This is a genomic window from Paenibacillus sp. TSA_86.1 (genome assembly GCF_052691815.1).
Map to the genome: position 1 here is coordinate 57,672 of NZ_JBQZGE010000018.1, position 57,671 is coordinate 115,342.

The following is a 57,671-nucleotide window of genomic DNA, read 5'->3' on the forward strand; positions in this document are numbered from 1 at the left end:
GTGAATCGCCAGCATTTTCGGATTCCATAGAGCTTTAAGCTGATTTTTCAGACTCACGGCAGGAGCAGGCTGTACACGATCCATCGCGAGGCCGATAGATACCATCACCAATACAGTCAATATGGCAATCAGCATGAACACCTCACGCCATCCAAACGCGTTGCCTATATAGATACCAATCGGTACGCCCAGAACCAGTGATGCACTTCCCCCCATCGTAATCGTGCCAACCGCCCGCCCTTTGTACTCCGGTTTAACGATGCGTGAAGCTAACGTCAGAGATAATACAAAAATAAGCGAACCTGCTGCAGCTCCGAGCATGCGTCCTGCCATCAACATGTAAAAGTTAACGCTGAATGCAGAGACCAGATTGCTGATTAGAAATACAAATAACGTAACCATATATACCTTTTTACGCTCAAATCGGGCCGTTACATTTAACAAAATCGGCGCAGACAGCGCATATACGAGTGAAAAGATCGAGATCAGATATCCGGCTTTCGCCAAAGAAAGATGAAGATCGGTTGCAATCAAGTCCAGAATGCCACCCAAAATCAGTTCAACCGTTCCGACTACAAAGGCAGCAATCGCCAAAACATATACTTTTTTATTCATTGTTCCAAATCCCCCTAACGAGTTACAACTACGATAGTAACCCAATGGAGAGAAAAGTTCAATGAATAATTTCGAATTATTTCAGTTTGTTTTCCTCCCACTTTCAAAAATATACAAAACAAAAACTATTCTTCGAAAGAATAGTCTCCTAATAGATCAATCTCGTAAGCAAACGTTCAATTTCTTCGTCCTGCAGTAGTTGATCCCCGTATTTTTTTGTAATCTGTGTCAGAGCCACATCGTGATAGAAATAATCCGTCATTGCTTTAACAATAGGTTTGGACATCGTCTTGATTGCTTTCCACGATTCATTTTCCAATCCGGCGAACAGCAGGTAGGCATGATCTACAATAAGCAGTTGTGAAGGTTCTGGCGCATCAAGCAGCGGGATAAGTGAGTATTTGCGAGTCAGAGAACTTTCCAAACCACCAACCGCAAGCACTTCTACATATACGCCTTGCTTCTCCTTCTGCTCCAGCAAACTGCGGTAACTCTCCATCCTCTCATTCCAGGCCAGAAAAAGAATCGACGAATCTGCCTCTTCAATCAACTGTTCAATGTTCGAGGCAATGGATGACTCATCCTTCAACGTCCAGATATGTTCATCGGTGAATGTTCGCTTGATTTTGTGTTGTTTCAAGGTTTCGATATCCTTATCAAAATCAAGTTTGATTTTGTGAATGACCGTTTGCAAATCCACTGCCATGTAAAGTTTCTTCTTGCCATCCATCGTTGTCAGTACGATCCCCTTATCAATCAAACGGTTGAGTACTTCATAGATTTTGGCCTTAGGAACATTCGAGGCGCTTACAATCGTTGTGGCATCAAGCGGCTCATCCTGCGCAAGTATAGCCTCATAGACCTGACTTTCATATTGGGTAAACCCGAATTTTTGTAACATATGTAGTTCAAGACGTCCCTTCGTTCTTGTTGTAGTTGAACTAAAATGGTTTACACGAAACACTCCGATGACAGAATAACCTTGAGGGTAGCGGTTATCCCCGAATTTTTTTGATTCCCTTTGATAAAGGGGAAATTCGGGGATAAAGGCGAGCGCTTCGCTTTTCCAGGTTTTTTCTGTCCTCTCCGTTACTGTGTAAAAGAATAGTTCAACTTGTATCTAGTTTAGAGACAAGTTCAATACCTGTCCAGTTTCCTGGTGACTGTTCAAATAAAATGAACTGCTGCTGGTTATATTAAGCTTGAATTACCCATTCCCTGTTTTGGAAAGGAGCATGAATCCGAATGGAAAATACACAAGAATTCGTGAAAAAGGTTAATGAGAATGCCGAGAAAGCGCGCCACAACAAAAACAATGGTAAAGGAACACCCGGAGACAAGTTACCGAACAAACAGCACTCCACGAACAAATAAGAACGCAGTAATCATGAACCATGTAGCTTCGATGTCAAGCATTGAAGCAGATGAGTACAGACGTAATATGGTGCCTCACATCGGTGAGTGCATCATATTCCTTACTACTTGGAATAATGTATGACCATGCTTAGTTTGTTACTGCCTGCTCCCGAATGATCGTAACCATGTGGCTGATCTGCCTTGAAACGGATCGAATCCCCCTGCCTTAACTTGTGTTCCGCTTCCCCTACTCGGATCGTGACTTCCCCTTCATACACAGTTATGAATTCCTCAGCCCCTTCAATGTGTGGTTCAGCACGCAACGATGACTTCTCGTCCATCTCCATCATATACATTTCAAAACGACGCCCTTCTTCAAAAGAAAAATGAGGATAGATCCGGACTCGTCCCTCATCTTCCCGCAAAACTTTGATGTCCTCCTTCATGAGAACAGTTGTGTCAGACTGCAGTTCATGAATAAGTACAGTGAATGATATTTTTAACCCGTTCGCAATCTTCCAGACCGTTGCAATCGACGGATTGGATTCCCCGCGTTCAATCTGACCAAGCATCGTCTTGCTAATGCCTGACATTTCTGCGACCTTGTCCAGACTCAGCTTTCTTTGTTCCCTGATTTGCTTGAGGTTCCGAGCCAAAATCAAATTAATATTTTCCACGAAAAATACACCTCTCTTCTTCCTAGTCCTCTTGTGCACTATACAGCACATATTGTACAATCATAAAAGACATACGTTATAACGACCTTATGGTGCATTATAGCATACAATTTAATCTTACAAGGAGAACACATGGATATTTTATCTTTAGTCACTTACGCAATGATTGCTTCTTTTACACCAGGACCCAACAACATCATCGCCATGTCTCATGCCAAGGAACAAGGTTTCCAATGTACATTTCCTTTTATTAGCGGAGTCGCTGCCGGATGTCTTCTTATCATGATACTGTCCAGTTATTTCAACCTTATTCTTTATCAGTACATCCCGATGATCACCCCGGCCTTAAACGTATTTGGGTGTATTTACATGCTCTATCTTGCCTTCAAAATCATGAAGAGTACGTCTGCTCAGAGCAAGGCCGAGGACAAGTCAAAAATTCATTATTCCTTTTCGTTTGGATTCACTCTTCAGTTGATCAATCCCAAGGTCATCTTATACGGGCTCACAGCCCTGTCGGTGTTTGTTCTGCCCTATACACAGTCACATCACCAACTCATCCTATACTCGCTACTGCTCACCCTCATTGGGATCAGTGCGAATCTGACCTGGGCATTGGGTGGACGTTTATTTCAACAGTTCCTGTTAAAATATGAACGACCTTTTAATATCATCATGGGTCTTATATTGATCTTTACCGCGATTTCATTTATCAAATAAAACAAAAGCGTCCACTCATCTGTTGAGTGAGACGCTTGCTTGTAATACTACTCCTGTTTCCTCCTCCACCAGGAACGCATCTCATGAGCTTCACCATTGAACACAACCGTTTCGCCTATAACCGGTGTAACGACCGGTACATTCAAGGTTCGTGCGGCACGGGTTACCCGCTCTGCCGGTTCATTCCATGCATGATAAGCGAGCGTGAATGCTCCCCAATGAACAGGGATCAATACATTTCCGCCCACATCCAGATGGGCTTGTACCGTTTCCTCAGGCATCATATGAATGTTGGACCAGCGTTCATCATATTGTCCGCATTCCATCAAGGTCAGATCAAATGGCCCATACTTGCTTCCAATCTCCTTGAAATGAGGACCATAACCACTGTCTCCACTGAAAAACACTTTTGTTTCCCGCCCGGCAATGACCCACGAGCACCATAATGTGGAATCCCGATCAAACAGTCCTCTTCCCGAGAAGTGACGAGCAGGTGTGCAAGCAAGTGTCAGTCCCTTGAAGGAATATTCATCTCCCCACTGATGCTCCGTAATCTGGTCAGCAGGTATGCCCCATTTAATCAACCGTTTGCGTACACCAAGCGGAACGATAAAACGATTGGTTTTGCTTTTTAATTTGCGAATAGAAGAAGCGTCAAGATGATCATAATGATCATGAGAGATCACGATGGCGTCCAAAGCAGGAAAATCTTCTGGCTGTATGGGCAGCTCCTTGCTGAAACGCTTCGTACCCACCCAGGACACGGGTGACGGTCGATCACTTAACATAGGGTCAAAGAGCAATCTGTGTCCCTCCACTTCAAGCAGAAAGGCCGAGTGTCCAAACCACGTCACCTGTGTGTGATCAGACGCAACCAACGTTGAATCAGCTTGATAGCGCTCCACGGGTATGTCCACAGTCGGTCTTCGCTCCACATGTCTGCGCATGGAATCCCTCAATATACTTGTCAGAGACTTTATGTTCATTCCGGCGGTTGTTGGAATCTGATTTTCGTATTTCGTCATCGTTCACCCTTCTGTTCCCCGTATTCCTTCGTTTGTCTTATGGAGAAATTATAATCTTATTTCATATTAATTCATCGAATACCGATATTCAATGTTGTGTGAATGAGAGACCCCTGACGGCGTTAAGCTAGAATTAAGATGCTGTTTCCACACGTATAAGACTGAGCATATATGATATAGAAAAACAAGAGAGAGTGTGAGCTACCATGAGCAAAAAATGGCGTAAAAGACTTGTTAAATTTCTGATTGTCGACCTGTCGTTAATCATTATTCTGTTAAGTTCCGGATTAATCTATCAGCAGGTTAGTTCTTCACAGGATGAAAAAACATTCACACCGCCAGGCAAGTTATATGAAGTACATGGAGACAAAATGCACCTGTATACAGGCGGCGAAGGCGATGTCACTGTCGTTCTTGCCTCAGGCTGGGGAACGGCCAATCCTTATGTAGACTACTATCCATTATATGAAAAGCTTGCTCCTAATACGAAATTTGCTGTATATGATCGCTTTGGCTATGGATACAGTGATCGAACCGATAAAAAGCGGGATGTAGACACGGTAGCGGACGAATTGCATGAATTGCTCCAGGTTTCTGGACAAAAACCACCTTACGTACTTGTAGCTCATTCCCTTGGCTCATTGGAGACCCTTCGATTCGCACAGAAGTATCCTGATCTGGTCAAAGGTATTGTGATGATTGACGGTGGAAGTCCTGAATTCTACGAAACGGATCAAGATAACCCGGCAGACACCATTGGTGGTTTCGCAACTCAATTCCGGATTAAAAGCGGACTTTTCAGACTCAGTATGCAAGTCCCGGCAGTCGTTGATGCTTCGAATGCCAATCGCAATGAGTTGAAGCTGGTACCAGAGGAGCTGAAAAAAGCGGATAAAACGGCGCTTCTGCTGAACTATGGGAACACCAATACGGTTGACGAGTTACGCGAGATGCAAGCCAATGCCAAAGTTGTTGTAGCTAATAAGCAGCCTTTCCCATTCCCGCTTACGATTCTGACCGCAGATTACTTTGGTAAGCCGGAACCGGATTGGGTTAAAACCCAAAGTGAATTCATATCCTGGTCAACTTCAGCTAAACAAATTACTGTCAAGGATACGGAGCATTACATTCATCAATACCACCCGGACATGGTGGCAGATGAAATCCTGGAACTTGTTAAGAAATAATGGAAAGACAGAAAGAGCGATGTTCCCTTGCATATGAAGGGAACATCGCTCTTCTTCTATCTATTGGTTTAGTGCATTGGACTCTTCTGTTTATCAGCCGAGCCAACCTTCACTCTTTTGATAAACAATGCGATAACAAAACCAACAAGGGCCAGTACAAGTGCAAAAACAAAGGCATTTTGTACACCTGATGTGAATCCTGCAAGAATATTCTCTGGGTTTTGCGGGTTATCTACATTGCTCAGGAACCGAGTCTGTCCAGCACTCAAAATACTTACGGCAACAGCTGTACCAATAGCGCCGGATACCTGCTGAAGTGTATTCATAATTGCTGTACCGTGAGGATAAAACTCACGCGGCAACTGATTCAATCCGTTGGTCTGCGCCGGCATCATCACCATCGAAATTCCGACCATCATGAAGACATGCAGCAGAATAATCTTAATCAGTGGCGTTGTTGCTTCAATACCCGTGTACAGGAACAAGACAACTGCAACGACCGCCATTCCGATAATAACGAGCCATCTCGGACCAAACTTATCAAACAATCGTCCCATCACAGGAGACAAAAATCCATTCAGCAAACTACCTGGCAATAAAACCAATCCGGCAGTAAGTGGTGTAACCGCCATTCCCTGCTGTAAATACATCGGCAAAATCAGCATGGACGACAGAATCATCATCATACAGATGAAAACCAGAAGCAGTCCCGTCGTAAACATTGGATATCTGAACGCTCTTAGATTCATCACCGGCTCTTTCATACTCAATTGACGGATACTGAATAAGAGCAATGCGACGATACCAATGGCCAGCGTGGCAACAACAACCGGGCTGGTCCAGCCTCCGCCAGATTCACCATGTCCGCCTGCACTACTGAAGCCATATACGATGCCGCCAAAACCAAGTGTAGACAAAACAATCGACAACACATCAATCTTAGGCTTGGTCAACTTGGAAATGTTCGGCAGGAACAACAACCCACATACCAAGGAGATCAGGAAGAATGGTAATGAAATCCAGAAAATCCAGTGCCAGCTCAAGTTAGCCAGAATCAGACCTGAAATACTCGGTCCGCTTGCTGGTGCAAACATAATAACGAGACCAATCAACCCCATCGCTGCTCCCCGCTTTTCAATAGGGAAGATCACCAGTATGGTATTAAACATTAACGGGAGCAAAAGTGCCGTTCCCACCGCTTGTAACACGCGGGCTACAAGCAAAATTTCAAAGCTAGGTGCCAGTGCGGCAACCAATGTTCCTGCAATCGAGAAAATAAGTGATGTTGTAAACAGCTGTCTGGTCGTAAACCATTGCAATAACAATCCTGAAACAGGTACCAGAACACCCAGGACGAGCAGGTATCCCGTAGTTAACCATTGAATAGTAGTTGGTCCAACCTCAAGTAGACCCATTAGTGGTGTCAAAGCGACATTCAAAGCCGTTTCACCAAACAAACCGATAAACCCGCTCAGTAGCATGGCAAACAAAATCGGAAATACCTTGTATTGCTGTGTTTCTTGCTGGTCTTTTGCTGTACCAGCCTTCATGGAAGCCTCCACGATCCCATCCTCCTCAAACATTCCTGCGATTTCTATTTACTCTTTCTCTTGGTACAACTATTGAAGCTGCTGGACATTCTTCGCTACAACTGACAAATAATCCGCAGCCGTCAGCATCGGCTGTTTATCCTGATTGGTCAGTGTAATAATCAATGCACCTTCCATCAGAGAAATTACGAGCATTGCCGTCTCACGAGCCTTCTCTTCACTAATACCGTCCAACATGAGATGCCTTGCGATAATATCCTGCCACCCCGCAAATACGTTCTGTGAAGCCGTACGCAGCTGTTGACTGATACAGGAAGTCTCTACAGCAGCCCAGAAGCTGAATGGCAAAAAACCAGTATAACCATTTGCTTCCGCTTCATTCGCTGTTTCATAAATGAATTGCCGAATGCCTTCTGCAGTCGTCTCATGGGCTGCAAAAATTTCCTCAAACCTTTGCAAGATATGTGCATTGGCGGATTGAATGCATTCGAGAGCCAGCTCTTCTTTCCCCTTAGGAAAATAATGATATAACGAACCTTTTGGTGTGTTACTCTCCTTAATGATCTGATTCAGACCGGTCGCATGATACCCTTGTGAAAAAAAAAGTCTTGCTGCTGTGCCAACAATAAGATCTCTGGCATTCGACTTTTCACTCAAAGAAAGCCACTTCCTTCAATAAATTATAACAATCGGTCTATATAATTAAAGTCGTTCGCAGGCAACATGTCAATGCTTTTATTTTAAATTTTACGAAAAAATAACACTTCCATCTAAAGTGTAGCTAAAAGTAAAACCGTCAGCTTCCTCGACATCATTCGAGAAGTAGCTGACGGATTTACTCTGTATTCTTTCGTTTTAGTTCAAGTTCCATCCTTCAACATTCAACTCATTGTTAATACTAACTGCTGTTAAGGCTCCTAGTGATGCTGCCGTGATGGCTTGATACAGTTCAGAGGCTGCATCTCCGGCGCTAAACACACCAGACACAGACGTTTTCCCTTGTGAATCAACAAGGATAGTACCTGTTTCTGTCACCTCGCACCCCATAGCCTTTGGTATATCTGAACCTGTATGAAGTTTCGGCTGGAAGAATACACCTGTACAAGGGATCATCGTTCCATCGCTCAGTTCAACTGCACTAACCATCCCCTCTTCCGATCTAATCGATTGGATGGGAGTTTCATACAGTTGCACACCATGACGCGAAAGTTCTTGCTTCACTTCTACTTCTATAGAATTCTCATCATGGATACACAATGTGTAATGACTTGTCCAGCCAGAGATTAATTTAGCCATATGTAATGCATGGTTGGCACTGGTAATGATAACGAGCTGCCGATTCCGTAGTTCCCATCCATCACAGTACGGACAGACAAATGCGCTTTTTCCGTAAACTTCGGATAAACCCGTAATATTCAAAGGCAAATCTTTTTTACCTACAGCAAATAAAATCTTTTTCGAAATGTACGTCTCTCCCTCGACTGTCTTAACAACAAACTCACCGTCATGTCCAGTAATCTCTGTCACCGTATCTGATGTAAATTGCACCGAAGGATATGCAGCGATCTCTTCTTTTGCGATTCTGCGGAATTCACGAGGGCTTACCCCGTCTCTGGTTAAAAAACCATGTGTCTCCCGAGTAACCCAATTACGGGGTTTTTGATCATCAATGACAAGTACGTTTTTTCTGGCTCTGCCAAGTACCAACGCAGCATTCAGCCCAGCTGGTCCTCCTCCTACAATTACAACATCGTATTTACTAAGAGCTTTATTCATCAAAATCATCCTTTCCAGATATTTAATATCTCTAATCAGAACGAAAAATTGCTCACTTCATACTCCCTCACTAGCTAATTGCAAGGTGTACACCTGTGAGATATTTAATAGCATTGCTTTAAAGATTCATGAGCGCACAACGTTTATGCCATGCAAACACAACTATTAGAGACATCTTATATCTACAATATCGTTTTCGTATCTTATTTGCAATATTTTTATTTCATTTCTACACTGGAACCATGACAATCTAATGAAAATACGCGCGTAGCACAGAACTGTTGTTTTAACAATTAAAAAAGTTCTTGTTTTTAAATTGTTCACAATCAAATGACATTATTATAAATACTAGAGTGTTACATAAATCACAACATGAAATGGATGATATAATGGACACATATTATATTAAGTATAAACAATAGGAAGTGAGTATTTGAAAACATTAAATAATGAATCACAAGCCAATATCAGCCTGGAGTACAGCTCGATTCCAAAAGTATTTTTAGATACGATCAAAATTGGAATCATCAAGTCCAACTTGATTGCCATGTTTGCAGGTTTAAGTCTAGCCCTATATGTATTTAATGCATCTATCGTTGCTAATATTGTTCCGATTGTACTTTCATTTCTCGGTTCTTCATTAATCATCGGAGCAGCTGGGGTGTTCAACAATCTGTATGACCGGGACATTGATGCGATTATGGAGCGTACGAAGAAACGTCCTACCGTTACAGGACGAGTCGATACCAAGTCGGGACTGATTCTTGGGTTTACGATTACGTTGATTGGTGCGATCATGCTGTACATCGCATCTCCATCGGCCGCTTTTTTTGGCCTTCTTGGTTTGTTCCTTTACGTCATTCCATATACGATGTGGACCAAACGTACAACGATTTACAACACTGAGGTAGGCAGCCTGTCTGGTGCTGTTCCGCCGCTGATCGGCTGGGCAGCCATCTCTCCTGAACTGGGACATTTCGAAATTTGGGCACTGGTCGTAACGATGCTGTTATGGCAAATGCCTCACTTCTATGGCATCGCCATTCGCCGGTTCGATGAATACAAAGCGGCTGGTGTTCCAATGTTGCCTGTTGTCAAAGGTATTGGGCGCACTTATGTTCAAACGAATGTTTATCTGGTATTACTGTTGCTTTCCAGCTTCCTGTTCTGGCCAATGAGTCCATTTGTCGCCATAGTAGCCTTTCTTGTAAGCTTGGCCTGGCTGATTCTTAGTGTGGCTACTTTTGACAAAAAAGAAACAAAAAAATGGTCACAACGCATGTTTATTTTCTCCATTAATCATATTACCATCATCTTCTTAGTTATCATCGCGTATTCCTTGATTGCTTAAATGACGATATGGGCACCATTGAATGATTTAAAAGAAATAAGAAACCGTACAGACGCAACGCCTGCATTCAGGCATGTTCTGTACGGTTTTTTTGCCTGTCTTTTAGTTTAAAGGTCATGAATAAGCGAATGCCTCTATCCTGATCATAACCTGTATTATCCCGCCTTCACGGGCACCTGCTCTCCTTGCCATAACAGCTGCATCTCTTCATTGGTTTCAAGCAGATCCGCGAGTGTTCCTTCGGCTTCAATGCGTCCATCCTTCATGACGATAATGTGATCAGCTTTGGTGAGGGCTGCCTTTCGGTGGGATACCGCAATACAGGTGACTTCTTTCTCCTGAAACAGTCCATCCCACACCTGTTGCTCCGTCTCCACATCCAACGCACTGGACAGATCATCAAAGATAAACAAATCTGCCTCGGTCATTAACATTCGTGCTGTCGCCGATCGCTGGATCTGGCCACCGGATAACATGACACCTCTTGGTCCTACTGGTGTTTCCAGACCTTGATCTAAATGATTGATGTCCTTATCCAATACAGCCAGTCGAATGGCTTTTTCTAACGCTTCGTCTGCATTTTCCCGCTTTCCCTGAACGATATTTTCTCTCAGCGTGTCACTGAACAGCCTAGGAACCTGAGGCGTATATGCAGCTCTGGGTGGCATAAGAAATGTTGCAGGATCTACCTTCTCTCCATTCCAGAGAATCTCACCCTGCTGCTTAGGCAACAGCCCCAGCAGTGTACGAACCAAGGTGGATTTGCCCGAACCGATTCGACCCGTAATGACAAGAAATTGCCCCTGTCTTAACTTGAAATGAATATCCTTTATTCCGTTTGAAGACTGCGCATACTGATAACTGAGTCCGCTTACTTCAAGTTCACGCAATTTCTCATTGGGATCTCTTCGTTTACTTATTGGCTCTGGAGGATCTTCATTCAGATAGATTTCCCGGTTCTCCATAATCTGATCCTCTTCCCCTGGACGAAAGAGTGTACGCATGCGGTCATAAGACACCTTTAGTCTTTTATGCTGAAACACCATGTATCCGAACAAGGAAATGCTGAACCCGATATTGACGAGATAACTGGTGAACAAGGCAAAATCACCCACTGTGAAGTGACCCGCCTTCATCTCGGCAGCACACATCAACAGAATAAGCCCTGTGCATATACTCAGTACGTGCTGATTAAGCGATTTCATCCATTGCTTGAACAGATTGTCTCGCAGAGCAGCCTGGCGTCGTTTTTCATTGAGCTGATTGAAACGCGTGGAGACATGTTCTTCCGCCTGACCAAGCTTTAGTGCCTGCACTGCCCCGAACGTCTCTGCAATAAAACTGGTAATGCGACCTGTTGCTTCCCGGTTAACCTGTGCATATTTTCTTGCACGATTACCCGACAAATTATTCAGCAATGTCACGACCAGGAGCGGTAAAACGGCAACCAGTGTAATCTTCCAGTTAATGTTGGCCATGATGATAATGGAAACTACCGCAAAAACCAATCGTCCCCAGAAATCCACCCAGGATTCAATATATTCCACCACTTCATCCACGTCATCCCGAAAACGGCTCATGGCCTCACCCGGTGATGCAGGGAGATTTCGTCCCGGCCAGCGCATAATACCAGCCAGCATATTCGTCCGCAAAATAGCCTGAATATGATACATATACGTAACCCAGGCATGGAAAGCTACAAAGAAAGTTCCCACCCGTGTCAACCGGAACAGCCCAATCACAATCAATGGTACAGCAAGCCACATGTAATCAGTACTTCCCGTCGCTGTCCGGTCAAAGAACCACTGCATACCAAGCCCCATTGCAAGCGGAAGCGAATGAAATATACACCATAACAAGCCGTTAATTAGAAATAGGTAAGGCTTGAAGCGAAATAGACGCCCTATAAATCCCGTGACATTCATGCCAGTTCCTCCTCTCGGCCCGTAACGAGAAGCCTTGCATAATGGGAGGCCGGATCATTGGCTAACTCTTCTCTTGATCCGAACTCCAGCAATCTTCCCCCGCCCAAAACCAACATTTTATCTACCTTCTCCAGTGTGGCAAGTCTGTGTGCGATAATAATGCCTGTAGAGCGCTTCATCAACTCATCAATCGCCGATTGAAGCAGAGTCTCGGTCGCTGCATCAAGTCGCGAAGAAGGCTCATCCAATATCACCAGACTAGGCTCCGTTAGAAATACTCGGGTTAAGGCAAATAGTTGAGCTTCCCCCGCAGATAAGGAGGAGCCCCCTGCACTCAAATGTGTATCCAGTCCCTCAGGCTGAGTATCGATCCACTGACTAAGTCCCAGCCGCTCGGTTGTTTGCCTGATCATTACATCCGACACTTCCGAATTGAACAAAGTCAGATTGTCACGCAGTGTGCCATCAAATAACTGCACATCCTGTGTAACCATACCCACTCTGCGATAAAGAGCCTGCATGGACAACTTCGTAATATCGGTTCCACCAATGCGAATCGTCCCCTGATCCAAATTGTACAAACGCAGGAGCACACGGCTAAGACTTGACTTTCCGCTTCCCGTCCGACCGATGATCCCCAAACGTTCTCCCGGTTTCACTACAAATGTAATGTCCTGAAGCACAGGTTTATCTTCGTTGTAGCTAAAGTGCACCTGATTAAATTCCAGTCCAAGCGGACCATCAGGCAACTTTTCTTCTTTTCCGTCCTGAATCTCGCTTCGCAGTGACAACAACTCGCGGGAACGAAGCATACCTGATTTTGCCTTTTGGAACTCCTGTACCTGATCACCTAACAACTCAATAGGTTCATTTAACATCTGGCTATATTGATAGATCAGGAACAAAGTTCCGATACTGATCACACCCTCGATGTAATAATGCACCCCCAGCAGCAAAACAACCGTCACGGATATAATAAACAGGACAACCGTGGTGTTCCACGGAATCACCCGTAACATCCATGCTTTTCGACCTTTGAGAAATACAGTGCGCATCGTACGATAAAAGCGGTTCATCACATAAGGTACGTGTCCATTGGCCTGCACATCCTCAATTCCGGCAATTCGTTCCTCGATCAAGCTGAACAACGAAGCGCTGGCAGCTCGTTCATTTTTGGAAGACTCGACCCCCATGTTACGAATAACCACCATGAACAGAATAGATAAAAGCGTAAATACCGTCATAACCAGTGCAATCGGTACATTAATCGTAAACATGAATCCCAGTATGCCTGCAAGCAGGACGAAACTTCCGATAACCTGCACGATAAACATTGCAAAAAAGTTCGAAATGCTTGTCACGTCGCCATCGACGCGTTCAATCATCTCTCCTGGTGTTTTCACGTTATGAAAACGCATATCCAGCCGCAAGCAATGCTTCAGCAGATCGCCGCGCATCCGGTTGGTTGCCCGCCAGGCCACGTCGTTCCCCAGATAACTTACAGCTATCGTGATAAGTTGATTGGTCACAGCGATAAGCAGGAACAGCCCCGCAAGTTGCATCAGATCACCAAGACCCCCCCCACTTGCAGCTGTATCAATGAATCGCCCGATAATCTGTGGATTGAGAAGCTGCAGCCCTGTTGACGTTAACAGCATGACCATAAGCACAGCCAATTTTCCTTTGACCGGCTTTAAATATCGCAGTAGCCATGACATGGAACGTTTCTCTGTTTTGGGCATTAGCCCCACCTCTTTAATATTAAATTAATTGTGATCTATTCGAACTTAATCTTTCGTACTTAATCTTTTCGTATCTTTCTGCAATCCTTACGCTATGATGAATCATGCAGTAGCTTAGTGTAGTCAGCATTGCCTTCATAAGAAACACGTTGTTCAGGGTGGTTAACCATAGTTCATTCTTCCTTTCTTATTGTGATCCATATTCATAGATCTGAAATATAACCCTTCAAAAAACACTCCCCTTGCTCCTACTCCTTTCCATGTAAACCGTCTGGTGGAATAAAAAAAGCCATAGATGAATGAAGTTCATCTACAGCTTGATTGGATTGAAAAGCCAGCCAGAAAATGTTCCACTTCAGCTTCTTCTCTAACATCGCAGTATGAATGAGCGTCCAGACAGGATTGCAGTAAGCTGGACTGTCCAAACATGGTCCATATTCTACCAGAATATGATGTCACTATGCTCATGCATATTCAATTGTTGGTTGAAGGTCCTGCGCTGGCTGATCAATCATTGTTTATCCCACCCGTTTCACATATTTGTTGTTTATTGTATTCGCTCATTGTTTATACGTCAACATAATTATTAACTGAATTGTTATTAACTTCATCCCCTACAACCCCACTTGTACAGGTTCAGGTTGCTCCTTTTCTCTACGAACAAGTCGCTTGTGCGCGATGAGTAGAAATGGAACTCCAAGCGCCGTCGTCAAAGCAATGGGGATAAACACAGCAGGTCCGTTCCCCGCACCAAACTGGCTTAGGAGCAGCCCTCCAATGACTGGAGCAGCTACACTACCTATATTATTGAAACCGATTGTACCAAAGTATGTACCTTTCCATTCCGGCTTGGAAATTCGATCAATCAGCATATCCATCATCGTAAAGAGCAGCACTTCTCCTACTGTAAACAGAATAACACTGCACATCATCAGCACAATTCCGTCAGCTAGACCAAATAACAACAGACTTGCAGCAACGAGAAGATTACCCAAAATAAGCGGCACAAGCGGCGGTGCATTACGGAAGGTACGGACGAGCGGATATTGAATAACCAGCACAGTGACCGCATTGAGTGAGAGCATGTACGAGAACATCTGACTCCCATTTTCAAAAATAGGGCTTCTCGCCAAATATTGCGCTAATGTGGAGCTAAAGTGACCGTAACCCAGCACACAAAATGTTGTACCGATAAGCACCGGGAGAAATACCCGATCCCGCCCGGTTGTCATCAGAGCTTCGCGGAGACGAGGTGCAGCAACGTCCAGACGCTCAGGCAGTTTGGCGTAATGTAGCCTAAATTGCAGAACCAGAATCAGACCATAGGCGATATAGACAAGTCCGGAGATAACAAAAGGAAACGTCGATTCCGATGATCCCAGTTGAAATCCGATAATCGGCCCAAACACGACCCCCAGATTAATCGCAGCATATCTCAGATTAAACACTAACAGTTTGTTCTGCGGTGAAGTAATATCGGATAATAGCGCTCTTGACGTTGGCTCAAACACAGCCCGGCATAAACCGTTTAACGTATTGGCAACAAAGAACACCCATAAATGCTCCGCTGACGAAAAAATAAAAAAAACAGCGGCCCAACTGAACACCGACACCAGCATGACGATTTTGCGTCCGATCCGATCTGAGATATATCCCCCGTAAAAGCTGACCATAACTCCTGCCAGCGAGCTTACTGCAACCGTGATTCCGGTTTGAGTCGGAGTGGCTTCAAGCACTCGTGTCAGATAGATCGACAGAAACGGAATGCTCATCGACGTCACGAGGCGTCCGAACATCGTTCCGATAATAATCGTCCAGGCCAGCGGGTGTATTTGCTTTAAAATTTGCTTCATCTCTCATTCTCCTATCTTGCTGCTTTTCTCTCTATCTATCATGCTGCTTCGAAAATGGATGAATTCGGTCATCCTGATATGTATAATTGTATAGATAAAAGGGGGAAATAAAAGTGTAATAGTTCGTTATCACTTTTCACCTTTATGGGGGAGCATCTTGCATGGACATGATATACACACACTTTCTACGACTAGCTGCATCAGAGCCGCTCTCATTGAAACCCGGTGAACCAGTACGCATAACAATCGAAAATCTTTCTTCTGTCCTTTGCTGTACTCCACGGAACGTCAAATTTATTCTACGGAAACTGGAAGAACAACACTTTATTCAGTGGAAGCCGGGACGTGGGCGAGGCCACCATTCAGAACTTACACTGCTGCAAAGTCTGAATGATGCATTGGAATTTAACTTCACCGCACTTTTATCCAAAGGCAAGCTGAAAGAAGCCATCGAACTGATTGGAAGCGTTAAAATCGACGATCTCATGCGTGAAAAGCTTATGGCCACCCTTCATCAACAGATGGGATTCCGCAGTTATACCGAAACCGCCTCTGGACAGGATACGCTTCGAATATTGAGATCACGTCAACTTGGCGATCTGGATCCCGTTTCTGTATATACGGCCTTCGAAACCTATTTGCTGGGACAGGTATGCAGCACGCTGATTACATACGATGCGGATACCGATACTTTTCTGCCTGCACTTGCACATACATGGGAATGTAACAGCGATCATCGGGAATGGATATTTTATTTGCGAAAAGGGGTTCGTTTCCATGACGGGCGCGTGATGACCTCGCAAGATGTTCAAGCTTCCTTGCAGCGCTTATTCGAGACGAACTGTTCATCTCTATGGCTGTACCGCGACATTAAGCAGACGGATGTGATCAGTGATCACTGTATCAGGTTTGTATTGCATCATGCCAACCGTTTTTTTCTGCATCTGTTCAGTTGTATCCGCATGACAATACTGCCTGCAAATCATGATTCGAATCAGACATTGGTTGGCACAGGCCCGTTTCAGATCACCGAGATGAGTGAAGAAGTGATTAAACTAACGGCATTTGATGCCTATTATGGCATCCGTCCTCATCTGGATCAGGTTCATATCTGGTTCCTTCCCGAGCCAGCTTCGCATGATGGATACTATGATTTGCCTGGCACTGATCGGCTTAGCCTTCCTGGGAGCAACCATGAGACACCACATTATATTGACTATCCTGCACTGGGCTGCCAGTATATGCTTTTCAATTTTCATGCTCCTGGCTGTCATCATCAGTTGTCCTTCCGCCAGGCGATGCGCATCATCTATGATCCGGTCACACTGGTGAATGATCTGGGTAAAAATCGAATTACACCTTCTAGCAGTTTTCTGCCATGGAAAAGCGCTGCCCGACACTGGAAGTCTGCATCACTGGATGATGCCCAAACATTGCTTAAACAATCTGGTTATCAAGGCGAGCCCTACTTGTTATCTTATAAAAAAAATAAAGATTCGGACGTTGCCGAGTGGCTGCAACAACGCGCACGTCAAATCGGGCTAAAGATTGAACTGGAGCCTTTTGATGATTATCTCGATGTTGTGAAGACCTCAGACGCACCTTTGATTTTGAGAGAAGAAATACTGGAGGACGACTGGCAGTATGGCATGATTCACTTTTTCAAAAACCAGAGCAATACCTTACATGAGTATATAACACCTGAGATACAATCCATATTCGATGACGTATTGGACGAATTCCCGCGGCTTCCACATTCAGCGCGAACTGAGCTTCTGGAACAGGCTGAAGGCTTGCTACGAGAAAACGGCTGGATGTTGTACGGCTGTCATATGAACAAAAAAGCTGAACTGCACCAGAGTATCTATGGCATGCAGACTTCCGAGTTTGGCTTTTTGGATATTTCAAAGTTATGGATCAAAAATCCGTGACCATTCTTGCCCGTTGCACCGAAAAAGGAACGCAAAAGAACCCTCAGCTCCGATTGAATACGGGCGAGGGTTTTTCTCCATCTCAGCACTACGTTAACGTTCACGGCCGACCAGATAATCCAGCAAATGTTTCAGAAAAGGTATCGGTTTGGGCAGTTGACGTAATGCATCGGTGGCAAGACAGTAATGTTCCCACATCGCTTTCTGAGCACCTAACTCCCCTAATATGGATACAAAGGTGGAATTGTTATTACGCTCATCCTGACCGGCAGGTTTACCAAGCACCCGGTGATCTCCTCCATAGTCCAGCAGGTCGTCCCGAATCTGAAAGGCTATGCCAGCATGATACGCAAACGTTTTTAGTGCGCCAATCTCCTCTTCTTTCACTTCTGCCAAAATCGCTGGCATAACTAGCGCTGCCTCAAAGGCAATGCCTGTTTTGTAAAAACAGATCGTATTCAGTTCCTCCAGGGACAGCGTTTTCCCTTTTGAACCGAGATCCATCGCCTGCCCCATACACATGTCCTCTGCTTTCACAGCCGAATATTGAATCAGCTTCAACACCGTTTGTGCATCAAACCGATGTAGTGAGGACTGCTCGCGGATAGCCCGTTGAATCAGGAACAGGCCAGTTAGCTCTGCTGTAGCGCTGTTGTGCAACAGATGAAGCGTAGAACGTCCACGCCTTGTCTCCGCATTATCCTGTGTAGGCAGATCATCAAAGATGAGCGAAGCGGTATGCATGTACTCCATGGATCTTAACAATGGCATAATCGCCGACTCCGCAAGTCCATACTCCTGTACGCCCATCACCCAAGTCAGGATTGGACGCAAGCGTTTTCCATCCCCTTCCAGGCTGTAGTTCGCTGCATCCATCAGCTTTCCTTTCATTTCAATTTCTTCAACGGGCTTGTTGATTTGCAACTCTACATTGATCTGTTCACGCACCGTTCGAATCGTCTGCTGGAACGCTTCCCTCTCCTGTTTATCATTGCTGAGCTGTAGTACAACCTGATCCCGTAACAATTTGTCCAGAAAATCTACATCATCCGCTTTTCGCACCATTTGCTGTACCACATGATGAAGTTCAGGCTGCCCTGCGGCAAAGATATTCATGACTTCATCATACTTCACCTGTCCTAATCGTTCTCTGCAGCGCTTCAGTCCGTTAATCGCACGATCCAGTATAACTTCCCGTGCCTTGGCGTTATTATCATAGACATCATGGATTAGATAGGAGATGACCGTCCAATACAATTCATAGGGATTCATGAGATCCGGACGAAGGTCTCGATATTTTAAATAATACGTGTATGGTGTCACTGCCTCATCTTGCATGTCATCGAACATATCTGCAAAATCATCCGCGAGCTGATTATATATCCCGTAATGAAACGTGCGTAGATCAAATCCTTCGTCTTCCGGAGCGCTGAGAACAGAACGCACGATTAACCGGGACGATGCCGATTTGATAATAATCGGAATGTACAGTTCCTCGTTCGTATAATGTGCATTGGATAAGTTCTTGCCGCGATCGATCTCCTGGGAGTGAAAGAACACATGCGATTGTTCAAAAAAAGTGCGCCGCATCTCCTCGCGCTGATAATTTCGAATATACTCAAAGGCTTCTCGAAGCTCAGAATGAACATACCGTATTACTTCAAGCTGTGGCCCCTTCCACTCGCTAAGATCAGGCACAGTACCTGTAAGAAGGGCTTGTTGTATCATCGCAGAATATTGTTCCTTCTGCTCTGCGGTAAGCGCCTGAGAATCCAGAAGGTCATCCACAAAAGGGTAGGTTAGTCCATAGGAATAACCTAATCGAACGGCTGCATCCAGTCTTGCAATCCGTTCCTCGCGTGGGGTCTCCTCTGTCAGCTCGTCATGGACATGAAGCACAACGCCCAGAATGATTTTGATCAGTTTTCGCTGCGCCTGCGCCGCATCAAGTTCTGGCGGGAGGTTTGCTGCTACATGTTTCAATTTATCCATCACCCAGATGACGGCTTCTTCGATCTGCTCACGCTGACCCCATCGGTATAATGCTGCAGGGCTAATGTAGTCAGTCTGATATTGTTGCTCGCTCCCAGAACCCATAAAGTAGTTTTTGGTATCTTCGACTATACGCTGAATGTTATCTTTTGTTTTCGGAGTATCCAGTGCCTGACCCAGATCACGCATGTAGATATAAGAGATACTACGGTCCAGATAATCATCCATCTTGCCCGTCACATTCAGCCAATGCATATATCTCTGTATATCTTTGGAATCCGGTTTTCTTTTGCCAACGAACCGGGATAGCCAGCCGAATCGATGTATATGTTTTTTCTGCCAAATTCTGAAATCTTCTATAAGTGTATCTATATGAGTATTATTCAGCAGTTGCTGAGAGAGCTTTGCAAAATATTGAGATGCTTTCTGCTCCGCCACACGGTAAGCTTCATCTGCATGTTCTTCGACCTTGGTCTGATCCATAAGTAAGTTATTCATCGGTTGATCCCTCAACTTCAGTTAAAGTTAAACATGTTCCGTTCATGTTTATATCCTATATACGGCGATTGAAGCGTTTGGTTACGTAATCGCTCATGTATAAGATCGTACGAACCGTTTATCCGATCTAGAACATGGAAGACCAGACTTTAACCGCTGTAATCGCAATGAGAAGCAGCAACGCGTACCGCAGCAACCGCACATTGATCATAGAACTTACTCTGGAGCCAAGTGACGCACCAATCCAACTGCCAAGCACGGTGTAAATGATCGGCTCGAGCGGGATATCTCCGGCAGATAGCTTGCCAACGACACCCCCAATCGCTGAGATGAACACAATCGCGAGAGAAGAAGCAATCGTCGTCCGAACAGGAATCTTCAGAACCGTCAGCATAACAGGAATGAGTACAAAAGCACCACCAGCTCCTACGATACCTGACACGACGCCAACGGCAAGCGACGTGCTTGAAGCAATGATTTTATTAAACGTTAACGGTTCGTCTGTATCCAATCGTCCCTTGCTCGGAATGAGCATTAGTACAATTGCAATGATGGCAAGAATCCCATAAATCAGATGAATCATACCTTCGTCCAGCATGCCCGAGATAAAACCACCCATCAAACTGCCGACTAAAATGCTGCTTCCCATATACAGCACCAGTTTGAAATCGATGACAGCACCACCTGTTTTGCCAGCTTTTGCTTTTCTGCGAAAGGCAACTACACCGGCAAGTGACGCAAAGAAAACCTGAAACATGCTGATGGCTGATACCTGATGCGCGTTGAACGGTGTGAGACCTGCCATTGCCGGGACATACAGCAATAGGGGGAAATTAATAATTGCGCCACCAATGCCGAGCAGGCCGGAGAAAAATGAACCGATTAGACCCAGTATAAACATGATGAAGAAGAGCAGAAGATCCATCGGTTATACGCTTCCTTTCAGAAAATAATTTGAAGATTGAAGACCGACATAATGACTATACTTATATTTCGAAAAACGTATACATGACACTTCGTTTCGGTTATAATACTTTAAAACCAAGTAAATTAATCAGAAATGAGTGATTAAGCATGTTCAACGTGTTGAAGACACTTTTTGTGAACACCTGTCCTCGCTGTAACGAAAAATTACAAGCACATCACGATGCATTATGCTCCGTCAAAACCTGCACTCATTGTCATTATAAAGAAGAAAGTTATGGCTCACTCGGCGTCCGTATTGTGTACGACACCACAAATGGATAAAACGAGTCAGTGTTTTTATTGTATCATGAACTCCCATACTTCGGGGAGATTCGACACTTTACACGATCTTATTGGAAAAGTGAGCAACAAAAATGGCACGGGATAGAACATCCTGTGCCATTTTCTTTGTTTCAACCGCCTTATTTACAATCGTGCCTTGCACGTTTAATTCAACCATACACCTCAACGAGGAGGGACAATTTCTATTATCTATTCATTAAACATCTTATTCATTTTGCAAACCGCTCAGCGGATCTTTCAGACTGTTGATGTTATTGATCAATTCCGGAATACCTGTTTTCTCCCAATTCTCCGCAGTAACCCCCTGCTCGGCGATCGTTGTCTCGAATTGATTAACAACCTCTGTCAGTTGATTATTATAACTAACGAGATTTTCATGGATATTCTCTCCAATTGCAGGCGCGCTCAACTGGGAAAATTCTGCAGCTTCCGCTTGAATCAGATCGATCTTCTCCTGAATCTGACCCGTTACACCCGGATTGTTGACGGCATCCGACGCAAGTTGCTGCAGCTCCGTTCCGGCACTTGATACCTGTTCTATATAATCCGTCGCACCGCTTACATAATTCAAACTTTGATTCGCTTGCTCTACGATCGAACAAGCAGACATCAGAAGCATACTGGATACGATAATAGCAGTCATCATAATCTTGCGTGTTCTTTTTTGCCTGGGCATGATCATCTCCCTTTCTTCATCTCAAAATGATGGTTCCACTTTTAATGATACTTGTTCACAAAGCTATATTCAAATGAGTCTGCGTGCCGGTGCATTACGATGTATAATAGGAGAATCATACAATAAGGGATGTCATCATTATGCTTCAGGCCTTGAATCAACGCTTGAACCGCATCATGCCACTGATTACCCCCAGCAGTATTATCATTGGTGTATTATGCGGTAGTTTTTTATCTTCTTATACGTACTTGTCACCTTGGCTTTTTGCCTTTATGACGTTTGCAGGCAGCATTAGTCTAAGCGTACGAGATTTTGTGAATGTGCTGAAAAAGCCCTTTCCCCTGTTTGTTTGTCTGCTGATCTTGCATTTGGCTATGCCACTTATCGCGCTGGGCATGGGTCATCTGGTGTTTCCAACAGATGCTTATACCATTACAGGACTTGTTCTCGCTGCTGTAATTCCGACAGGGATTAGTAGCTTCATATGGGTGAGTATCTACCGGGGAAATATTGCGCTTACGCTTTCCATTATACTCATCGATACCTTGCTAGCTCCGTTTGTTGTGCCTGGTGTGTTATCTCTGCTGGTTGGCACAAGTGTTACACTTGATACGGCAGCCATGATGAGCAGCCTGTTCTGGATGATCGTGTTCCCGTCTCTGCTGGGCATGCTCCTCAATGAATGGACTAAAGGACGCATCGTGCCTGTATGGGGCCCTCGGCTCAATCCATTATCCAAATTGTTTATGGCTTCGGTCGTTGCTATTAATGGCTCCGTGGTCGCACCATATCTGGCTAACTTCAACTGGCGCTTGGCCGGGCTTGCAGTGATCATTGTTTTCCTCGCTTCCTTCGGCTATGCGCTTAGTTTTTTTATAGCGAAGTGGCTGGGCTGGAATGAAGCAGATCAAGTGGCTCTTGTCTTTAACGGTGGGATGCGTAATATTAGCGCTGGCGCCGTTCTTGCGGTTACTTATTTCCCGCCGCCTGTTGCTGTTCCTGTCGTGTTAGGCATGGTATTTCAACAGATGCTCGCATCCCTCTCAGGGTACTTGCTCGGACGTCGCTCTCAGCTTCTGAGCAACTCGGACAAAACTTCAGCGGCTTGACTTCGATTTCACTTGCAAAAAATAGAATAAAAAAAGGCTCCTGAACTGTCACTTGGAGATGACAGATTCAAGAGCCTTTTCACATTATAAGAAAATCACTTATTTCGGTTGAATGTAGCCTTCTGCTTTGAGCAATTCAGCAATCAGAACTGCACCGCCTGCTGCGCCGCGAAGGGTGTTGTGGGACAGTCCCACGAATTTGTAATCATATAACGAATCTTCACGCAAACGGCCTGTAGAAACGCCCATACCACGCTCAATATCACGATCCAGCTGGGTCTGCGGTCTGTTCTCTTCCTCAAAATACGTAATGAACTGTTTTGGTGCGCTTGGCAGAGCCAATTCTTGTGGACGACCTTTGAACTGGGACCAACGCTCCAGAATTTCATCTTTGCTCGGTTTTTTCTCAAAGTTTACAAAAACCGTCGCCAAGTGCCCGTCTGTTACCGGTACACGAATACATTGCGTTGTAATCAATGGTGCAGATGCTTTAACGATCTGATTGTTCTCTACACTACCCCAGATGCGTAGCGGCTCCTGCTCACTTTTTTCTTCCTCACCACCAATGTAAGGAATCACGTTATCCAGCATTTCAGGCCAGTCCGTAAAGTTTTTGCCTGCTCCAGAAATCGCTTGATATGTGGAAGCCACAACCTGTGTCGGGTTAAACTCACGCAATGCATGTAGCGCCGGCACATAGCTTTGGATAGAACAGTTTGGTTTTACAGCGATAAAGCCTGTAGTTGTGCCCAGACGTTTTTTCTGAGCTTCAATAACAGCCAGATGGCCCGGGTTGATTTCAGGAATTACCATCGGCACGTCAGCGGTCCAGCGATGAGCCGAGTTGTTGGACACGACAGGTGTGCCTGTTTTGGCGTAAGCCTCTTCCAGCGCCTGAATTTCATTCTTTTTCATATCTACCGCACAGAAAATAAAATCGACCTGACTTGCAAAAGCCTCTACTTGAGATGCATCTTGCACCACAATGTTTTTCACCGGCTCAGGAATCGGAACTGCAAGCTTCCATCGTCCCTGCACGGACTCTTCGTATGTCTTTCCTGCCGAGTTGGCACTCGCTGAAATCGCTGTTACTTCAAACCATGGATGTTGATCCAGCAGGTCTACAAAACGCTGACCCACCATTCCTGTTCCTCCGACAATACCGACTTTTAATTTTGCTGACATGGAATCATCATTTCCTTTCGATTTGAATTAGATTATCTGTTGTTGTCATCGTACATGGGATCCTGGAGCTTTCATTTTCTCTATCATTCACACTATTCAGGCCAATTCAAAGCGTGTAATACAGCTCCGAAAAAAACCAAAAAATCCCATCCCCAAGACAAAAGTCTCAGGGACGAGATTGAACACTCGTGGTACCACCCAGATTCGCAAATATGTCGCCATATTCGCCTCTTCAAGTATGTGAATATACTCTAGCTCTATAACAGGAGCGCCTGTCACACCATCCTCCCGGCATAAGCCGATCCGATTCCGATGTGCTGCTCAGAGTCTTTATTCGATAAAAGTTTCTATGCTCCTTTTCAGCTGCCGGAGCTCTCTGATGAAAGAATGATTTTTATCTACTTGTCTCATCGTCGCATTTGATATTGCGATTATAATATCAAAATTCCAGTACGGAAGTAAACACATTTTTTTATAATTGCTGTTCCAGTTCATAACTTATTTCATTATTTACCTTTTTAATTGATTTAAGTCCCTCTTTTAACACAAACTCCTCTTTGGTTAAACCAAATAAAAGCAGGTCATGAATACTCTTCAACATACGTTTCAGAATAACTCATCCAATGATAACCAAAAAGATCAAATCAAAATAGCCCCCATACAGGATGATCCTGTCGGGGGCTTGGTTAAACTGAAGCTTATCTAATTTCAAAGAAACATCCTTACATCTTGCCTGGATACTCAGATTCATGCACATCATCCGGTACCGTTTCATCAAAAACATCCTGACCCGGATAATCACGAACCTCTCCCTCGTGAAGCTCATGATTCTCGTAATCAAAACGGTGTGCAGTCCTCTGATCCACCCGCCATGGGGAGCTCTTCCCAAGGGATTCCGACAGCAAGGATGAACCGTAAGGGCCCTCTGGAAATTCCTCAAGCGTAATGTCATTCCGCTGTGATTCTACGGTGGACACATCGGTATATTCACGTCTGTCTTCTTGCAAAAACTTCTCATCCATCACTCGTGCCTCCTGATCGTCTTGAGATGATCAACGCACCATTAAGGTGGGCGAAGCGGGAAGATTTTATGCATTTTTCTTGGAAAACACTGCGTTTCAGCTGCTGATACCGCAAGCGAATCAGCACTTCCATCCGCGCCATTACCAGTGGCGCATCGATACCAGCACGGCAAATACGAGCAATCCAAGGATACCCATTCGGGTATCCCGCCTGCTCCACGATAACAGGGAGGAACGAGCGCCAAACGCGTTGTTCTCTCTTACCTTACGCATCTCCATTGCGATCGTCATATCCTCTGCACGCTGGAACAACGCCATGAGCAGCGGAATAACCATCGGTCCCAGATCGCGTATGCGTACCGAATTGGGTTTCAGTGCCGCTTTTCCCCGCGCCCGTACGATCAGGGAGAACCGTTGCCACTCACTCCAGAGTATCGGAATAAACCGAAAGATGAGGGATACTGCAAGCGCAAACGAGGCTACAGGCAGCTTTATTTTTCGGCCATAAGCCAGTACCCAGTTCAGTCCCTCAACCATGCGCCCGTAAGGCGTTGTTAACGAGAACCACAAGCTCGCAAGCGTTACGATTAATAAACGGTACAGATTCAATAACGTTCCCTCAGCCTGTGTCAGAGAAAATCTCCATTGAAACCCGCCTTCTCCCGTGGTCAGAGTACTACCCGATAACGCTGTAGACAGGAGAAAAAAGATCAATAGTGGCTTCAACAGCTTGATACAACCCATCAGCATCTGACGCGGCAGTATAGCTAGCGCACCGACCACAGGCATCAAAGTTAAGGTCAAGCCGCCCCACTGATGCTGAAGCATTGCTGCTGTAACAAGCAAAACATACAAGGTCCATTTTAAGCGAGGATCCATCATGCTCTTCAAATCGCCGGGAGAACTCAGAGTAGGTGGCGTTACGTCTACATCATTAAACGCTTCAGCTGATTCCAGGGATACATGAGCAGCTGCTTTTGAAGTAACTATTGTAGATAATCCTGAAGATGTTCCGGTCGCTTTTGCTGCTGCCCCTTTATCACATTCGCCATTGAATGAAGTCGATGTCCTCTCCTTCGCTGCTCGCATGATAGATTCCGCCAGCTCTTCCGGTGTCATCGCCGGAGAATTGACCTGCACTCCTGCCGCCCGCAGCTGTTCTGCTAGTCGCATCGATGGCGGTAGACCTATCCCGGCCTGCACCAGCCGTTCTGGCTGATTATGTAATTCGAGCGGGGTAATATCCGCAACAAGGCGACCTTGCTTTAATAAAAGTACACGGTCTGCGTATGGTAAAAACGTATCCAGATCATGAGTAGCGATCACCGCCCCTCCCCCTGCCACACGATGCCCATGCAGTGATTTCAGAAGCAGCGCTACGCTCTGTTTCTCAAGACCTGCGCTAGGCTCATCCAGCAGAAGCCAGTCTGGTTTTGTCACTTGACCAAGTGCAAGCCCTAGCTTTCGTTTTTCTCCACCGCTTAGGGCAAAAGGAGATTTGTGCAACTGAAAACGCCGCTCCCTGTTGTCCCCTTGAGGGGGGTCCCAATGTGCCAGCGTGTCTTCAACCTGCAACTCTTGATCGGCTTTATTCAGATGATAAGGGCGTAATGAATACATAAATTCACGCTTGATATTCCGCGCAAACAATTGCTGTTCCGGAAACTGAAATACCAGTCCTGTCTTCCGTAGCATAGATCCAGGCACTTTACCATGAACCCACATCGACTCTCCTGCAAGCTTCACATCACCAGAATCCGGCGACTTAAGACCGGCAATGGTCTGCAGCAGCGTTGTTTTACCAGATCCGGTGCTGCCGAGTAGCAACGTAATCTCACCAGGTTCCAGTGTCATATTAACCCGATCCAGCAAAACCCGTTTACTCACATCTGAAGCACGAATGCAAACTTCTTGTAGTTCAATCACCAGCGTGCAACCTCCTTGGCAAGCTGTTCAGGCCGAAGCGGCATGGAATCAGGCAATTTGCCCTGCTTTTTCAAGATCAGAGAGGTCTTCACCGTAAAAGGCGGTTCCAGTCCCCACTTCTCACAAGGCGATTGAACCCCTTCACCCGGTTTCGTACCTGCTACAGACTCCATTGCCGATGCCGCCGGATAGAAAAAAGATTCCGGTACACCGTCATACACACACTCTCCCTTATGCATCGCAATAATACGGTCACATAGGGTCGCTTCTTCCAGGTGATGTGTAATCCAGATCACCGCTGTACCTTGATTTGTCACGGTCTGAACAATATGTTCTATTCGATCTCTCGCATCCGGATCAAGCATCGCCGTAGGCTCATCCATAATGAATACATCCGGCTTGGCAGCAAGAGCTGTTGCGATGTTAAGCAGCTGCTTTTGTCCGCCTGACAATGGAGCAATCATTGCATCTGTTGAGAGATGGAGTCCTACGATCTGCAAAGCTTCCTGTCTGCGCCTCATTTTCTCATCATCCGATATATGTAAATGGGATAACGCAAAATGAAACTCCTCTTCAATGGTATCTCCAAGCACCTGCGCATCGGGCTGCTGTAATACACCGCGAATGATGAGATTGTCCGGGACTTCTCGTTCGCCGCCTGATAAAGGAATATAACCGAGCAATAATCCGGAAAGCGTGCTTTTCCCACTGCCATTCGCCCCTACGATACTCAACCATTCCCCGGATTTGAGCGTAAGCGAGACGCCGTCCAACGCTTTTTTTACTTCTCCGCCTTCAGCAGCGTAGTACACACGTACGTCTTGCAATGAAATGATAGGTAACTTGTCTTGCATTTCAAAATTAGTCCTTTCGCATTCCGCATTTATATGATAATATGCTAATCGTTAACCAAATAAATAAATGTGGTTAACAATTATTTTACCAAAATCGAAAGGATTGTACAAACATGAAATTATCTTTGCGAGGCATCGTATTCAGCGCACTTATGGCTGCCATTCTTGTACTTTTCGGATACATAAGCATTCCTATTGGCTTCTCCCCAGTACCCATTACGTTGCAAACATTAGCGATTATGTTAGCTGGCGGATTACTCGGCCCACTCTACGGCTTCCTAAGTATTGCTCTTGTCGTTGTGCTTACTGCACTTGGTTTTCCTCTTCTGCACGGTACAGGAGGACTTGCCGTCCTGCTTGGGCCTACGGGGGGATACGTAGTCATATGGCCATTCGCTGCCTTACTGATTGGTTTACTCCTCTCCAAAGTTCACATCCGGGGATTTACAGGTTATTTTATTGCGTTTATCATCATTGAACTGTTCGGATCTTTGTTAATCTATGTCACAGGTGTTCCTTGGCTTGCTTATCGATACAATATGACACTATCCAATGCGATGATCCAGGGCTTCTATCCTTATATTATCGGTGATCTGATCAAGGCTGTATTTGCCACCATCATCATCGCCCCAGTGCGCACGGTCTATCCGCCTCAGCGTCTGACAAACCATGTGCATTCCGGTGTAATAAAAGCGAATTAATCGTAAACCACTTCAAATAACCAAATCATTATGATCTCATGACAAACAACCGCCAAATCTTTCTTGGCGGTTGTTTGTTCTATCTTTCCCTATCTTGTTCTATCCAGTTCTACCCACTTCATTTGGAGCCACATATTATGCCAGCAATCTACTTAAGCTCTGCCAGCTTCTGTACCAACAATTTTCAAGAGCATATCCTTGTTGTTTACCTGGCCTGTAGCTTGCGGAACTACGTCACTGTAATCTGCTGAATTCGTTACGATGATTGGTGTTACGGTATGATACCCGGCAGCTTTTATTTGCTCAATATCAAACTCCAGTAACAGATCACCTGCCTTCACTCTGTCGCCTTCCTCGATATAAGAGATAAAATGTTGCCCATCAAGTTTGACCGTGTCCACACCCACATGCACCAAGATCTCAGCGCCTGAATCCGAAACAACAGCTAGCGCATGTTTCTTTTTGAAAGCTACGGTTACTGTACCGTCAAAAGGAGCAACAACCCGGCCTGTTGATGGCTCAATCGCGATTCCTTTCCCCATCGCTCCGGAAGCAAATGCCGGATCAGGAACCTCGGATAAATCAACAATTCTCCCTTGAATCGGACTTAATACTTCTTGATCGCTAGTAGCCTTTACCTGAACAGAAGACTTCGAAGAAACATTCTGGCTATGTGTAACACCCGTTCCAGCGGACTGTCCCGATTCTACCTTTGTTTCTTCATCATCGACAGGATCTTTGAAGCCCATGATATACGTTAATACTGCGGAAACAATGAACGATGCGGCGATACCGATAATCAAGCCTGGGAAACCTTGACCACCCGGTCCGTAGAAGATCGGCAAAGTCAGCAATCCAGGCGCACCGGAAGCGAATGCTTGCGTACCCGCCTGACCGATAATAGCACCACCCACAGCACCACCGATAACCCCTGCAATAAATGGACGTTTCAGCGGTAGTGTTACACCATAAATAGCTGGTTCGGTAATCCCGAACAGAGCTGTAAGTGTTGATGATCCAGCGAGTGTTTTTAATTTTTTATTTTTTGTTTTGAGCATGACCCCGAACGCTGCACCCGTTTGAGCAAAGACAGAAGCTGTCGCTGCCGGTTTTACACCGTCCTGACCGTGTACGGCAATGTTATTAATGAAGACAGGCACCAGACCCCAGTGTACACCGAAGATCACGAGCAACTGCCAGCTTGCGCCCATCACTGCACCAGCAAGCAGCGGGCTGAATCCAAAAGCAGCTACCATCGCGGACGCAATCCCATTACCCACATATACGCCAAATGGTCCGAAGACGAGCAGTGTGAGCGGAACCATAATGACAAGCAAAAAGAGTGGCGTAACAAAGTTTTTGAGACTTTCATGAAGAAGCTTGTTGAAGAATTTCTCCAGCTTGCTCATCACAATAACGGCTAGAATGATTGGAATGACTGTAGAAGCATAACTCATCAGTACTACAGGAATACCGAAAAAGTCTGTTGGCGTTCCGTCCGTTTTCAACTGAATAATCGTTGGATAGATCAGTGCTCCTGCTATAGTCAATGCAACAAATGCATTTCCTTGGAATTTACGTGCTGTTGTAACCGCTAACAGCAACGGCAAGAAGTAGAACAAACTATCTGCTGCTGCATACAGAATGATATAGGTCGTCTCTGTCTTTTCGAGCCAACCGACATTGTTGGCAATCAGCAGCAAACCTTTTAAAATACCCGCTCCTGCCATAACGCCAAGTAGTGGAGCGAAAATACTGGAGATGACGTCAATAATGCCGCCTAGCCCTTTGACCTTTTTGCTGCTTTTTTCTTTACCGGATGAATCGTCCAGAATATTGCTGATCTGACCAATCGCCTGATAGACCTCTGGAACCTTATTGCCCACGACAACCTGGAATTGACCTCCGTTTTCCTTAACGGCGATGACACCTTCCGTTTTCTCCAAACCTGCTTTGTCGGCCTTGGAATCATCCTTTAATACAAATCGTAACCGTGTTGCACAGTGAACCAGTGATTGTACGTTTTTCTCACCGCCAACCCGTTCAACAATTTCTCTAGCCAATTTCTCTTGACTCATGATATGCCCTCCTACGTGTTGTCTAACAGGCTTTTTACCGATTTTTTTTGCACACAAAAAACCTAAGCCTTGCGTAAGTGGACATAAAATCCACACATACACATGACTTAGGTTTTGCCTGCATAACCAGTAACAATCCCAGTTAAATCGTATTCAATTCCTGTTACAAACATAATAATATAATTTAACCATTTATGTCAATCATTTAATGTTAACGGTTAACAACTCGTTCAATGTGCACCGTAAGATATAACTTTTCCTCATTGGTGAGTTCATGATCGTATTCCTTTTTCACAAACATTGCGATCTTCTCTACACACGCCGACGCTTCTGGATGTTTCTCTTTAATCATGTCGTAAAAGTGATCATAATTATTATCGTAATGCGTCCCGCTAAGCACTCGCTGGGAGAAAAACTTGAGATGTGTAATAAAACGGAAGTAGCTGAGAGACTCTTCGTCAAACTCCATTTTAAAATGATACTTGGCAATATTAATAATCTGCTGGATAAACTTCGTAATATTCATCGTTGTAATGACTTCTTCGTTCATCTCGGCATTTACAATATGGAGCGCAATAAACGCCGCTTCATCCGGTGGAAGTTCGATATTCATTCGGCTGTTGATCTGCTCCAGCGTGCGTAGCCCAAGCCCGAATTCAACTTTGTATAGTTGCTTGATCTCCCACATCAATGCGTTTTTAATCTCAATCCCCTCATGGTAACGCTCGATGGCAAAATGAATATGATCTGTAAGCGAAACATAAATGTTCTCGTTCAATTTACGTCCCAGATTATCGCGGGCATGGGTAATCATTTCCTCCACAATTTCAACAAGTTCCATAGGCACTTCGCGCAGCAATGTTTTGAAATTATCGGAGGTCTGTTTATTTTTCAAGGCAAACACTTTCTGAATGCGGGTCTCGTCTACTTTATCCCCCGGCTTCTTCTTAAAGGCAATCCCACGTCCCATCACCACAAGCTCTGCCCCGTCGGCCTGATAGATGCTAATGACGTTATTGTTGATAACCTTTGCTATTTTCACTTCAATCCCCCCGGTCACGTTCCACTCTCTAGTCGCAGTGATATATCCAATTATGGGCATACAAAAAAAACCTGGAGCATCACAAAATAAACGAGACGTGGCAGTCTGCTTTTTGAGTGCTCAGGTTTTGCCTACGTGTGATGTAGTAACAATCCCAGAAATGATATATTTGCGTCAAGTATAGCGTGAACTGCGTTAGATGTCAACGCTTTCAAGGAGCAGACATCAGGAAGTTACATGAATTCATGCAACTTCCGATGTTTGGAAGCAAGTGTTTTCCAATATACCCTGAAACTACTTGTCTCCCAAATCTGTTCCGCCGGATGCGATAACATTTTTATACCATTCGAAGCTTTTCTTTTTGATACGAGTTAGTTCACCCTTGCCTTCATTGTCACGATCCACATAGATATAGCCGTAACGCTTTCTCATCTCGCCCGAAGATGCACTAACGATGTCAATCGGTCCCCAGCTGGTATAACCAATGATGTTACAACCATCCTGAATGGCTTCGCCCATCTCCGCCACATGGCGTTTCAGATAATCAATTCGGTACGAATCATCAACTTCACCCTCAGGAGTAACCTCATCATGTGCACCAAAGCCATTCTCGACCACAAACAGCGGTTTCTGATAACGGTCATGTAGCTGGTTCGCCGTAATACGGAAACCTTTGGGATCAACCGTCCATCCCCACTCCGATTTGGCCAGGTATGGATTGGCTATGGAGCCAAACACGTTGCCGCTTGTCATATTTTTGTTCACTTCAGGGTCTGTACTGGTTGTACGACTTGAATAATAACTGAAGCCGATGTAATCCACCGTATGGTTACGCAAGATGTCTGCATCCTGCGGCTCCATCAAAATGTTCAGGTTGTGATCCTTGAAGAAACGTTTGGCGTAACCTGGATACTCCCCGCGTGACTGAACATCGATGAAGAAGTAAGATTCTCTGTCCTTCTCCATGCCCTGGAATACATCTTCCGGATTACATGTGTACGGGTAGAAACTGCCTGCTGCAAGCATACAGCCAATCATCGCACCAGGTATGATTTTATGACAAGCTTTAACGGCAAGCGCACTTGCAACAAGCTGGTGGTGTGCTGCTTGATATTGAATTTCTTTGATATTGTCGTCTTCGTTAAACGCCAGTCCGGCTCCAAGGAAAGGAAGATGAAGCAACATATTGATCTCGTTAAACGTCATCCAGTATTTCACTTTATCTTTGTAACGAGTAAATACCGTTATGGCGTAGGTTTCAAACAATTCCACCAGCTTGCGGCTTCTCCAGCTGCCATATTGCTCGATCAGATGTACAGGTACATCAAAGTGAGCCAGCGTAACCACCGGCTCGATGCCATGTTTCAAGAGTTCATCGAACAGGTCATCGTAAAATTGTAAACCCGCTTCATTCGGCTCTGCGTCCTCACCTGTCGGGAAAATGCGTGCCCAAGCGATCGATACACGTAATGCTTTGAACCCCATTTCGGCAAAAAGAGCGATATCTTGCGGGTATCTATGATAGAAGTCAATGGCTTCATGTGAAGGATAAAACTCACTGGCTAGTGGTGTGAACGCCGGAACGTTCCCTTTCATAATGCTTCTCCGGTTTTCTCCTGTTGGCAGCAGGTCAACAATGCTCAGGCCTTTGCCACCTTCAAGATATGCTCCTTCTGCCTGATTGGCTGCAATCGCTCCACCCCACAGAAAGTTTTCAGGAAATTTAAATGTTGTCATTCGTATTCTCCTTTCAAATATGTAGTTCAAATGATCCGCCCCTATACCGGCTTCCAGGCTTGCCACTAAGAAAATAGAAAAAACCCGAACCAGCCTGTACACACCTAGTGTGTGTCACAAGCCAGCTCAGGTTATGCCCTTATTCGGTAACATTCCCAGAAAACATTATGCGGATTAGGTAAAACATTACCAAGAAACAGGAAATATGTCAACGGGCACGAGTCATTAACATATGCCTTATGGATCATTTACGCGCATTTACAAGTCAGTTGTTGATTGTATTAGCCCAAATTCACAGATCATCACAGGTTGTAAAATGAGGCACAGTTGTCACCCAAAATCAGCTGTTGTTCCGCTTCTGGCAAGCTCCGGACATGTGTTTGCAACAGATTAAACACCTCAGCATATGTACCCGCTACGGTGCATACAGGCCAGTCCGAGCCATACATCACTCGCTCTGATCCAAACGCTCGAAGTACCGTATCCAGATAAGGGGTGAAATCTTCCTGTGTCCACTTATTCCAATCTGCTTCGGTGACCATACCAGACAATTTGCAATGGACATTAGAATAGGATGCCATCGCTTCCATTGCTTCCTTCCAAGGAGATATAACACCCGCCTTAATATCCGGTTTGGCCAGATGATCAATGACAAAACGCTGCTGTGGAAACTTTTGAACCAACTCCACGGCATAAGGTAGCTGCTCCTTCGATACAAGCAAATCATAGGCCAGATTATACTGTTCCAGCAGGGCAATGCCTTGTTGGAAGTTTTCACGCAGCACAAACTTTACATCCGGCTCATCTTGTATGACATGACGTACTCCCTTCAGCCACGGGTTAGCCGCAACCTTTTCCAGTTGAGATGAAGCTTCCTCAGAGCACAGATCCACCCAGCCCACAACGCCTTTAATAAATTCGTGCTTGTCCGCAAGTTCGAGTAACCAATTCGTTTCTTCAAGACTTTGCCGGGCCTGCACAGCTACACAGCCTGATAGGCCGGATTCCGTGAGGATTGGCTGCAAGTCTTCCGGCAAAAAGGAACGCTGAATCACGCTCATCTCTTCACCGATCCATCCATAATCACGGATGTTATAATTCCAGAAATGTTGATGTGCATCGAGTTTCATATGATGTACCCTCCTATGTTGTCCACGTTAGTTCTTAGTTCAAGTGTAACACCAGTCAATTAAATATAAATCAAATACAGCAGATAAGCACTAATTTCCGAATGATTTTTATTCCAATTGTGATGGTATTTCCTTCCTGTATCCTGTGATATATTTACTATTCAGAAAACGCTTTCAGCATTTGAGCACAATGAATCCATTTCAAAAAGGAGATGTTATTGATGCGAAAAAAACGAAAGTCCATCCTCTCATTCACGGTAGCGGCCGCCTTGGTTCTGTCATTGTTCTCCGCCGCTATGGCTTCTGCAGCTACAGACAGCCTCGAATCCACCAGTAAAGAAGCCCCTGTAAGCAAAATGCAAACCTATGTTAACGCGATGCAACCCGGCTGGAACCTCGGCAACTCGCTGGATGCTGTCGGGGATGATGAGACCGCTTGGGGAAACCCACGCATCACGAAAGAACTGATACAATCCATTGCCGATCAAGGGTACAAAAGCATCCGTATCCCCGTTACTTGGGAAGCACACGTTGGTGACAAACCTGATTACACCATTAATACCGCTTACATAAATCGGGTTCAGGAAGTCGTTGGGTGGGCACTTGATGCCGACCTCTATATCATGATCAATCTGCATCATGATTCGTGGCGGTGGATCAGTACCATGGAGAAGGATTATGATCATGTTCTTGCGCGCTACAATGCCATATGGACTCAGATTGCAAACCAATTCAAAGATGCTCCCGATAAGCTGATGTTTGAAAGTGTCAATGAACCCCGCTTCACCGAAGGCGGCACAACCAATGCAGCTACTGGATATCGCATGTTGGATACGTTGAACACTTCTTTTCATCATATCGTAAGATCGTCTGGCGGAAACAACGATACTCGCCCACTTGTACTGCCTACCATGCATACTTCATCCGCTCAACCCGACCTGGATGCGTTGAATCAGACGATCCAGAAACTGGATGATCCCAATCTCATTGCTACCGTACATTATTACGGCTTCTGGCCTTTCAGTGTAAACATCGCGGGTTTCACCAAATTTAACGCCGAAGTGCAAAAGGATGTTACCGACACGTTCGACCGCGTATATGACGCCTTCACAGCCAAAGGCATTCCAGTCATCATCGGTGAGTATGGTTTGCTCGGGTTTGACCAGCATACAGGTGTGATTGAACAAGGTGAGAAATTAAAGTTTTTTGAATTCGTTGGATATTACTCACGTCAAAAACAGATGACAACCATGCTCTGGGACAATGGACAACACTTTGGGCGTACCAGCTTTATCTGGTCGGATCAACAGCTGTTTGATATGATCCGGGCGAGCTGGAACGGCCGTTCCTCCACGGCAGAAACCGATCAAGTTTATCTTAAACAACATGAACCCGTTCAGGATGTTAACATTGCTCTCCATTATAATGGAAATCGGTTCTATTCGTTGAAAAACGGCACGACTCCACTGGTTAGAGGGAAAGATTACACGATTCGAAAAGGTGTACTTACGTTAAAATCCGGTCTTCTCTCCCGGTTAACTGTCCAAGATAAGCTTGGCGTAAATGCTACACTGACAGCTAGCTTCAGCGAAGGTGCAGACTGGAAGCTGAATATTATTCAACACAACACACCTGTGTTGAATAATACAAAGGGTACAACTAGCGCTTTCGCTATTCCTGCCACATTTGGCGGCGATCAACTTGCGACTATGGAAGCAACCTATGCGAACGGAGATAACGCCGGCCCTCAGAACTGGACATCATTTAAGGAATTCGCCTATACGTTCAGCCCGGAATATGAACGGAATGTTATTGAGCTGAAGCCTAATTTTTTCAATGAAACAAAGGATGGCGAAATCCATCTCAAGTTCCACTTCTGGAGTGGTGCTGTGATTGAGTATACCCTTACAAAGAATGGAACTCAGGTTACAGGTAGCGCCTCCTGATCTGTCCTTTATCCACTACGTTCTGTCCAGTGCATGTGCTCTGACAGAACGTTTTTTTATTTGTCTTTCTTCTCTGTCTCTTAGATACGACAAAAGATTGCATAACGTACAAGTCAACCTTCATACCTTTACGGTAATGAGGATTGAGGAGGAATTGACATGTTTAAACGTGTAGATCGTCTTGCTATTGAACTGCCTATATCGAATAATCCGGATCCGAATGGCGCCAGTGCGGTACAGGAATTACTTGGTGGAAAATATGGCGAGATGTCAACGCTGAACAATTACATGTATCAGTCGTTTAACTTCAGAGGAAGATCCAAGCTACGCCCCTTCTATGACATCGTCGCCAGTATTACAGCCGAAGAATTCGGTCATGTTGAACTTGTCGCGAACACGATTAATTTGATGCTTGAAGGCTCAACTTCTCCTGGCGCACCAGACTCTACCCCGCTGCGTATAGGCAAGGATGCACGTATGACTTCACATTTTATTGAATCCGCGCAGACAGCACTGCCCTATGATTCCATGGGAAGACCCTGGAATGGCTCTTATGTCTTTAGCAGCGGTAACTTGATTTTAGATCTGCTGCATAACTTCTTTCTGGAATGCGGAGCAAGAACACATAAGATGAGAGTGTATGAAATGACCGATAACAATACGGCTCGTGAAATGACAGGTTACCTGCTTGTACGGGGCGGTGTGCATATTCTGGCTTATGCCAAAGCACTGGAGATTGCCACAGGTGTAGATGTGACCAAGCTGATCCCAATTCCCTCTCTGGATAACAAAGCGTTTGAGACCACCCGCAAATGGGAAGCGATGGGTGAACAACGGCGATTGTATACGTTCAGTGACAAGGATTATCAGCAGATTGCCCAGATTTGGAAAGGTGTACACCCCGATGGCGGCAAACTGGAAGCCTTTGCGGGCTTGCCGGGATATGGAGGGCCCATTCCCGAACTTCCCGACCTGCCAGAGGAATTCGCTCCTGGTATATCCCCGGAGGACTTTCTACAGATTGCAGAACGGCTCAAACGAAACGCTGGACTATAATAGTGAAAGAAAAAGGGAAACCCGTGGCGTATGCCTCGACCCGGTTTCCCTTTATGTTTGCGGTTCTTCTCTTATTTTTTTCTTATATTAAACGGTTTGAAATTGTTAATTGATATTCAGCTGATCATGTTCTCATGCTGATGTAACGGTTTCATTGTTTTCCGTGGCATTGGTTTATTGTGGCTCTGTAAACTCTACCGTCAGCACTTTTTTCCCGTTTGCTTGCACGATACCACTTGATATCGCTCTCACAGAAGCAATTGCTTCGTTACCGCTTGGGATTAGTACAGGAGTAATCAGCGGTAGTCCCGCCTCCTCGATGGTATCCATATCAAATTCAATGAGCAGCTGCCCGGCAACCACAGGATCTCCGCTATTTACATGGGCGATGAAGCCATTCCCTTTCAGTCCAACCGTATTGATGCCGATATGAACTAACAGCTGAACTCCTGTTTCATGCTCCAAAATGACAGCATGTTTACTCTTATCCATCACATGCGCAACGATACCATCAAACGGAGCAAATACTTTTCCTTCGGAAGGTTCAATCGCGATACCTTCGCCCATATGTTTTTCTGAAAATGCCGGATCAGGTACCTGCTCCAGTTCAATGACTCTACCATGGATCGGGGATGCGATCTCCAGAAGTTCCACTTTTGAGCGAGATGTTGCGCTAACCGATGTCGCTGACGTAGTCGTTGCCTGTGTCAACGCTGCTCCCGATGCTGATGACGCAGAAGCCGCAGCTGTTGTGTCAATAGATGAAGCACTGTCGGAAGCTGCCTCAACAGGTTGATCTTTATATCCGAAGAACCAGGTCAGTGCAAAGGCAATGGCCATGGCCGTGACGTTTGACAAGATGTACAAAGGCAATTGACTATTCAGATACAGAAGTGTTCCCGGAATGACCGTAACAGCCATACCTGTACCTTGCAGATGGAAGAGCGATGCGATGAAACCACCAACTGCACCCCCAACCAGACCCATCACAAACGGTTTCATGTAACGCAGATTCACACCGAAGATCGCTGGTTCCGTGATACCAAGGAATGCGGATAAAGATGAAGGAAGCGCGAGTGCTTTGAGCTTCATATTTTTGGTTTTCAAACCAACGGCAAGACATGCCGCTCCCTGTGCAGCCATAGCACATGTAATGATTGCGTTAAAAGGATTAAATCCTGTTTTCTCCAGTAACTGAATCTCCAGAAAGTTGAAAATATGATGTACACCCGTAACCACGATGATCTGATGGAAGAAACCAATAATAATACCTGCGATTCCATAAGGCAGATCGAGCACAGCCGTTGTACCATGTAGTACCCACTCTTCAAGCGAGTGAAATACAGGACCAATAGCGAATAGTCCTAGCGTGATCATAACCGTTAACGTAATGAATGGAGTCAAAATGAGATCCAGTGCCTCAGGCACACGTCTCCTCAGTACCTTTTCAAACTTGGCACCCAGCAAACCTACAAAAAACGCAGGTAAAACCGAACCCTGATACCCTACGACGGGGATAAAACCGAACATATGCAAGGGTTGCGCCGAACCATCGGCCACTGCATAAGCATTCGGCAGCGCTGGATTCACCAGCATCAGGCCGAGCACAATTCCGAGAACCGGACTTCCGCCAAATACACGGAATGCAGACCAGGCGACAAGCGCAGGCAGGAATGCAAAAGCCGTATCCGTTAGAATTTGCGTGAACAACAAGAAGTTTGGCGAGATATCATCTGGCGTTGCACCGAACCATGCCAGAATTTCATTTTGCGTAAGCAGTCCGCGCAGACCCATGAACAAGCCTGTTGCCACGAGCACAGGAATGATCGGAACAAAGACATCACCAAACGTACGAACTGCTCGCTGGAATGCATTGCCTTCCTTTTTCCCCTGACTCTTCACCTCTTCCTTCGATGATCCTTCAATCCCTAACTTCTCAACTTCTTCAAAGATTCGGTTGACCGTACCTGTGCCGAAGATGATCTGATACTGACCCGAGTTAAAAAAGGCACCCTTCACCTTGTCGATGTTCTCGACTTGCTTCTGATCAATCTGCTCTTTATCCTTCACCATGATGCGAAGCCGTGTTGCACAATGTGCAAAGGAAGCGATATTTTCTTTTCCCCCGACAGCCTGGATGACCTCTTTAGCAATGCGCTGATTATCCGACATGTTGTCTCATCCCTCTCTCATTCAATCTAAACATTCCACATAACCGCTCTGAAAGCCGCCTTGCCTCCGAGTGCAAAAAATCGAATATCCGTACTGTCCCGGCTTGGGAAGATTCGGCTAGTGAAGACTTCCTGTCCATCGTTGACAAATATCTCAACCGAGGACGAATCCACGAACATATGCAGCTTGATTACAGCATCTACATCTATATCTTCATTTAAAGTACAGGTGCGAATGGTACCACTCGCTTCGGATAGTGCCGCACCAGACTGACTGCGATCCAATATAAGTTTGCGCTGCAGGCGATCATACTGAATGACCGTTTTCTCCGTATCACTTGCCCGAAACTCAATGCCCACAAGGTCTGCATCATTGTCGCTAATCTCACATTGGAGTTCGTAAGCGATACCATTATAGCCTGCAAAGGATCGGCTTTCATTGCTAAGCGAGTCCTGAGTCCGAATACCTTGCTGATCCTTGCGCAGCTGAGCCATTTCAGGAACGGGTCGCTGAATAAGCTCGCCGCCTTGAATCGATAATTGCCGTGGAATCGTTAAACAATGGGCCCAACCACTGTCATCTGTGGGATACGCCAGGTCAGGAAGTCCCATCCATGCAACCAGAATTCGTCTTCCGTCTGGGGATTGCATCGTTTGCGGCGCATAAAAGTCAAATCCACGATCCAGTTCCTCAAACTCCCCATGTGTGAATTCTCTCGTATCCAGGTTTAGAGGTTCACCAATGAGGTATCCCGATTGATAGATGTTTTGGTATCGGTCTGATTCGGCCGGAATGCCTTGTGGTGAGAAGATGAGTACTCCCTGGCCTTCCAGCTCCAGATAGTCGGGGCATTCCCACATGTAACCGAAGGAAGACAATGTTGTGCCGATCTCACCAAGAAACTGCCAATGTTTCAAATCTGCCGAGCAATACAGTACCGTGCATCCTGTCTCATCCGTACGCTGGGCTCCAATGACACCATAATAGACATCTTCGCGCAGCCACACCTTCGGATCTCGGAAATGTTCGGTATATCCAGTCGGTACGTCAGAAATGACAGGATGCTCGAATTTTGTGATTACATTCTGCTCATCCATGAACGCCAAGCACTGAAACGGATGTCTTATCCAATTCTCATCTCGCGTATTGCCTGTATAGATCAGGTTTAACTTGCCATCTTTTTCAATCGCACTTCCGGAATACGCTCCATGAGAGTCATAAGGAGTTCCGGGTTCAATCGCAATACCAACATTCTCCCAAGTCACCAAATTTTTAGAACGGGTATGATACCAATATTTCATGCCGTGCTCTGTTCCAAGAGGGAACCATTGATAAAACAGATGGTAGTAACCTTCATAAAAGGAAAATCCGTTCGGATCGTTAAGTAAACCGGTTACGGGCTGAATATGGTAACCCTGTCTCCATGGACATGCAGCGATCTTAGCTTCCAGTGCGGCAATCTCTCCCGGTTCAGCTTGCTCAATCCGCCGATAGAGCTGCTCTCTTGTCATTTTCATACGTCATATCAATCTCCAATCATGATGCAAAAATCAGAAGTCTCAGAGTAGAGGAACCGGTTCCAAATCAAACAAAAAAATAATTCCATGCACAACTATTGTTGCTTGCCCGCATTCCCATGTCTGAAGTAGCAAGATCTATGGAACCGGTTCGATGGAATTATCATAAAGGATCAATTTATCTTTTGTCAACGCTTTCTCGGAGAATAAGTTCAACATCCAGGATGGTATGCTTCCTCACGTTCTCCCCTTCTACCAGCTGGCTAATGTGGCTCGCCGCAAGTTTACCTGCCTGTAAATAATCATATTTTACCGTGGTCAATGTTGGATGAATCATCTCCGTAATATCGTAACCACCGAACCCCGTCACTGATAATTGCTTGGGAATTCGAATTTTTTGGAACGACGCTGTCTTCATCACACCCATCGCAATATTATCTGTCGCTGCTACGATGAGAGTTGGTCTGTTTTCTTGCAGAATCTGCTCAGCTGTGATCACGGCTTCAGACATTTTGAAGCTCGTTTCATAGTATCTGACATTACAATTGCTACACTCGTCAATCGCGCGTTTAAACCCTTGTTTACGATGAACACCTACAGCCTGATCCTTCTCGCTCACACCCATATACACGATGTCTCGGTGCCCCTGTTCAACCACATATTTCCCCATGATGTAGCCAGCCTGATCGTCGTTATGAATCAGACAATGCAGTAAATCATGCTTCTGTCCCACCAGTAATACCGGAATCCGGATGTCCTCAATGGCTTTCAAGTGTGCTTCCGTGATTTCAGCAGCGAGCAGAATGATCCCGGACACCTTTTGTCTGGCGAAATCATAAATCGCATCAATCTCACGCTGCATATCCTGGCTCGTATTTGCAATAAGCATCTGATATTGAAGCCCTCGCAACTCCTCGTCAATACCGATCAGCGTTTGGGATGTCGCATAAGAATCCAGCCGTGGAACAACCGTGCCAATAATGCTCGTCTTTTTCGCTTTGAGACTCTGTGCGAAGGTATTTGGAACATAATTATATTGTTTAATAATACGCTCAATCTTCTGACGGGTATCCTCACTAACCGATCCGCCATTCAGATAACGGGACACGGTACTCTTCGCCACGCCTGCCAATTGAGCGATATCTGAAATGTTTTTGTTCATAAGAAACTCCTCTGGATCTAAATGAATTGCAATAAGTATAGTTTACACGTTTACTTCGATGACAGAATAACCTTCCAACCGCTGTTATCCCCAGATTTCATGAATCCCCTTTTCTAAAGGAGTAAATCCGGTGATAAGCATATGCTTCCGAAGCAGCTTTCTTTCAGAAAGCTTTTAGGCGATCGCTCCGCTTTTCCAGGTTTTTTCTGTCCTCTCCGTTTCTGTGTAAATTAAATTATTTATAAAATCGTTCATTTATGTATTATAACTCGAATCGTAAAGCTCAGCGAATACGAGCAAGAGTGACACAGTAAAATAAGCCCGGTTCACGTAGAAGCTCACAGCGTCGTGTGCTCCATACGAATTGAACCGAACTTGGCAAAGTCATTTTGTAAACACATAAGTCTAAAGAGATCAGGCACGGATGCTCTTCCGTTTTGCCTGCGAACTTTCAGTTCAAACCTCGATAATAATCGGCAAAATCATCGGTCTGCGCTTGGTTTGCGCATAAATGTAATGACCGATCTCGTCCTTCAGCTTACGTTTCATCACATTCCACTGATTGACACCCGCACCCGTTAACTCATCCATCCGATTAACTACACGTTCATGAATTTCACTCATGAATTGTTCCGAATCTTTCACAAAGACAAAACCTCTGGAAATAATCTCCGGGGAAGCAACCATTTGTTTTTCTGTTTTGCTAAGCGTGGTTACAATGACCAGCATACCATCCGACGACAGCTGCCTGCGATCTCGAAGCACGATATTGCCTACGTCACCGATAATCAATCCGTCAACCAAGCTGTTGCCCGAAGCGATTTTAGGGCCTAGTGAAGCGACGCCTTCTTTGTACTCCACCATGTCCCCGTTATTGACGATAAACACATGACTCTGCTCAATGCCGACCGATTCGGCAAGCAGTCTGTGCTGATACAGCATCCGGAATTCACCGTGAATCGGAACGAGATAATCTGGCTTCATGAGGGTAAGCATCAGCTTCAGCTCTTCCTGGCTTCCATGACCCGATACGTGCATACCTGCTGCACCGCTGGAGCCATAGATAACACGTGCACCTAGTACATACAGGTTGTCGATGACATGGGCAAGATTTCTTTCGTTACCGGGTATGGCTCCTGCTGCAATAATTACTGTATCTCCGGATTCAATACTAACTTGAGGATGTTTGCCTGCAGCTAGGCGAGACAAGGCAGCCATTGCCTCCCCCTGACTTCCGGTACATAACACAACGACCTGCTCGCGCGGAAACTGACCCGAATCAGCTGCCTCGATCAATAGCCCATCGGGCACGTCGAGATATCCGAGTTCGCTTGCCACATTCACAACGTTAATCATGCTTCGTCCAAGCAGTGCAAGCTTGCGTCCGGTCTGAAAAGCTGCGTTTACGATCTGTTGCACTCTGCTGATATTAGATGCAAAAGTAGAGATAAACACTGTTTGTTTCGCACGAATAAATGCGTCCAGAATATGATCCCCGACAATACGTTCCGAAGGTGTGAACCCTGGTCTTTCAGCATTCGTACTCTCCGAAAGCAGCACATGCACCCCCTGTTTTCCGATTTCGGCCATGCGATGTAAGTCAGGAAAAGGGCCATTTACAGGGGACATGTCAAATTTAAAGTCTCCCGTATGCACCACGTTGCCTGCCGGTGTTTGAAAGAAAATACCCAGACAGTCCGGGATGCTGTGACTCGTTGCAAAAAAAGAAACGTCTATACTTCCCAGCGTGATCTGAGAGTTTGCGTCAATCGTATGCAGATCGGACTGGCGCAGCAAGTTATGCTCTCTCAATTTTAGCTCAATCAGACCACGAGTCAGCCTGGATGCGTAGACGGGAATGTTAATTTGTTTTAGAAAATACGGAATTCCGCCAATATGATCTTCATGTCCATGTGTGACAACAAGTGCCTTGACTTTATCCAGATTTTCGAGCAGATACGTGACATCCGGCACGATAAGATCAATTCCTGGCATCGTTTCATCTGGAAACTTGGAACCACAGTCAATCACAATAATGTCTTGATTGTACTGGATCAAATACATGTTTTTGCCGATTTCATTCACGCCGCCAAGTGCGGCAATATACAGTCTGTTATGAGCAAACTTCAAAATGCCTTCATCCTCCTCTGTATAGCGATTCACTGTATTTCTTCTGTATCCCTAGTATGGAAGGAATCACCTTGGTTATGCATAAGGGCGGATATACGCCAAAAAACCATATACGGAACGTTCATTCCGCCGTGGTTTATGAGTAAATGTGCCGTTTACTGTACTTATTAAACGACACTTCGAACCACCAGTAATTTGGTGCAGTTTTGAACATTACTAAAGATCCAAATTAATTACGTATATTTAGTTACATACTACAAGACAGCATATTAGGCACCTGCGAGATCCATCTTAGAAATCGCTAAAGGTATTGTAAAGGTCTACTGCAGCAAATTGAAGTGCACCTCTAGTAAGATTTAATTTAAAGTTCACTGGTATTTAACCTTCCAAAACACCTACTCCAAATGAAACTATATTCAATCTAGCCACTAACCTTCATTAACAACAAATGAACTTTTGACTGCTATAATTCCGAAAAAGGTACCTCTTCATACACATCATTAGCGCCCTTTTCCCTTATCCACGAGCGACAAGTACGTAATCCTATCATCCTTCATTTTGCATGTTATTTCTTCTTTCACCTTCTCTCATAGAACCATGGTATAATATCCCAAAATACATAAGGAGTGATTCTATGGCTACTTGGACCCCCATTGAAAATGCTAAAATTGTAGGAATACTGCCAGATTACAGATTGTACAAACAGAATAATAGCGATAGTTCAGCGGCTAAGATCTGTGCTCAAAATCTTGTGAATAACGATGTATTAGGGATTCTAACAGCAAGAATCAATAATAATGTTTCTGAACCGCATGATGCGATTATCCAGCACATTAAACATATGGATAAAATAGCTAGTGGAGAAATTCCACCTAGTCAAGGTGATGAGTATGCATGGGCTAGTTGCCTCAAAATTTAATCCATTACCAATTGCGTCGTACATCGGCAGTTGACTATTTCTTTAGCCTCAACTATTCAACTAAGGATCACCCGGATACATATGCTTGCTCGATCCCACTTTGGAAGGCTTGTCCAGCGCAAAAATCTGGCCATTTTCTTCCGGTGGGCTTTTCAGGTTCTTATACCGGTATCCGAACGCTAATTCTTACTCTTGGCAATCTCGGACTGCTTAGTTCCGCAGCTCCTACGGCATCGTTGATAATCCTTCTGTACCATAGTTACGGACTTGTGCTTGATCTTGAGCATACGGTAACAGAACTGTTCGAACTCTAGCAGAATTGCCTTAATTGAGTCAGCTTGTCCAAACGTTGCTGCAATTTCCGATATCAATTTAAAGGAGTAAATGTATGATTTATAGTAACTTGCAATCTCTCGAAGAATATTTAAATTCGATTAAAGTAAAAAATCCTCAACATGTAGAAGAAGCAAGGAGAAGCCTTAAATTCATAGTCTATATTGCCCGTGGGAGCGGAAATAAAGTGGAAGACGAATTGCAAAATATTCGAACCCACTATCAGGCTCAATTATCGCTAATAAGCTCCCAAGGAAATAACATTGCGATTATCGCTGTTTTAATTAGCTTGATTATCGGATTTTTTAGTATAGTTCCCTCTTCACCATTAGAGAAATCACTATTTGTACCCGTATACTTTTTAATTATTTACTTAATGTTTCGCGCTTTTCGGATTAACAAACACTTTAATAAAAATGTAGTTACATACACTATCTTAATGCAAATTATAGATGAGTTACTAGAATCGAAAGACTTTGATTAAATTCACAACTCATCGTGCTGAAACTTTCCCTCTCCTATAAAGCAAACAAAAACCCTGTAATAACAGGGTTTTCGTAATATTTCACCTTGATTGAATTATGTTCTGCTCGTATGATTTAACGTCCTTGATCCACTGTTCACGAACAGGCACACCCTGCTGGGCACAATAGTAATCCCACACTGCCCCAAACGGATAGGATTTGAACTCCTCTGTCAATGCCAGACGTGTCGTATAATCTCCCTCCAACTCCGCTTGCTTCAACGTATCCATCGGCTCAAGCATAGCTCGCAGTAGGGCTTTGATTGTATTACGAGTACCAACAACCCATGCCGCCACACGGTTAATGCTGGCGTCAAAGAAGTCCAGCCCGATGTGTGTCGTGTCCAGCAACTCATGCCGCACCAATTCACGAGCGATTTCAAGCAACTCATCGTCCATGATAACGACATGGTCGCTGTCCCAGCGCATTGGACGGCTGACGTGAAGCAGTATACCGCTCGTGAATAATGCCAGGGAGGACAGTTTGCCCGAAATCACTTCGGTTGGATGAAAATGGCCGGCATCCAGGCAGATTAAAGTATCATTTTGCAAACCGTATCCCATATAAAACTCATGTGAACCTACAACGTATGCTTCTGAGCCAAGGCCAAACAGCTTGCTCTCGACCGCATCCAGATTATGCTTTGGATTCAGCGGTTCCGCAAACACTTCGTCCAGTGACTCCTTCAGACGTTTGCGGGGAGACATCCGGTCTACAGGGTTATCCTTAAATCCGTCGGGTACCCATACATTGGTTACACACGTCTGCCCCAATTGCTCGCCAAAGTAAGCGCCGATTCGCCGTGAAGCTTTACAGTGATCGATCCAGAACTTGCGTATCTCCGGGTCTGGATGACTGAGTGTGAAGCCGTCGCTTGATTTTTCATGAGAGAAACAAGTCGGGTTAAAGTCCAGCCCCAGTCCGTTCTCTTTCGCCCAAGTCACCCAATTCTCGTAATGCCTCGGTTCGATCTGATCCAGCTCCACCTGTTCGTCAGTGTCGGCATAGATCGCGTGCAGGTTGACTTTATGTTTACCGGGAATAAGTGCAAAAGCCTGCTCCAAGTCCGCACGAAGCTCGGCAGGAGTCGTTGCTGCCCCAGGATATTGACCCGTAACAGATATGCCGCCCGTCAGCTCACCTTCCTGATTCAAAAACCCTTTGACATCGTCTCCTTGCCAGCAATGCACAGATACTTTAATGTTCGCCAGCTTGCTTAGCACATCATCTGTATTAATGCCATGTTGTGCATATAAAGCCTTCGCTGCTTCATATGCTTGTTCCACCTGATTTTGCATCCGTCAAACCTCCTTTAACGTGTGAATGCTGCCGGTACACCACCATCAATGGTCAGCATACAACCTGTCGTTTTCTCTGATTTGGATGAAGCAAAGAAGGCGATGCCTTCCGCGATATCTCTCGGATAGATATTCACAAGCAGTGTTGTACGTTTACGGTAATATTCCTCCAGCTGATCCGGCTCAATACCATATGCTGCCGCACGTTCGTTTCTCCATGACCCGTTCCAAATGGCTGAACCTTGCAGAATAGCATCAGGCAAAATGGTGTTGACACGAATACCATATTCGCCACCTTCCGCTGCTATACAGCGAGCCAGATGGGCTTCGAGTGCCTTGGCCGAGCTGTAAGCAGAAGCACTTTTACCCGCGTATACCGAGTTTTTCGATCCGATGAAGACCATACTTCCACCGATGCTCTGTTCTTTCATTAATTTGAATGCTTCGCGAGCGACCAGGAAATAACCGGTGCCCAGCACGCTGATATTCAGATTCCATTCCTTCAAAGATGTTTCGTCAAATGGACTGGATGTGGCCAGACCCGCATTGTTGACGATGATATCCACTCCGCCATATTGCAGAGCTGCTTCAGCATATGCCGACTGTACCGCTTCCTCGTCCGTCACATCCATCTTGAGCGCGTATGCACGATTGGCACCATATTGATCATTAATTTCCTGTGCAACCTTCTGTGCACCTTCCAAGTTCAGATCTGCAAGCACAACATGTGCGCCTTCTGAAACCAGTCTGCGCGCCGTCTCGCTGCCGATTCCGCCTGCACCACCGGTAATAAACGCCACCTTGCGAGAAAACTCTGTTTCTGCAGGAGCCAGCGACAATTTGTACAGCTCCAGCGGCCAGTATTCCACATTGTAAGATTCATTCGCACTAAGCGAAACAAACTTACCGAGGCTTGTCGCTCCGCGCATAACTGCAATCGCACGATGATACAGTGCACCGCTTACCTGTGACAGCGCCCAGCTTTTGCCGGTATTAATCATGCCTACGCCCGGAATAAGAATAACGCGAGGTGCCGCTTCGAACATCACGTCGCCTTCATTTTTGTTGTCCTCGAAATACTGCTTGTATTGCTCTTTGTACGCAGCAACGCCTTCTACGAGCTTCGCCTTCAGCCCGTCAATATCATCCGCATTTGGCGTCCAGTCAATGAACAGCGGCACCACTTTGGTATGTACCAGATGATCTGGACAAGCCGCGCCAACCTGAGACAACTGCGGAGAATCCGCTCCACCTGCAAAAGCAAGCACATCATCCTGATCGTCAAAGGACAAAATCATTTTTTTGCTGTCCGACACTGCTCCGCGAATAACGGGCATCACCCTGGCCGCAATCTGACGACGAATTTCAGCAGGAAGGGCAGGATGTTTTACGCCGCCAAACAGCTTCGCTTCATTTACACGTGCCTCGATGAATGCTTCCGCTTCATTAATAATTTTGATCGTCTGAGCGTAACATTCCTCCGAGGTTTCTCCCCAAGTCACCAGACCATGTTTCTCCATAAGCACAAGTTCGGCATTCGGATTAGCGAATACGCTTTCAGCAATCATTTTGGATAGTGTAAAACCCGGACGTACATAAGGAACCCACACAAAACGATCCCCATATATTTCACGTGCCAGCTCTTTCCCGTTATCCGCACAGCAGAGGCTGATGATTGCATCCGGGTGAGTATGATCGACATGTTTGTAAGGAAGGAACGCATGTAGCAGCGTTTCAATCGACGCACGCGGATGTTTCGCATCAATCATGCAGTGACCAAGGTATTCCACCATCTCTTCGTCTGACATCGAATCACGTTCCATAAGTGGGCCGATATCTTCAAGTGCCAGTCCAGTAAAATGCTTCGCTTCCATGGAGCCAAGATCTGAGCCGCTCCCTTTCACATACATCACTTCGACATCACGGCCGCGAAAATCCTTTATCGTTGTTTTGGCAGAAGTATTTCCGCCATAAATATTGCAGACCCGCCGATCCGTCCCGATCAGATTGGAGCGGTATACTAATTGTTCCAGTCCTGTTGTTTTCTCTGATGCCTGCGCCGCATTCCATAAACTCTGTACCATTTGTTCCCCTCCGATAATGTTTGTTTTCTTCCTTATTTGAGTTTATCACCTTTGTTTTGTTTTGAAAACAAAAACTTTTTCAAACAAAACAAAAGTATACAAAGAATCCGACTTCAACTTCAACTGCGTTCCATTTAGAAAAGCTTAAGCAGGCTGTTTCAATTCCAAATTCGTTCACTCCTTACCTTGTTCAGACTGTGAACAAGGATGCCGTATGACAAAAAGAGTACCCGATCACCTCTGATTACAGTGACCTGATACTCTTTTTATGTTGACATTCAGCATGTATTTACTTGTTACATCTTGCACATTGCTTATTGACTGACCTTATACTCCGCTTATTTGCGTCTGGCAAAATCAACAAATACAAACTTGTCAGGTCGATGCCGTGATTCCGTAAACTCAAACTGGCTCGTATCTTCCAGGTATACTTTACTTCTCACAACAACAACATTGTGGAACCCTTCCAGATCTAACAGTTCGCGATCCTCAGCTGTAGGCTCCTCCACCAGAATTTCCTTCTTGGCATACGATATGGTCAGCCCAAGTTTCTGCTCGATGTACTCATAGATGGAGTCGCTACAGATGTCTTTATTCAGCCCCGGAATGAACCTCTGACTGATGTAATCCTTATCCAGAATGACATGTTCCCCATCCACTTTGCGAACACGATTGATCTGCCAGACATGTTCGTTCAGAGCAAAGCTGGTCTTTTGGCTTAACGCCTGATCCACCACTTGTTCCTCAAACAGCTTCACAACGGTTTGTGCACGGTGTCCCATCTTTTGCGCCAGTTCCTTGAAGCTAACCAGACCTGAAACAGGGAAATCTATTTTGCGTATGTCCAGCACAATGGAGCCTTTTCCCTGAATCTTCTGGATGTACCCTTCTTCATACAGCATTTTCAGTGCTTTACGTATGGTTTCTCTGGATGTTTGATACCGTTCCGATAAATCCAGTTCTGATTGAAGCAGTGTACCGGCCTCAATGTCTCCATTCCGAATACGCTCAGCAATATCTTCATATATTCGGATAAATTTATTATTCATTTTTCATCACCATAGCTCATTACCCTTTTTTGTCTTATTGGCAACTTATTATAGCATTAAAACGAATTCAAATGGAATCTGAACTGCTCTTACTTCCCGCCTCTGATTTTGATTAACGCTTCATCCAATGAGCGTACGACTCTGTCGCACCATTCATCAAATTCAGGATCGGCAGTCTGTAATTCGGGATGCTTCAAAATGTGCTCAATCGTGCTGCGAACTCCCTGGTCCGCTCTTGTCGTTGCCACAAATTCAGGGACCAGCCGTTTCAATTTGCTGTTGTCAAAAACAACCGTATTGGCTTTATCTCCAAGCAAACCACCCCGGAAATCCAAATCACTGCTAGCCGCCAAAAAATCGGATGGCACGTGAACCGCATGTAGTTTGACCCCAAGCACATCAGCAATGATCTCATGAATCTGGTTCCATGTGACAGACTCATCCGAGGTGATATGCACAGCCTCGCCGATGGCGTGAATATTACCCATTAAGCCGATAAAACCTTTGGCAAAATCCCTGTTGTGTGTAATCGTCCATAACGAAGTGCCGTCACCGTGAATGATTACCGGTTTATTTTCAATCATACGCTTAAGAACCTGCCAGCTTCCATGCTCACCATGCACACCCAGTGGTACGGATTTATCGCCATAGGTATGACTTGGACGAACAATGGTCACAGGAAAATCTTCGTGCCGATATAATTGCATAAGGTAGTCTTCACACGCAATTTTGTTACGGGAGTATTCCCAGAATGGATTCGATAAAGGTGTTCCTTCGGTGATTCTGTAATCCGCCAGTGGCGTCTGATATGCTGATGCCGAGCTTATAAAAATGAACTGCTTGGTCTTGCCTTTGAACAGACGATAATCTCTCTCCAGTTGTGCCGGCACAAAAGCAATAAAGTCTGCCACCACATCAAATTGCAAATCGGCAATTAACTCGGCTACCCGTTTTTCGTCATTAATATCGGCTTGAAGAACTCGAACTTCTGCAGGTAAATCATCGTTATGGTTACCTCGATTGATCAAGTACAATTCACAGCCTTGCTTGGCGAGCATCTCGGTGATTGCAGTACTTATTGTGCCTGTCCCTCCGATAAATAGCGCTTTCATTGCTGCACCTCCAGATCGATTATGCTATCCCGTTCATGATATCACGCAGCCGAAAAAGGAGCAAAGTTCGGTTGACCGAACCTTGCTCCTCCGTATAAGTTGAACTAAACTATATTAACCGTATACTTGGTTAAAGCATTAGATAACCTTAATCGTACCGTAGATCATGTACATCCCGCAGTGAAGCTCATATTCCCCCGGGGCGACATTTTTATCCACCGTGTAGTAGTTGTCTCCCTTTTGCATATACAGATCCATGCCTAACTTCTCTGCTGCGACAGATTTAACGTGTGTCACACTTCGGGTCAGGATAAAATTGATTTTCGTAGGCACTCCGGATTTTACCTCAATGACATTGGGCTCAAATCCATCGTTGCTCACGTTCACGTCAATGACTTCGTATCCTTTCAAATCCTCAGGTGTTTCGGCTTGGGCAGTTACTGCCTTGCCCGATCCCGGGGATACGTCTTTACCCATGAAATATACAAAGAATCCTCCAAGTAGTGCGACTACAGCCACACCTAGAGTTAAGAAAGGCCAGACTTTTTTAAACCAGCTATTCATGTGAACACTCCTTATTCCGTTGTCCCATCTTCATTGGTGAGTGGATGGATGTACTCTACAAGCATACCCGATTCTCCGCTTAATGAAAATGACCCCTCTGGGCTATCCGGAATACACAGGTGTGTTCTGACTTCGCCGCACTCGCAGTTTGTACAATTCCGGCAAGGCTACACCGATCAGCACGATGACGACACCAAACCATTGTAACAAACTGACATGTTCGTGCAGCACAATTGCAGATAACAGCACTGCAACTGGAAGCTCAATCGCACCCAAGATACCTGCCATGTCTCCACCGATATGAGGTACTCCGATCGCAAACAGAACGGGTGGGATAAATGCTCCAAAGAATCCAAGTAACAGTCCAAACACGAGCAATTGACTCCAGATCAGACCGTTAAAGAGAAACGTCGGCGGGAACAGAATGCAGAGCAGAATCAATCCGCCTGTAACCATCCATGCACTGCGAAATGCCGGATGTGCGGAAGGAACCGCTTTACCGCTGAACAATACAAACAAGGAATAACTTACCGCTGCCATTAAACCGAGAGCAATACCGATCCCACTTACATTACTAATGCCCTGTTCCAGGAAACCCGCAGCCAGCAAGGTACCTCCAAAGAGGATGAGCAAGGTCAGGAACGTAACTTTATCTGGACGCTGACGTTTGCTTATCGCCTGAATCAATACGCTGATCCAAGTAAATTGAAAGAGCAGGATAATGGCAAGCGATGCCGGAATGTATCGTAACGATTGATAATAGACAAGACCCGTAATAACGGTAGGTGTTCCAGCCGCCATCAGCATCAAGCGCTGCTTCCAGGTTAGACGTGTAAAGACCTTAGCTGGGCTCGCAGAATTTACATTTGCATTTCCACTCTTCTGTGTTTTGCGTTTAGCTCTGAACCGCGTGTATAAGGCCAGCATCCATGACAGGATAAAACCGGTAATCAGCTGTGTTCCCACAACCTCCCCGAGTTGATATCCTTGACCATACGCCAGCACAACAATCGTCGACAGAATACCATAACTCATCGCGCCTGCCAGAACAGACAAATAATATTTCATGTTCAATAAACCTCCTGATGAAAAATACGCCCCTGATTCGGGTCCATGTAAGGTCACAACCACGTATTAAAATGCAAAAAATCCTAACTCCGAGCAAGGAATGTATGGATTCCTTGGCATCGTAGTTAGGAAGTATAGGCTTCCCGTAGAGACCCCCGCCCTGTGTACACTTTCGGCCTGCGAGGTTATACGAAATGAAGTATGCAATTTAAATATCGCTCATGTGTGACGACTTTTCATATATTACATGGGGGGTAAGGTGGTGTCAACCCATTTCTAATTTATTTACAAATTAAACTTTAAAAATGTAAACTTTCCATTCTGATTTTCCCGTTCCACGTCTGCTCTAACTTTCCCATTCCAGTGTTTTCTGCAATCCCGATTTTAATCCTTCCAGATCCAATCCATCGATTGCAAAAGCTTCCCGAATCAAAGGCGGTGCGATAAACTCATCGTATTTGCCAAGATACGGAGCTTCATCCTCAGCAAGCAGCGCAGAAGCATCCTGAGCCAGTCGACATTCACTCATCATCTCGGCTAACAAGGTTCGTTCGTCCACTTTGCCTGATACCACAAAATAATATGGCTCCATCGGCACGACGGAACGCAAAGCCAGCCTTCCAGACAAATTATGCTTCATCAGCCGCTCCAGCGTACGGAACGCTTTGCTGCCCACCCAAGGCAACACATACATGGAATCACCGCCTGCCGGAATGACCACCTGCTTGAGCAACCCACTCTCTCGAGCCAGGCGACGTGCACGCTCCAGCCGGTTGACGGCTTGTGGTGACAAATACGGATAGAACACCGAATCGGACAGCACCTCACGCATTTTTTGTACAACCTCAGTATGAATATCCCCGCCTGCACCAAGCCAAAGTGTATCCACTTTGCCTTTCGCAGACTTCACGTACACGGCTTTATGCTTGCGATCTACCTCTTCCACCTTCCACAGTTTACCTGCAAGCGAGAAACAATAACCCGGCGGAGGCACGGTCGTGATCGATCCAATCTCTTCCGATCCGTTCAGTACTTTATGCTCTTCATCGTCCTTAAACACGGCGTAAAAGCGATAGTTATTCACGATCTTTTCACCCGTGAGTCCGATAATTAACGTCTGTTCCTCCGTCCATTGCAGATGATCTGTGTCGATCAGATAATTCAGGAAGGTTTGATAGTGATCCGGTGTAATCTCTGAAAAAGGCGCCAGGGAGAGGATCTCGGCCGCAAGTTCTCTTGGCTCGGCCTCCCCCATACTTTTCAGCATGCTCATCGTCTGGTGATAGAGTACACCTATAGGCATTTTGCGAGCTTCCAGCGGCTCTACCCACTTGGTTTTAACATAAAGCTCAATAACGGCGATAGCACGCATGAGTGTCCATGGCATACGAGCAGGTAATTGCGCTTCCTCATCCTCTTCCTCCGGGCATACAAAAAGCATCTCCGATGCCATATCATCACGCCTGCCGGAACGACCAAGACGCTGAACGAAACTTGAAGCACTGTAGGGTGCACCGAGTTGCACAACCCGCTCCAACTCACCCAGGTCAATGCCAAGTTCGAGCGTAACGGTCGCGGCAGCTACAGCCGGGCCAGCACCTGTTCGCAAAGCCGCTTCCGTCTCTTCTCTCAGCATGGCCGAAATGCTTCCATGATGCACATGGAACACATCCCGTTCTTCTCTGCGTGCCGCGACGCGCCGCATCTCCAGAATCGTAACTTCCGCATCTGTGCGACTGTTGGTGAAGATGAGTGCTTTTTTACGATGTGTGCTCTCATAAATAAAGTCGTAGTAGGATTTACGCGCATGATGAAGCTGCTCTGCCTGCTCCTCGTTCTGTGCATCCGGGAAGGAAAAATGCTCTACCCGCAGCCTCAGCTTGCGCCCGCCCGGGGAAGATACCACATCCACTCCTTGCCGTGTTCCTGCCGCAAGCCAAGCTATCGCTGCATCATAATCGCTGAGCGTAGCCGACAGTCCGACTCTTCGAGGAACACAACCAGCCATACGTTCGATTCGAGCCAGTTGACTTAATACCTGAATTCCCCGATCCGCTCCCATGAACGCATGTACCTCATCAATAATGACATAGCGCAGATCGTGAAAAAGCGCTGGAATCGCATTGGGACGATTCATCAGCAGTCCTTCCAGCGATTCAGGCGTAATCTGCAGTACCCCTGACGGATTCTTCATCAGTTTGGTTTTCTCTGACTGCGGCACATCTCCATGCCAATGCCAGACAGGAATATGACCTTCAGTGAGCAAGTCTTTCAGTCGTTCGAACTGGTCATTAATCAGTGCTTTCAACGGCCCAATATATAGAATACCCACCGACTTGGAGGGTTCGTCATACAGTTCAGTTAATGCAGGGAAAAATGCAGCCTCCGTCTTGCCTGAAGCTGTACCCGCTGCAATCAGCATGTGATGCGGAGTATGAAAACAAATGTTACATGCCTCGATCTGGGCAGGTCGCAAGGATTCCCATCTTTTTTTATAAATAAATTCCTGCACAAACGGAGCCAATCTATAGAATGGATTAGGGTTTTCACTCATAACTCGAACTCCGCCAGAAAATCATCCAGCTCGTCCCGCTCTTGCGCCGAACCAGATGTTCCCCTACCCGAATTATTGGCCTGTGTTGCACGCTCGCCAAGCAACTGCTCGTAAGTAACATCGGGATTCTGATGCAGCGTATGCAGCACATCCATAAAGTCGCGCACCACTTCTCTTGTGGTCAGAAGCTCATCTGCACCCAACCGGTTCACAGCCATTTGCATAAAACCAACTAATTGTTCGTCACTCAAACTCGCCGTGTACGCGAAATGAAGTGCATGAATCTGGCGCAGCTTCTGTAGCAAAATCAAAATTTCTTCATGCGACAACATGGCCAGTTTAATAATTGGCCCCGTATAATTCGCATACGCACTTGTTGCATAACGACCATCAATAAGTCTGGAACGAAGCGCTTCATAACTGTACAAACCACGGCGCTCATCCTCCACAAACTGAGGGGTTCCCCCGACAAAAATGCCCAGATGCTCCGCCTTACCCTGCATCGTATCATTAAACATCGTTAACAGCTTCTCGTAATTGCTTTGGCGTGAAACACTGTTTGTAATTTTATACAGGTTCACCGCTTCATCAATAAAAAGCAACAGTCCTTTGTAACCGATACGTGCCGTAAATTCTGACCACAATTTAAAATAGTCATACCAGTTATCATCATCAATAATAACGCCTACGGACAGCTCTTTTTTTGCCTCCGTTTTCGTTGCATATTCACCTCGAAGCCAGCGGAGTGCCGACAGTTTCCGGTCATCATCAGCAAGTTTGTACCCGTTCCAATAAGACGCCAGCACCTTGGCAAAATCAAAACCGTGAACCAGGTTCTGCATCTCCCCCGTCACCATGTAAATCTGTTTCTCTACCTCCAGCGGCAGTGCAGGATCATCCGGGCGTAAATTTAGATTGTGCATCGCTGTTTGCTGCAAACCCGCGATCCATTTTTGCAAAATAGGCTCCAGTGCACCGCCATCCGGACGTGTGCGTGTAGACAATCGTGTCATTAGCTCACGATACGTTGCAAGGCCCTGCCCCTTCGTGCCGACAAGTCTGCGCTCCGGGGAGAGATCCGCGTCCGCAACCACAAATTCCCGATCCATCGCATAGTTGCGAATCATCTGCAAAAGAAAGCTTTTACCGCTGCCATACCGGCCTGTAATCAGCTTAAACGCCGCACCGCCTTCAGCAATGTTATCCAAATCGCGTAAGATCGCCTCCACTTCCGGCTTCCGTCCTACGGCAATTTG

Annotated in this window: 44 protein-coding genes and 1 other annotated feature (2 of these 45 cut by a window edge); of the genes, 11 read left to right on the forward strand and 33 right to left on the reverse strand. The window is 45.5% G+C overall.

Features of this window, described 5'->3' with window-relative positions:
* Together ACUTVW_RS23965 and ACUTVW_RS23970 are read right to left on the reverse strand one after the other, a co-directional pair.
* Window positions 1-615 carry the 5' portion of an MFS transporter gene (locus tag ACUTVW_RS23965; protein WP_445648069.1) on the reverse strand. 549 nt of this gene lie to the left of the window's left edge, so only the first 615 of its 1,164 coding nucleotides appear in the window; its start codon is at window positions 613-615; its stop codon lies beyond the left edge, outside the window.
* A gap of 148 nt (window positions 616-763) precedes the next feature.
* Window positions 764-1,516, reverse strand: a complete 753-nt coding sequence (locus ACUTVW_RS23970; protein WP_445648070.1) for a TrmB family transcriptional regulator — start codon at window positions 1,514-1,516, stop codon at window positions 764-766.
* A gap of 344 nt (window positions 1,517-1,860) precedes the next feature.
* Between ACUTVW_RS23970 and ACUTVW_RS23975 the strand changes: the two genes are divergently transcribed.
* Window positions 1,861-1,989 (forward strand): DUF4023 family protein, encoded by a 129-nt coding sequence (locus ACUTVW_RS23975; RefSeq protein ID WP_441923535.1) that lies wholly within the window; start codon window positions 1,861-1,863, stop codon window positions 1,987-1,989.
* A 104-nt stretch (window positions 1,990-2,093) separates the two neighbouring features.
* Here ACUTVW_RS23975 and ACUTVW_RS23980 read toward each other — a convergent pair whose 3' ends face one another.
* The gene (locus ACUTVW_RS23980; RefSeq protein WP_445648071.1) at window positions 2,094-2,648 is read right to left on the reverse strand and encodes a helix-turn-helix domain-containing protein; all 555 of its coding nucleotides are present in this window, start codon (window positions 2,646-2,648) and stop codon (window positions 2,094-2,096) included.
* A 132-nt stretch (window positions 2,649-2,780) separates the two neighbouring features.
* Here ACUTVW_RS23980 and ACUTVW_RS23985 point away from each other — a divergent pair, with 132 nt between their 5' ends.
* Window positions 2,781-3,368, forward strand: coding sequence for a LysE family transporter (locus ACUTVW_RS23985; RefSeq protein ID WP_445648072.1), 588 nt, complete (start codon window positions 2,781-2,783; stop codon window positions 3,366-3,368).
* A gap of 47 nt (window positions 3,369-3,415) precedes the next feature.
* Here ACUTVW_RS23985 and ACUTVW_RS23990 read toward each other — a convergent pair whose 3' ends face one another.
* Window positions 3,416-4,393 (reverse strand): MBL fold metallo-hydrolase, encoded by a 978-nt coding sequence (locus ACUTVW_RS23990; protein WP_445648073.1) that lies wholly within the window; start codon window positions 4,391-4,393, stop codon window positions 3,416-3,418.
* 206 nt (window positions 4,394-4,599) lie between these two features.
* On the opposite strand from ACUTVW_RS23990, the gene ACUTVW_RS23995 reads away from it, so the two are divergent.
* Window positions 4,600-5,580: an alpha/beta fold hydrolase gene (locus tag ACUTVW_RS23995; RefSeq protein WP_445648074.1), complete on the forward strand. Its 981-nt coding sequence runs from the start codon at window positions 4,600-4,602 to the stop codon at window positions 5,578-5,580.
* Window positions 5,581-5,648: 68 nt separating this feature from the next.
* Here the strand turns inward: ACUTVW_RS23995 and ACUTVW_RS24000 are convergent, their stop codons facing one another.
* The 3 genes from ACUTVW_RS24000 to ACUTVW_RS24010 all read right to left on the reverse strand — a co-directional run bounded on the left by ACUTVW_RS24000 (window position 5,649) and on the right by ACUTVW_RS24010 (window position 8,906).
* The gene (locus ACUTVW_RS24000; protein ID WP_445648114.1) at window positions 5,649-7,130 is read right to left on the reverse strand and encodes a DHA2 family efflux MFS transporter permease subunit; all 1,482 of its coding nucleotides are present in this window, start codon (window positions 7,128-7,130) and stop codon (window positions 5,649-5,651) included.
* Window positions 7,131-7,199: 69 nt separating this feature from the next.
* On the reverse strand, window positions 7,200-7,787 hold the full coding sequence (locus ACUTVW_RS24005) for a TetR/AcrR family transcriptional regulator (RefSeq protein WP_445648075.1): 588 nt from the start codon (window positions 7,785-7,787) through the stop codon (window positions 7,200-7,202).
* Window positions 7,788-7,985: 198 nt separating this feature from the next.
* Complete coding sequence (locus ACUTVW_RS24010; protein ID WP_445648076.1) at window positions 7,986-8,906, reverse strand: NAD(P)/FAD-dependent oxidoreductase; 921 nt, start codon at window positions 8,904-8,906, stop codon at window positions 7,986-7,988.
* Between the two features lie 433 nt (window positions 8,907-9,339).
* On the opposite strand from ACUTVW_RS24010, the gene cyoE reads away from it, so the two are divergent.
* On the forward strand, window positions 9,340-10,257 hold the full coding sequence (cyoE, locus tag ACUTVW_RS24015) for a heme o synthase (protein WP_445648077.1): 918 nt from the start codon (window positions 9,340-9,342) through the stop codon (window positions 10,255-10,257).
* A 155-nt stretch (window positions 10,258-10,412) separates the two neighbouring features.
* Here the strand turns inward: cyoE and ACUTVW_RS24020 are convergent, their stop codons facing one another.
* The 3 genes from ACUTVW_RS24020 to ACUTVW_RS24030 all read right to left on the reverse strand — a co-directional run bounded on the left by ACUTVW_RS24020 (window position 10,413) and on the right by ACUTVW_RS24030 (window position 15,777).
* Window positions 10,413-12,182 (reverse strand): ABC transporter ATP-binding protein, encoded by a 1,770-nt coding sequence (locus ACUTVW_RS24020; protein ID WP_445648078.1) that lies wholly within the window; start codon window positions 12,180-12,182, stop codon window positions 10,413-10,415.
* Entirely contained in the window at window positions 12,179-13,924 is a 1,746-nt protein-coding gene (locus ACUTVW_RS24025; RefSeq protein ID WP_445648079.1) for an ABC transporter ATP-binding protein, read from the reverse strand. Before ACUTVW_RS24025 ends, ACUTVW_RS24020 begins: the two co-directional genes overlap by 4 nt.
* Window positions 13,925-14,538: 614 nt before the next feature.
* Window positions 14,539-15,777 carry an MDR family MFS transporter gene (locus ACUTVW_RS24030; RefSeq protein WP_445648080.1) on the reverse strand — a complete coding sequence of 413 codons (1,239 nt, stop codon included), beginning with the start codon at window positions 15,775-15,777 and terminating at the stop codon, window positions 14,539-14,541.
* A gap of 161 nt (window positions 15,778-15,938) precedes the next feature.
* On the opposite strand from ACUTVW_RS24030, the gene ACUTVW_RS24035 reads away from it, so the two are divergent.
* Window positions 15,939-17,708 (forward strand): ABC transporter substrate-binding protein, encoded by a 1,770-nt coding sequence (locus ACUTVW_RS24035; RefSeq protein ID WP_445648081.1) that lies wholly within the window; start codon window positions 15,939-15,941, stop codon window positions 17,706-17,708.
* A gap of 93 nt (window positions 17,709-17,801) precedes the next feature.
* Here the strand turns inward: ACUTVW_RS24035 and ACUTVW_RS24040 are convergent, their stop codons facing one another.
* From ACUTVW_RS24040 to ACUTVW_RS24050, 3 genes are all read right to left on the reverse strand, one after another.
* A complete protein-coding gene (locus tag ACUTVW_RS24040; protein ID WP_445648082.1) occupies window positions 17,802-20,198 on the reverse strand; it encodes a polyprenyl synthetase family protein in 2,397 nt (798 codons plus the stop codon).
* Between the two features lie 127 nt (window positions 20,199-20,325).
* Window positions 20,326-21,123 carry a sulfite exporter TauE/SafE family protein gene (locus tag ACUTVW_RS24045; RefSeq protein WP_445648083.1) on the reverse strand — a complete coding sequence of 266 codons (798 nt, stop codon included), beginning with the start codon at window positions 21,121-21,123 and terminating at the stop codon, window positions 20,326-20,328.
* 549 nt (window positions 21,124-21,672) lie between these two features.
* Window positions 21,673-22,143: a DUF6376 family protein gene (locus tag ACUTVW_RS24050; protein WP_445648084.1), complete on the reverse strand. Its 471-nt coding sequence runs from the start codon at window positions 22,141-22,143 to the stop codon at window positions 21,673-21,675.
* Window positions 22,144-22,283: 140 nt separating this feature from the next.
* Between ACUTVW_RS24050 and ACUTVW_RS24055 the strand changes: the two genes are divergently transcribed.
* Window positions 22,284-23,252, forward strand: a complete 969-nt coding sequence (locus tag ACUTVW_RS24055) for a bile acid:sodium symporter family protein (protein WP_445648085.1) — start codon at window positions 22,284-22,286, stop codon at window positions 23,250-23,252.
* A gap of 99 nt (window positions 23,253-23,351) precedes the next feature.
* On the opposite strand, the gene asd is transcribed toward ACUTVW_RS24055, so the two are convergent.
* The 4 genes from asd to ACUTVW_RS24075 form a co-directional block, all read right to left on the reverse strand.
* A complete protein-coding gene (asd, locus tag ACUTVW_RS24060; RefSeq protein ID WP_445648086.1) occupies window positions 23,352-24,437 on the reverse strand; it encodes an aspartate-semialdehyde dehydrogenase in 1,086 nt (361 codons plus the stop codon).
* A 165-nt stretch (window positions 24,438-24,602) separates the two neighbouring features.
* Window positions 24,603-24,860, reverse strand: a binding site (T-box leader).
* 299 nt (window positions 24,861-25,159) lie between these two features.
* Entirely contained in the window at window positions 25,160-25,459 is a 300-nt protein-coding gene (locus ACUTVW_RS24065) for a hypothetical protein (RefSeq protein WP_445648087.1), read from the reverse strand.
* A 141-nt stretch (window positions 25,460-25,600) separates the two neighbouring features.
* Window positions 25,601-27,385: an ATP-binding cassette domain-containing protein gene (locus ACUTVW_RS24070; RefSeq protein ID WP_445648088.1), complete on the reverse strand. Its 1,785-nt coding sequence runs from the start codon at window positions 27,383-27,385 to the stop codon at window positions 25,601-25,603.
* On the reverse strand, window positions 27,382-28,239 hold the full coding sequence (locus ACUTVW_RS24075) for an energy-coupling factor ABC transporter ATP-binding protein (protein WP_445648089.1): 858 nt from the start codon (window positions 28,237-28,239) through the stop codon (window positions 27,382-27,384). The genes ACUTVW_RS24070 and ACUTVW_RS24075 overlap by 4 nt, the downstream gene beginning before the upstream one ends.
* A gap of 113 nt (window positions 28,240-28,352) precedes the next feature.
* On the opposite strand from ACUTVW_RS24075, the gene ACUTVW_RS24080 reads away from it, so the two are divergent.
* On the forward strand, window positions 28,353-28,940 hold the full coding sequence (locus ACUTVW_RS24080) for a biotin transporter BioY (RefSeq protein WP_445648090.1): 588 nt from the start codon (window positions 28,353-28,355) through the stop codon (window positions 28,938-28,940).
* 152 nt (window positions 28,941-29,092) lie between these two features.
* Here the strand turns inward: ACUTVW_RS24080 and ACUTVW_RS24085 are convergent, their stop codons facing one another.
* From ACUTVW_RS24085 to ACUTVW_RS24100, 4 genes are all read right to left on the reverse strand, one after another.
* Entirely contained in the window at window positions 29,093-31,018 is a 1,926-nt protein-coding gene (locus ACUTVW_RS24085; RefSeq protein ID WP_445648091.1) for a beta-glucoside-specific PTS transporter subunit IIABC, read from the reverse strand.
* A gap of 211 nt (window positions 31,019-31,229) precedes the next feature.
* Window positions 31,230-32,060, reverse strand: coding sequence for a BglG family transcription antiterminator LicT (gene licT, locus ACUTVW_RS24090; RefSeq protein ID WP_445648092.1), 831 nt, complete (start codon window positions 32,058-32,060; stop codon window positions 31,230-31,232).
* Window positions 32,061-32,354: 294 nt separating this feature from the next.
* Window positions 32,355-33,797, reverse strand: coding sequence for a 6-phospho-beta-glucosidase (locus tag ACUTVW_RS24095; protein WP_445648093.1), 1,443 nt, complete (start codon window positions 33,795-33,797; stop codon window positions 32,355-32,357).
* Window positions 33,798-34,099: 302 nt separating this feature from the next.
* Window positions 34,100-34,927, reverse strand: a complete 828-nt coding sequence (locus ACUTVW_RS24100) for an amidohydrolase family protein (RefSeq protein ID WP_445648094.1) — start codon at window positions 34,925-34,927, stop codon at window positions 34,100-34,102.
* 218 nt (window positions 34,928-35,145) lie between these two features.
* Here ACUTVW_RS24100 and ACUTVW_RS24105 point away from each other — a divergent pair, with 218 nt between their 5' ends.
* A complete protein-coding gene (locus ACUTVW_RS24105) occupies window positions 35,146-36,873 on the forward strand; it encodes a cellulase family glycosylhydrolase (RefSeq protein WP_445648095.1) in 1,728 nt (575 codons plus the stop codon).
* A 159-nt stretch (window positions 36,874-37,032) separates the two neighbouring features.
* Window positions 37,033-37,929: a manganese catalase family protein gene (locus tag ACUTVW_RS24110; RefSeq protein WP_434751348.1), complete on the forward strand. Its 897-nt coding sequence runs from the start codon at window positions 37,033-37,035 to the stop codon at window positions 37,927-37,929.
* 174 nt (window positions 37,930-38,103) lie between these two features.
* Here ACUTVW_RS24110 and ACUTVW_RS24115 read toward each other — a convergent pair whose 3' ends face one another.
* From ACUTVW_RS24115 to ACUTVW_RS24130, 4 genes are all read right to left on the reverse strand, one after another.
* Window positions 38,104-40,101, reverse strand: coding sequence for a sucrose-specific PTS transporter subunit IIBC (locus ACUTVW_RS24115; RefSeq protein WP_445648096.1), 1,998 nt, complete (start codon window positions 40,099-40,101; stop codon window positions 38,104-38,106).
* A 26-nt stretch (window positions 40,102-40,127) separates the two neighbouring features.
* Window positions 40,128-41,618, reverse strand: a complete 1,491-nt coding sequence (locus ACUTVW_RS24120) for a glycoside hydrolase family 32 protein (RefSeq protein WP_445648097.1) — start codon at window positions 41,616-41,618, stop codon at window positions 40,128-40,130.
* Window positions 41,619-41,796: 178 nt separating this feature from the next.
* On the reverse strand, window positions 41,797-42,780 hold the full coding sequence (locus ACUTVW_RS24125) for a LacI family DNA-binding transcriptional regulator (protein WP_445648098.1): 984 nt from the start codon (window positions 42,778-42,780) through the stop codon (window positions 41,797-41,799).
* Window positions 42,781-43,236: 456 nt separating this feature from the next.
* Entirely contained in the window at window positions 43,237-44,910 is a 1,674-nt protein-coding gene (locus ACUTVW_RS24130) for a ribonuclease J (protein ID WP_445648099.1), read from the reverse strand.
* A 634-nt stretch (window positions 44,911-45,544) separates the two neighbouring features.
* Here ACUTVW_RS24130 and ACUTVW_RS24135 point away from each other — a divergent pair.
* Together ACUTVW_RS24135 and ACUTVW_RS24140 are read left to right on the forward strand one after the other, a co-directional pair.
* Complete coding sequence (locus tag ACUTVW_RS24135; protein WP_445648100.1) at window positions 45,545-45,829, forward strand: hypothetical protein; 285 nt, start codon at window positions 45,545-45,547, stop codon at window positions 45,827-45,829.
* A 388-nt stretch (window positions 45,830-46,217) separates the two neighbouring features.
* Window positions 46,218-46,646, forward strand: a complete 429-nt coding sequence (locus ACUTVW_RS24140; RefSeq protein WP_445648101.1) for a hypothetical protein — start codon at window positions 46,218-46,220, stop codon at window positions 46,644-46,646.
* An 81-nt stretch (window positions 46,647-46,727) separates the two neighbouring features.
* Here the strand turns inward: ACUTVW_RS24140 and rhaA are convergent, their stop codons facing one another.
* The 8 genes from rhaA to ACUTVW_RS24180 all read right to left on the reverse strand — a co-directional run.
* Window positions 46,728-47,984, reverse strand: a complete 1,257-nt coding sequence (gene rhaA, locus ACUTVW_RS24145; RefSeq protein ID WP_445648102.1) for an L-rhamnose isomerase — start codon at window positions 47,982-47,984, stop codon at window positions 46,728-46,730.
* A gap of 14 nt (window positions 47,985-47,998) precedes the next feature.
* The gene (locus tag ACUTVW_RS24150; protein ID WP_445648103.1) at window positions 47,999-50,068 is read right to left on the reverse strand and encodes a bifunctional aldolase/short-chain dehydrogenase; all 2,070 of its coding nucleotides are present in this window, start codon (window positions 50,066-50,068) and stop codon (window positions 47,999-48,001) included.
* A 338-nt stretch (window positions 50,069-50,406) separates the two neighbouring features.
* The gene (treR, locus tag ACUTVW_RS24155) at window positions 50,407-51,117 is read right to left on the reverse strand and encodes a trehalose operon repressor (RefSeq protein ID WP_445648104.1); all 711 of its coding nucleotides are present in this window, start codon (window positions 51,115-51,117) and stop codon (window positions 50,407-50,409) included.
* Between the two features lie 89 nt (window positions 51,118-51,206).
* Window positions 51,207-52,229 carry an SDR family oxidoreductase gene (locus ACUTVW_RS24160; protein ID WP_445648105.1) on the reverse strand — a complete coding sequence of 341 codons (1,023 nt, stop codon included), beginning with the start codon at window positions 52,227-52,229 and terminating at the stop codon, window positions 51,207-51,209.
* Window positions 52,230-52,367: 138 nt separating this feature from the next.
* Entirely contained in the window at window positions 52,368-52,793 is a 426-nt protein-coding gene (locus ACUTVW_RS24165) for a cupredoxin domain-containing protein (RefSeq protein WP_434751359.1), read from the reverse strand.
* A 102-nt stretch (window positions 52,794-52,895) separates the two neighbouring features.
* Entirely contained in the window at window positions 52,896-53,861 is a 966-nt protein-coding gene (locus ACUTVW_RS24170; protein WP_445648106.1) for an EamA family transporter, read from the reverse strand.
* Between the two features lie 346 nt (window positions 53,862-54,207).
* Window positions 54,208-56,415 (reverse strand): DEAD/DEAH box helicase, encoded by a 2,208-nt coding sequence (locus ACUTVW_RS24175; protein ID WP_445648107.1) that lies wholly within the window; start codon window positions 56,413-56,415, stop codon window positions 54,208-54,210.
* Window positions 56,412-57,671, reverse strand: the 3' portion of a protein-coding gene (locus tag ACUTVW_RS24180) for an ATP-binding protein (RefSeq protein ID WP_445648108.1). 117 nt of this gene lie beyond the right edge of the window; only the last 1,260 of its 1,377 coding nucleotides appear in the window; its start codon lies beyond the right edge, outside the window; the stop codon is at window positions 56,412-56,414. Before ACUTVW_RS24180 ends, ACUTVW_RS24175 begins: the two co-directional genes overlap by 4 nt.

Coding starts and splice junctions, on each gene's coding strand:
- ACUTVW_RS23970 (WP_445648070.1), bottom strand. CDS start 1,516: ATGTTACAAAAATTCGGGTTTACCCAATATGAAAGTCAGGTCTATGAG.
- ACUTVW_RS23975 (WP_441923535.1), top strand. CDS start 1,861: ATGGAAAATACACAAGAATTCGTGAAAAAGGTTAATGAGAATGCCGAG.
- ACUTVW_RS23985 (WP_445648072.1), top strand. CDS start 2,781: ATGGATATTTTATCTTTAGTCACTTACGCAATGATTGCTTCTTTTACA.
- ACUTVW_RS23990 (WP_445648073.1), bottom strand. CDS start 4,393: ATGACGAAATACGAAAATCAGATTCCAACAACCGCCGGAATGAACATA.
- ACUTVW_RS23995 (WP_445648074.1), top strand. CDS start 4,600: ATGAGCAAAAAATGGCGTAAAAGACTTGTTAAATTTCTGATTGTCGAC.
- ACUTVW_RS24000 (WP_445648114.1), bottom strand. CDS start 7,130: ATGAAGGCTGGTACAGCAAAAGACCAGCAAGAAACACAGCAATACAAG.
- ACUTVW_RS24010 (WP_445648076.1), bottom strand. CDS start 8,906: ATGAATAAAGCTCTTAGTAAATACGATGTTGTAATTGTAGGAGGAGGA.
- ACUTVW_RS24020 (WP_445648078.1), bottom strand. CDS start 12,182: ATGAATGTCACGGGATTTATAGGGCGTCTATTTCGCTTCAAGCCTTAC.
- ACUTVW_RS24025 (WP_445648079.1), bottom strand. CDS start 13,924: ATGCCCAAAACAGAGAAACGTTCCATGTCATGGCTACTGCGATATTTA.
- ACUTVW_RS24030 (WP_445648080.1), bottom strand. CDS start 15,777: ATGAAGCAAATTTTAAAGCAAATACACCCGCTGGCCTGGACGATTATT.
- ACUTVW_RS24035 (WP_445648081.1), top strand. CDS start 15,939: ATGGACATGATATACACACACTTTCTACGACTAGCTGCATCAGAGCCG.
- ACUTVW_RS24040 (WP_445648082.1), bottom strand. CDS start 20,198: ATGAATAACTTACTTATGGATCAGACCAAGGTCGAAGAACATGCAGAT.
- ACUTVW_RS24045 (WP_445648083.1), bottom strand. CDS start 21,123: ATGGATCTTCTGCTCTTCTTCATCATGTTTATACTGGGTCTAATCGGT.
- ACUTVW_RS24050 (WP_445648084.1), bottom strand. CDS start 22,143: ATGCCCAGGCAAAAAAGAACACGCAAGATTATGATGACTGCTATTATC.
- ACUTVW_RS24055 (WP_445648085.1), top strand. CDS start 22,284: ATGCTTCAGGCCTTGAATCAACGCTTGAACCGCATCATGCCACTGATT.
- asd (WP_445648086.1), bottom strand. CDS start 24,437: ATGTCAGCAAAATTAAAAGTCGGTATTGTCGGAGGAACAGGAATGGTG.
- ACUTVW_RS24065 (WP_445648087.1), bottom strand. CDS start 25,459: ATGGATGAGAAGTTTTTGCAAGAAGACAGACGTGAATATACCGATGTG.
- ACUTVW_RS24075 (WP_445648089.1), bottom strand. CDS start 28,239: ATGCAAGACAAGTTACCTATCATTTCATTGCAAGACGTACGTGTGTAC.
- ACUTVW_RS24080 (WP_445648090.1), top strand. CDS start 28,353: ATGAAATTATCTTTGCGAGGCATCGTATTCAGCGCACTTATGGCTGCC.
- ACUTVW_RS24085 (WP_445648091.1), bottom strand. CDS start 31,018: ATGAGTCAAGAGAAATTGGCTAGAGAAATTGTTGAACGGGTTGGCGGT.
- ACUTVW_RS24095 (WP_445648093.1), bottom strand. CDS start 33,797: ATGACAACATTTAAATTTCCTGAAAACTTTCTGTGGGGTGGAGCGATT.
- ACUTVW_RS24100 (WP_445648094.1), bottom strand. CDS start 34,927: ATGAAACTCGATGCACATCAACATTTCTGGAATTATAACATCCGTGAT.
- ACUTVW_RS24110 (WP_434751348.1), top strand. CDS start 37,033: ATGTTTAAACGTGTAGATCGTCTTGCTATTGAACTGCCTATATCGAAT.
- ACUTVW_RS24115 (WP_445648096.1), bottom strand. CDS start 40,101: ATGTCGGATAATCAGCGCATTGCTAAAGAGGTCATCCAGGCTGTCGGG.
- ACUTVW_RS24120 (WP_445648097.1), bottom strand. CDS start 41,618: ATGAAAATGACAAGAGAGCAGCTCTATCGGCGGATTGAGCAAGCTGAA.
- ACUTVW_RS24125 (WP_445648098.1), bottom strand. CDS start 42,780: ATGAACAAAAACATTTCAGATATCGCTCAATTGGCAGGCGTGGCGAAG.
- ACUTVW_RS24135 (WP_445648100.1), top strand. CDS start 45,545: ATGGCTACTTGGACCCCCATTGAAAATGCTAAAATTGTAGGAATACTG.
- ACUTVW_RS24140 (WP_445648101.1), top strand. CDS start 46,218: ATGATTTATAGTAACTTGCAATCTCTCGAAGAATATTTAAATTCGATT.
- rhaA (WP_445648102.1), bottom strand. CDS start 47,984: ATGCAAAATCAGGTGGAACAAGCATATGAAGCAGCGAAGGCTTTATAT.
- ACUTVW_RS24150 (WP_445648103.1), bottom strand. CDS start 50,068: ATGGTACAGAGTTTATGGAATGCGGCGCAGGCATCAGAGAAAACAACA.
- treR (WP_445648104.1), bottom strand. CDS start 51,117: ATGAATAATAAATTTATCCGAATATATGAAGATATTGCTGAGCGTATT.
- ACUTVW_RS24160 (WP_445648105.1), bottom strand. CDS start 52,229: ATGAAAGCGCTATTTATCGGAGGGACAGGCACAATAAGTACTGCAATC.
- ACUTVW_RS24165 (WP_434751359.1), bottom strand. CDS start 52,793: ATGAATAGCTGGTTTAAAAAAGTCTGGCCTTTCTTAACTCTAGGTGTG.
- ACUTVW_RS24170 (WP_445648106.1), bottom strand. CDS start 53,861: ATGAAATATTATTTGTCTGTTCTGGCAGGCGCGATGAGTTATGGTATT.
- ACUTVW_RS24175 (WP_445648107.1), bottom strand. CDS start 56,415: ATGAGTGAAAACCCTAATCCATTCTATAGATTGGCTCCGTTTGTGCAG.